General features: G+C 67.3%; 48 protein-coding genes and 5 tRNA genes (1 of these 53 running past the window's edge). 18 read left to right on the forward strand and 35 right to left on the reverse strand.

Going from position 1 to position 57,671, the window contains the following annotated elements:
• Nucleotides 1–105: 105 nt before the first annotated feature.
• The 4 genes from murA to CVA01_RS05395 form a co-directional block, all read right to left on the reverse strand.
• Complete coding sequence (gene murA / locus CVA01_RS05380; RefSeq protein ID WP_141329227.1) at nucleotides 106–1,368, reverse strand: UDP-N-acetylglucosamine 1-carboxyvinyltransferase; 1,263 nt, start codon at nucleotides 1,366–1,368, stop codon at nucleotides 106–108.
• A gap of 27 nt (nucleotides 1,369–1,395) precedes the next feature.
• The gene (ramA, locus tag CVA01_RS05385) at nucleotides 1,396–2,241 is read right to left on the reverse strand and encodes an acetate metabolism transcriptional regulator RamA (protein WP_141329229.1); all 846 of its coding nucleotides are present in this window, start codon (nucleotides 2,239–2,241) and stop codon (nucleotides 1,396–1,398) included.
• 214 nt (nucleotides 2,242–2,455) lie between these two features.
• Nucleotides 2,456–2,932, reverse strand: coding sequence for a DUF2505 family protein (locus tag CVA01_RS05390; protein WP_014009135.1), 477 nt, complete (start codon nucleotides 2,930–2,932; stop codon nucleotides 2,456–2,458).
• A gap of 3 nt (nucleotides 2,933–2,935) precedes the next feature.
• Nucleotides 2,936–3,733 (reverse strand): enoyl-CoA hydratase-related protein, encoded by a 798-nt coding sequence (locus tag CVA01_RS05395; RefSeq protein WP_141329231.1) that lies wholly within the window; start codon nucleotides 3,731–3,733, stop codon nucleotides 2,936–2,938.
• Between the two features lie 111 nt (nucleotides 3,734–3,844).
• Here CVA01_RS05395 and cysK point away from each other — a divergent pair, with 111 nt between their 5' ends.
• Nucleotides 3,845–4,780, forward strand: coding sequence for a cysteine synthase A (gene cysK / locus CVA01_RS05400; protein ID WP_141329233.1), 936 nt, complete (start codon nucleotides 3,845–3,847; stop codon nucleotides 4,778–4,780).
• Nucleotides 4,781–4,951: 171 nt separating this feature from the next.
• The gene (gene epsC, locus CVA01_RS05405) at nucleotides 4,952–5,536 is read left to right on the forward strand and encodes a serine O-acetyltransferase EpsC (protein WP_014009132.1); all 585 of its coding nucleotides are present in this window, start codon (nucleotides 4,952–4,954) and stop codon (nucleotides 5,534–5,536) included.
• A gap of 73 nt (nucleotides 5,537–5,609) precedes the next feature.
• Here epsC and CVA01_RS05410 read toward each other — a convergent pair.
• From CVA01_RS05410 to scpC (CVA01_RS05460), 11 genes are all read right to left on the reverse strand, one after another.
• Nucleotides 5,610–5,682, reverse strand: a tRNA-Phe gene (locus CVA01_RS05410).
• A 25-nt stretch (nucleotides 5,683–5,707) separates the two neighbouring features.
• Nucleotides 5,708–5,781: transfer RNA gene (locus tag CVA01_RS05415), tRNA-Asp, on the reverse strand.
• Between the two features lie 309 nt (nucleotides 5,782–6,090).
• Nucleotides 6,091–6,164 (reverse strand) — tRNA-Asp (locus CVA01_RS05420).
• Nucleotides 6,165–6,194: 30 nt separating this feature from the next.
• Nucleotides 6,195–6,267: transfer RNA gene (locus CVA01_RS05425), tRNA-Glu, on the reverse strand.
• Between the two features lie 117 nt (nucleotides 6,268–6,384).
• Nucleotides 6,385–7,161 carry a YggS family pyridoxal phosphate-dependent enzyme gene (locus CVA01_RS05430; protein ID WP_141329235.1) on the reverse strand — a complete coding sequence of 259 codons (777 nt, stop codon included), beginning with the start codon at nucleotides 7,159–7,161 and terminating at the stop codon, nucleotides 6,385–6,387.
• Between the two features lie 5 nt (nucleotides 7,162–7,166).
• Nucleotides 7,167–9,341, reverse strand: coding sequence for an aminodeoxychorismate synthase component I (gene pabB / locus CVA01_RS05435; protein ID WP_141329237.1), 2,175 nt, complete (start codon nucleotides 9,339–9,341; stop codon nucleotides 7,167–7,169).
• Nucleotides 9,342–9,499: 158 nt separating this feature from the next.
• Nucleotides 9,500–11,914: a phosphoenolpyruvate synthase gene (gene ppsA, locus CVA01_RS05440; protein WP_141329239.1), complete on the reverse strand. Its 2,415-nt coding sequence runs from the start codon at nucleotides 11,912–11,914 to the stop codon at nucleotides 9,500–9,502.
• Nucleotides 11,915–11,936: 22 nt separating this feature from the next.
• Entirely contained in the window at nucleotides 11,937–12,761 is an 825-nt protein-coding gene (locus tag CVA01_RS05445; RefSeq protein ID WP_141329241.1) for a pyruvate, water dikinase regulatory protein, read from the reverse strand.
• Nucleotides 12,762–13,268: 507 nt separating this feature from the next.
• A tRNA-Lys gene (locus CVA01_RS05450) sits at nucleotides 13,269–13,341 on the reverse strand.
• 196 nt (nucleotides 13,342–13,537) lie between these two features.
• Nucleotides 13,538–15,040, reverse strand: coding sequence for a succinyl-CoA:acetate CoA-transferase ScpC (gene scpC, locus CVA01_RS05455; RefSeq protein WP_014009127.1), 1,503 nt, complete (start codon nucleotides 15,038–15,040; stop codon nucleotides 13,538–13,540).
• 289 nt (nucleotides 15,041–15,329) lie between these two features.
• A complete protein-coding gene (gene scpC / locus CVA01_RS05460) occupies nucleotides 15,330–16,832 on the reverse strand; it encodes a succinyl-CoA:acetate CoA-transferase ScpC (protein ID WP_141329247.1) in 1,503 nt (500 codons plus the stop codon).
• A gap of 312 nt (nucleotides 16,833–17,144) precedes the next feature.
• Here scpC (CVA01_RS05460) and dusB point away from each other — a divergent pair, with 312 nt between their 5' ends.
• The gene (dusB, locus tag CVA01_RS05465) at nucleotides 17,145–18,353 is read left to right on the forward strand and encodes a tRNA dihydrouridine synthase DusB (RefSeq protein ID WP_014009125.1); all 1,209 of its coding nucleotides are present in this window, start codon (nucleotides 17,145–17,147) and stop codon (nucleotides 18,351–18,353) included.
• A gap of 117 nt (nucleotides 18,354–18,470) precedes the next feature.
• Complete coding sequence (gene phoU / locus CVA01_RS05470; protein WP_141329249.1) at nucleotides 18,471–19,208, forward strand: phosphate signaling complex protein PhoU; 738 nt, start codon at nucleotides 18,471–18,473, stop codon at nucleotides 19,206–19,208.
• An 11-nt stretch (nucleotides 19,209–19,219) separates the two neighbouring features.
• Here the strand turns inward: phoU and CVA01_RS05475 are convergent, their stop codons facing one another.
• From CVA01_RS05475 to CVA01_RS05505, 7 genes are all read right to left on the reverse strand, one after another.
• Nucleotides 19,220–19,756 carry an AAA family ATPase gene (locus CVA01_RS05475; protein WP_141329251.1) on the reverse strand — a complete coding sequence of 179 codons (537 nt, stop codon included), beginning with the start codon at nucleotides 19,754–19,756 and terminating at the stop codon, nucleotides 19,220–19,222.
• A gap of 73 nt (nucleotides 19,757–19,829) precedes the next feature.
• A complete protein-coding gene (gene pstB, locus CVA01_RS05480; protein WP_014009122.1) occupies nucleotides 19,830–20,606 on the reverse strand; it encodes a phosphate ABC transporter ATP-binding protein PstB in 777 nt (258 codons plus the stop codon).
• 24 nt (nucleotides 20,607–20,630) lie between these two features.
• Nucleotides 20,631–21,557: a phosphate ABC transporter permease PstA gene (pstA, locus tag CVA01_RS05485; protein ID WP_073884621.1), complete on the reverse strand. Its 927-nt coding sequence runs from the start codon at nucleotides 21,555–21,557 to the stop codon at nucleotides 20,631–20,633.
• Nucleotides 21,558–21,563: 6 nt separating this feature from the next.
• On the reverse strand, nucleotides 21,564–22,649 hold the full coding sequence (gene pstC, locus CVA01_RS05490; protein WP_141329253.1) for a phosphate ABC transporter permease subunit PstC: 1,086 nt from the start codon (nucleotides 22,647–22,649) through the stop codon (nucleotides 21,564–21,566).
• Nucleotides 22,650–22,669: 20 nt separating this feature from the next.
• A complete protein-coding gene (gene pstS, locus CVA01_RS05495) occupies nucleotides 22,670–23,812 on the reverse strand; it encodes a phosphate ABC transporter substrate-binding protein PstS (RefSeq protein WP_014009119.1) in 1,143 nt (380 codons plus the stop codon).
• Between the two features lie 157 nt (nucleotides 23,813–23,969).
• Nucleotides 23,970–24,962 (reverse strand): mycothiol synthase, encoded by a 993-nt coding sequence (gene mshD, locus CVA01_RS05500; RefSeq protein WP_141329255.1) that lies wholly within the window; start codon nucleotides 24,960–24,962, stop codon nucleotides 23,970–23,972.
• A gap of 2 nt (nucleotides 24,963–24,964) precedes the next feature.
• The gene (locus CVA01_RS05505; RefSeq protein ID WP_141329257.1) at nucleotides 24,965–25,651 is read right to left on the reverse strand and encodes a response regulator transcription factor; all 687 of its coding nucleotides are present in this window, start codon (nucleotides 25,649–25,651) and stop codon (nucleotides 24,965–24,967) included.
• Between the two features lie 184 nt (nucleotides 25,652–25,835).
• Between CVA01_RS05505 and CVA01_RS05510 the strand changes: the two genes are divergently transcribed.
• Together CVA01_RS05510 and CVA01_RS05515 are read left to right on the forward strand one after the other, a co-directional pair.
• On the forward strand, nucleotides 25,836–26,750 hold the full coding sequence (locus tag CVA01_RS05510) for an LmeA family phospholipid-binding protein (protein WP_244938167.1): 915 nt from the start codon (nucleotides 25,836–25,838) through the stop codon (nucleotides 26,748–26,750).
• Between the two features lie 42 nt (nucleotides 26,751–26,792).
• On the forward strand, nucleotides 26,793–27,446 hold the full coding sequence (locus tag CVA01_RS05515; RefSeq protein ID WP_041630397.1) for a heme-binding beta-barrel domain-containing protein: 654 nt from the start codon (nucleotides 26,793–26,795) through the stop codon (nucleotides 27,444–27,446).
• A 7-nt stretch (nucleotides 27,447–27,453) separates the two neighbouring features.
• Here the strand turns inward: CVA01_RS05515 and CVA01_RS05520 are convergent, their stop codons facing one another.
• Entirely contained in the window at nucleotides 27,454–28,374 is a 921-nt protein-coding gene (locus CVA01_RS05520) for an aminodeoxychorismate lyase (RefSeq protein WP_141329261.1), read from the reverse strand.
• Nucleotides 28,375–28,437: 63 nt separating this feature from the next.
• Here CVA01_RS05520 and ygfZ point away from each other — a divergent pair, with 63 nt between their 5' ends.
• Entirely contained in the window at nucleotides 28,438–29,622 is a 1,185-nt protein-coding gene (gene ygfZ, locus CVA01_RS05525; RefSeq protein ID WP_141329263.1) for a CAF17-like 4Fe-4S cluster assembly/insertion protein YgfZ, read from the forward strand.
• Between the two features lie 159 nt (nucleotides 29,623–29,781).
• The gene (locus tag CVA01_RS05530) at nucleotides 29,782–29,964 is read left to right on the forward strand and encodes a DUF3073 domain-containing protein (RefSeq protein WP_014009112.1); all 183 of its coding nucleotides are present in this window, start codon (nucleotides 29,782–29,784) and stop codon (nucleotides 29,962–29,964) included.
• A gap of 174 nt (nucleotides 29,965–30,138) precedes the next feature.
• On the opposite strand, the gene purM is transcribed toward CVA01_RS05530, so the two are convergent.
• Nucleotides 30,139–31,233 carry a phosphoribosylformylglycinamidine cyclo-ligase gene (purM, locus tag CVA01_RS05535; protein ID WP_014009111.1) on the reverse strand — a complete coding sequence of 365 codons (1,095 nt, stop codon included), beginning with the start codon at nucleotides 31,231–31,233 and terminating at the stop codon, nucleotides 30,139–30,141.
• Between the two features lie 17 nt (nucleotides 31,234–31,250).
• Nucleotides 31,251–31,628 (reverse strand): sterol carrier family protein, encoded by a 378-nt coding sequence (locus CVA01_RS05540; protein ID WP_141329265.1) that lies wholly within the window; start codon nucleotides 31,626–31,628, stop codon nucleotides 31,251–31,253.
• A gap of 217 nt (nucleotides 31,629–31,845) precedes the next feature.
• On the opposite strand from CVA01_RS05540, the gene CVA01_RS05545 reads away from it, so the two are divergent.
• Nucleotides 31,846–32,802, forward strand: a complete 957-nt coding sequence (locus CVA01_RS05545; protein WP_141329454.1) for an acyl-CoA thioesterase — start codon at nucleotides 31,846–31,848, stop codon at nucleotides 32,800–32,802.
• A gap of 22 nt (nucleotides 32,803–32,824) precedes the next feature.
• On the opposite strand, the gene CVA01_RS05550 is transcribed toward CVA01_RS05545, so the two are convergent.
• From CVA01_RS05550 to CVA01_RS05585, 8 genes are all read right to left on the reverse strand, one after another.
• Nucleotides 32,825–33,583 (reverse strand): hypothetical protein, encoded by a 759-nt coding sequence (locus CVA01_RS05550; protein ID WP_141329267.1) that lies wholly within the window; start codon nucleotides 33,581–33,583, stop codon nucleotides 32,825–32,827.
• Nucleotides 33,584–33,672: 89 nt separating this feature from the next.
• Complete coding sequence (locus tag CVA01_RS05555; RefSeq protein ID WP_014009107.1) at nucleotides 33,673–34,554, reverse strand: hypothetical protein; 882 nt, start codon at nucleotides 34,552–34,554, stop codon at nucleotides 33,673–33,675.
• A gap of 122 nt (nucleotides 34,555–34,676) precedes the next feature.
• Nucleotides 34,677–37,028 (reverse strand): phosphoribosylformylglycinamidine synthase subunit PurL, encoded by a 2,352-nt coding sequence (gene purL, locus CVA01_RS05560; RefSeq protein WP_141329269.1) that lies wholly within the window; start codon nucleotides 37,026–37,028, stop codon nucleotides 34,677–34,679.
• Between the two features lie 27 nt (nucleotides 37,029–37,055).
• A complete protein-coding gene (gene purQ, locus CVA01_RS05565) occupies nucleotides 37,056–37,727 on the reverse strand; it encodes a phosphoribosylformylglycinamidine synthase subunit PurQ (RefSeq protein WP_141329271.1) in 672 nt (223 codons plus the stop codon).
• Nucleotides 37,727–37,981 (reverse strand): phosphoribosylformylglycinamidine synthase subunit PurS, encoded by a 255-nt coding sequence (purS, locus tag CVA01_RS05570; protein WP_014009104.1) that lies wholly within the window; start codon nucleotides 37,979–37,981, stop codon nucleotides 37,727–37,729. The genes purQ and purS overlap by 1 nt, the downstream gene beginning before the upstream one ends.
• A 175-nt stretch (nucleotides 37,982–38,156) precedes the next feature.
• Nucleotides 38,157–39,590 (reverse strand): cation:dicarboxylate symporter family transporter, encoded by a 1,434-nt coding sequence (locus CVA01_RS05575; RefSeq protein ID WP_141329273.1) that lies wholly within the window; start codon nucleotides 39,588–39,590, stop codon nucleotides 38,157–38,159.
• 214 nt (nucleotides 39,591–39,804) lie between these two features.
• Nucleotides 39,805–41,991 (reverse strand): S9 family peptidase, encoded by a 2,187-nt coding sequence (locus CVA01_RS05580; protein WP_141329275.1) that lies wholly within the window; start codon nucleotides 41,989–41,991, stop codon nucleotides 39,805–39,807.
• A 45-nt stretch (nucleotides 41,992–42,036) separates the two neighbouring features.
• The gene (locus CVA01_RS05585; RefSeq protein ID WP_041629802.1) at nucleotides 42,037–42,936 is read right to left on the reverse strand and encodes a phosphoribosylaminoimidazolesuccinocarboxamide synthase; all 900 of its coding nucleotides are present in this window, start codon (nucleotides 42,934–42,936) and stop codon (nucleotides 42,037–42,039) included.
• Between the two features lie 242 nt (nucleotides 42,937–43,178).
• Between CVA01_RS05585 and CVA01_RS05590 the strand changes: the two genes are divergently transcribed.
• The 8 genes from CVA01_RS05590 to CVA01_RS05625 all read left to right on the forward strand — a co-directional run bounded on the left by CVA01_RS05590 (nucleotide 43,179) and on the right by CVA01_RS05625 (nucleotide 56,217).
• The gene (locus tag CVA01_RS05590; protein ID WP_141329277.1) at nucleotides 43,179–44,852 is read left to right on the forward strand and encodes a peptide ABC transporter substrate-binding protein; all 1,674 of its coding nucleotides are present in this window, start codon (nucleotides 43,179–43,181) and stop codon (nucleotides 44,850–44,852) included.
• A gap of 1 nt (nucleotide 44,853) precedes the next feature.
• Entirely contained in the window at nucleotides 44,854–45,780 is a 927-nt protein-coding gene (locus CVA01_RS05595; RefSeq protein ID WP_014009099.1) for an ABC transporter permease, read from the forward strand.
• Complete coding sequence (locus CVA01_RS05600) at nucleotides 45,773–46,741, forward strand: ABC transporter permease (RefSeq protein WP_141329279.1); 969 nt, start codon at nucleotides 45,773–45,775, stop codon at nucleotides 46,739–46,741. Before CVA01_RS05595 ends, CVA01_RS05600 begins: the two co-directional genes overlap by 8 nt.
• Nucleotides 46,738–48,420: a dipeptide ABC transporter ATP-binding protein gene (locus CVA01_RS05605; RefSeq protein ID WP_141329281.1), complete on the forward strand. Its 1,683-nt coding sequence runs from the start codon at nucleotides 46,738–46,740 to the stop codon at nucleotides 48,418–48,420. The genes CVA01_RS05600 and CVA01_RS05605 overlap by 4 nt, the downstream gene beginning before the upstream one ends.
• A 523-nt stretch (nucleotides 48,421–48,943) precedes the next feature.
• Nucleotides 48,944–50,458, forward strand: a complete 1,515-nt coding sequence (locus tag CVA01_RS05610) for an MmgE/PrpD family protein (RefSeq protein WP_141329456.1) — start codon at nucleotides 48,944–48,946, stop codon at nucleotides 50,456–50,458.
• Nucleotides 50,458–51,381: a methylisocitrate lyase gene (gene prpB, locus CVA01_RS05615; RefSeq protein ID WP_014009095.1), complete on the forward strand. Its 924-nt coding sequence runs from the start codon at nucleotides 50,458–50,460 to the stop codon at nucleotides 51,379–51,381. Before CVA01_RS05610 ends, prpB begins: the two co-directional genes overlap by 1 nt.
• A gap of 88 nt (nucleotides 51,382–51,469) precedes the next feature.
• Entirely contained in the window at nucleotides 51,470–52,624 is a 1,155-nt protein-coding gene (locus CVA01_RS05620; protein WP_141329283.1) for a bifunctional 2-methylcitrate synthase/citrate synthase, read from the forward strand.
• Between the two features lie 146 nt (nucleotides 52,625–52,770).
• Nucleotides 52,771–56,217 carry a pyruvate carboxylase gene (locus CVA01_RS05625; protein WP_073884610.1) on the forward strand — a complete coding sequence of 1,149 codons (3,447 nt, stop codon included), beginning with the start codon at nucleotides 52,771–52,773 and terminating at the stop codon, nucleotides 56,215–56,217.
• 48 nt (nucleotides 56,218–56,265) lie between these two features.
• On the opposite strand, the gene CVA01_RS05630 is transcribed toward CVA01_RS05625, so the two are convergent.
• Nucleotides 56,266–56,721 carry an Lrp/AsnC family transcriptional regulator gene (locus tag CVA01_RS05630; protein ID WP_041629798.1) on the reverse strand — a complete coding sequence of 152 codons (456 nt, stop codon included), beginning with the start codon at nucleotides 56,719–56,721 and terminating at the stop codon, nucleotides 56,266–56,268.
• Between the two features lie 83 nt (nucleotides 56,722–56,804).
• On the opposite strand from CVA01_RS05630, the gene CVA01_RS05635 reads away from it, so the two are divergent.
• Complete coding sequence (locus CVA01_RS05635) at nucleotides 56,805–57,440, forward strand: LysE family translocator (protein ID WP_014009091.1); 636 nt, start codon at nucleotides 56,805–56,807, stop codon at nucleotides 57,438–57,440.
• Nucleotides 57,441–57,447: 7 nt separating this feature from the next.
• Here CVA01_RS05635 and CVA01_RS05640 read toward each other — a convergent pair whose 3' ends face one another.
• On the reverse strand, nucleotides 57,448–57,671 hold the end of the coding sequence (locus CVA01_RS05640) for a VIT1/CCC1 transporter family protein (protein ID WP_141329285.1). It continues 478 nt past the right edge of the window; the window shows 224 of its 702 coding nt (coding positions 479–702); its start codon lies beyond the right edge, outside the window; its stop codon occupies nucleotides 57,448–57,450.

The raw sequence follows: 57,671 nt of genomic DNA on the forward strand, positions 1-57,671 counted from the left end.
GCTGCTCAACCAGGACCGCGTCCCGGCCGCTCGCGGCGACCCGGACCAATCTACACACCCACCGTAGAACCCACAACTTTGCAGGTCACCATGGGTTCCGGTGCGTCACTCGTCTCCGGAAACCCGTTCGACCTGCGCCCCCAGTCGGCACAGGTTCTCGACAAACCCCGGGTAACCGCGGTCGATGTGATGGACATCGTTGACCTGGGTCACTCCGTCGGCACAGAGCCCGGCGAGCACCAGGCCGGCACCGGCCCGGATATCTGAGCTCCACACCGGTGCATAGCTCAGCTGTTCACGACCGCGGATGACCACATGGTGTCCGTCGATCGTGGCGTCCGCCCCCATACGCGTCAGCTCATCGACAAACCGGAATCTGGACTCGAAGATGTTCTCGGTGATCACGCTCATGCCCTCACTCACTGTGCAGAGGGCAATGGCCAGCGGCTGAAGGTCCGTCGGGAATCCCGGGAAAGGCAGGGTCTGGTAGTCCACCGCCGTCGCCCGCCGCTCCTGAATGACCCGGAAGCCGGTCGGGTAGGTCTCCACAGTGGCGCCGGCCAGCTTGAGCTTCTCCAGGACGAGGTGCAGGTGTACCGGGTCGATTCCGCCCACGGTGATGTCCCCCCGGGTCATCGCCGCGGCATACGCCCAGGTACCGGCGACGATGCGGTCACCGACCACCCGGTGCTCCACCGGGTTCAGCTTCGGTACGCCGTTGACGGTGATGGTGTTCGAGCCCTCACCCTCGATCCGGGCGCCCATCTGCCTCAGCATGTGGCACAGGTCCACGATCTCCGGTTCCCGCGCCGCATTGTCCAGGACGGTCTCGCCCTCTGCGAGCACAGCCGCCATGAGAATGTTCTCGGTCGCTCCCACGGACGGGAAATCGAGCGAGATCTCCGCGCCGTGGAGTGCCTCGACCTCTGCGACGACACAGCCGTGCTCGATGCGGGTGACCGCGCCCATCTTCTCCAGACCTGACTGGTGCATGTCCAGTGGCCGACTGCCGATGGCGTCCCCGCCGGGAAGGGCGACCACAGCATGGTGGCACCGCGCGGTCAACGGCCCCAGGACGCAGACCGAGGCGCGGAACTGGCGCACGGAGTCGATGTCGGCGTTCCAGGAGATCTCCGCCGGCACGGTGATCGTCACGCTGCCCCCGTCGACCTGCGCCTCACAGCCGAGCCCTTCGAGAACCTTCACCATGTATCGGACATCCGAGATGTCGGGGATGTTGTGCAGTACCGTCGTCCCCTCTGCGAGAAGGGCGGCGGACATCAGCTTGAGGACACTGTTCTTCGCCCCGTCCACCATCACAGATCCGACGAGGCGAGCGCCTCCGGTCACCAGGAAATGTTCTTTCACACCCCCTACCCTAGTGGTCCGGCAGGATCAGGGCAGCGCCCCGATGCGACGTGCGGCGTTGACGGCTTCGTACCGGGTGTGGGCACCGAGCTTGCGCATCACCGACCGCAGGTAGCTCTTCACGGTCTCTGCGCCGATGCCCATCTCGTCGGCGGCCTCGACATTGGTGTGCCCCAGGGCGACGCAGGACAGCACGTCGAGCTCGCGGGCGGAGAGCTTGGTGGTCTGCTTGACCCGCACCGGGCTGACCATCTGGTCGCAGAGCACCTCGAGATCACGGCGGATCTCCTCGTCCTCGACCCGGTTGGCGAGCATCCGCAGCCGCGAATGTGTGGCACGCACCTGCTCCCACTCGGCGCCGGACATGGAACGGACCTGCTTGACGGCGGGTTCCCGCGGGCCGGCATCGGCACGACGCAGTGCGCCGTTGACCGCGAGGTCCTGCTCCAGGGTGCGGGCGGTCATGGTGACCTCTTCGAGCACCTTGTCGCCCATACGCACCGGGGAGTGCACGCCGGCGTAGAGGACGCCACGCATGTCGCGGCCCACGATGACCGGCACGGCGACGATGGAGTGCAGTCCCTCGTCGCGGATCGGACGGTCGAACTCGTGGGAGATGGACTTCGCCCGGATGTAGTCGGACACACCGACCGGCCGTCGGGTCGCCATGACCCGGCCACCGACACCCTGTCCGGCCTCGATCGAGAGATTGTTCAGGGCCGGAGCCCGCAGACCCACCCACTGGTTGATCACCATTCGACCGTCCGACTGGCACGCCCCGAACATCGTGACCGGGATACCGGTCGAGTTCTTGAGGGACGACAGTGCCGACCGGATCGCGTCCTCGTCATCGCGGTGACGCTGCTGCTCCACGGCTCGCCTTTCTCCAGCACCTGCACTTCTCCAGGTGGACTTTGCCCCCTACAACGGGGGCACTCATTGTGCGGTTCCGAGTATAGGCAGCCCCCTGGCCACCCCCAAATCGCCCCCGTGTTGTTCCGCAGAGGCCCGTTCCACCCCCGACCGGAGGGCGGGCGCAGACCCGGGAGCCTGCGTCCCCGCCCCCGTCAGCCAGCTACGGTGACTGTCACTGCTCCGCAAGCCTGAGGATGCGTTCCACGCCCTTCTCCGTGGAGGACGGTGCACCCTCGAGAACCTGCGAGGCGATCTTCGCACCGACCAGCGCGATGTGCACCTCGACAGCGACAGTGGACTCCAGCAGCGTGCCGTCCCCCTCAGGCCGGTAGACCTGGTTCGTCGCCATGGTGCCGATGTCCTTGGGCAGCGGCACCGAGGTGAAGATGCTGAAGGAGCCGTCCTCCCTCACTTCGGAGACCTCCATCCTCTGGACCATCTCCAGTTCCTTGTCACCCTCCCCCACGACGGCGGTGACGGTGGCGTCCATCGAACCGTCCTCGTGGACCTCGCGATGACCGTCGCGGAGGCGCATCGACGCATCATCGCCGTCCAGTCTGAGCAGGAATTCCTCCGAGACCGTGATCTCACGGACCCGCTCGATCGGCAGCGGGATCTCGCGGACGACTGTGGTTGCCTTGGTAGCCACGGGCTAGCGGTGCTTCCACTCGGGATCGCGCTTCTCGACGAAGGCCGCCATCCCCTCTTTCTGGTCCTCGGTGGCGAACAGTCCCCAGAACGCCTCGCGCTCCTGGCGCATCCCTTCGGTCAGGGGGGTGTTGAGCGCAGCGTCCACCGTCTCGGTCGCGGCGGCCAGTGCCACGCGGGAGAAGGACGCCACCTTCCGCGCGACGGCGTCCACCGCGTCGGTGAAGCCCTCGACCGGCAGGATGCGCGAGACCAGGCCGGCCCGCTCTGCTTCCTCGGCGCCCATCATGCGTCCGGTGAGGATGAGGTCCATGGCCTTGTACTTGCCGACGGCGCGGGTGAGGCGCTGGGTACCACCCATACCGGGGATGACGCCGAGGGTGATCTCGGGCTGACCGAATTTCGCTTTCTCACTGGCGAGGATGATGTCGCCCATCATGGCGAGTTCACAGCCGCCCCCGAGAGCAAATCCCTGGACCGCGGTAATGACGGGGGTCTGGACGTTCGCGACCCGTTCCCACTGCGCGTAGAAGCGCTTGAGCTTGATGTCCGGCCAGGTCTGGTCCTTCATCTGGGTGATGTCGGCACCGGCAGCGAAGGCCTTCTCGCTGCCGGTGATGACGACGGCTCCGACGGACTGGTCGGCGTCGAAGATCTCCAGGGCGCCGACGACCTCCTCCATGACGGTCTGGTTGAGTGCGTTGAGCGCCTTCGGCCGGTTCAGCGTGATCGTGGCGACGCCGTCGGCGACGGAGGTGAGGATCGTCTCGTACGTGGGTTGTGAGTCTGTCATGGTGGCCATTGTGCCACGGTCGTCGACACCCCGGGTCGGACTGATGTAGACTTGCCACGAAATGGACAGACCGATCGGTCTAGCCACTCCAACTCCCCGGAAGGACGGCCTGCAGCAGCCATGGCAAAGATCTACGAGAACATCACCGACCTCATCGGCAACACCCCTCTGGTGAAGCTGAACAAGCTGACCGAGGGCCTGCCCGGCACCGTGGTCGTCAAGCTCGAGTCCGCCAACCCCGGCAACTCCGTCAAGGACCGCATCGGTGCGGCCATCATCGACGCCGCTGTCGAGGACGGCACCCTCAAGCCCGGCGGCACCATCGTCGAGGCCACCTCCGGTAACACCGGTATCGCCCTGGCCACTGTCGGTGCCGCCCGTGGCTACAAGGTCATCCTGACCATGCCGGAGTCCATGTCCCTCGAGCGTCGTATCATGCTTCGCGCCCTCGGCGCCGAGCTCGTGCTCACCCCGCCGCCCGCTGGCATGCAGGGTGCCGTCGACAAGGCCAACGAGATCGTCGAGAACACCGAGAACGCCGTCCTCGCCCGCCAGTTCGCCAACCCGGCCAACCCGAAGGCCCACTACGCCACCACCGGTCCGGAGGTCTGGGCCGACACCGACGGCAAGGTCGACGTCTTCATCGCCGGCATCGGCACCGGCGGCACCGTCTCCGGTACCGGCAAGTACCTCAAGGAGCAGAACCCGGACGTCAAGATCGTCGGCGTCGAGCCCAAGGACTCCCCGCTGCTGACCGAGGGCAAGTTCGGCCCGCACAAGATCCAGGGCATCGGCACCAACTTCTTCCCGGACAACCTGGACAAGGACATCATCGACGAGGTGTATGACGCCACCATCGAGGATTCCGTGAAGTACGCCCGCGAGCTCGCCGCCAAGGAGGGCATCCTGGTCGGCATCTCCACCGGCGCCAACATCTGGGCCGCCGTCGAGGAGGCCAAGAAGCCGGAGAACGAGGGCAAGCTCATCGTCGCCGTCGTCGCCGATTTCGGTGAGCGCTACGTCTCCACCCTCCTGTTCGACGACCTGCGCGACTAGTCGACAGGCCCGTCCCCCCGGGGACACATGCCGTACAACGGCCCCGCACAACCCCTCCTGCACGGAGTGGCGGTGCGGGGCCGTCGTCGTGACGCGGACGGTACGGTGTGACAGAGACAAATCAGACAACTGCAGAGACAATACAGGACAACACAAGGAGGCGACTCGACGGTGAGTCTGCTCAGCACCCTCAAGGAGGATCTGGCGAACGCCAGGACCCACGATCCCGCAGCGCGCGGTGACCTGGAGAACGCCCTGGTCTACTCGGGCCTCCACGCCATCTGGAGCCACCGTCTGGCGCACAGGCTGTGGGTCCGCGGCGCCAAGGGCCCGGCCCGCATCCTCAGCCAGTTCACCCGGTTCCTCACCGGCGTGGAGATCCACCCCGGCGCCACCATCGGACGCCGCTTCTTCATCGACCACGGAATGGGCGTGGTGATCGGTGAGACGGCCGAGATCGGCGATGACGTCATGTTGTACCACGGCGTCACTCTCGGCGGCTCAGAGCTCGTCCAGCGCAAGCGTCACCCCACCATCGGTGACGGTGTGATGGTCGGTGCGGGCGCGAAGGTCCTGGGACCGATCACCATCGGCGCCGGCTCCGCGATCGGCGGCAACGCCGTGGTGACCAAGGACGCCCCGCCGGACTCGATCCTCGTCGGTATCCCGGCGAAGATCCGCCCCCGTAAGGCCGACGAGCACACTCCCCTTGTGGAGCCGGCGTCCTACGTGGACGACCTCCAGAACAACATCTGAGGACGCAGCATCCGGGTACTGTCCCCGGACACACAAAATCCCCCGCGGAATATTCCGCGGGGGATTTTCAGTGTGCCCAGACCAGGGATCGAACCAGGGACCTTACACTTTTCAGGCGTACGCTCTACCAACTGAGCTATCTGGGCAGAAAAGGGGCGAACCCCTCTTCAGCGACCCTGACGAGACTTGAACTCGCGACCTCCGCCGTGACAGGGCGGCGCGCTAACCAACTGCGCCACAGGGCCGTGCTGTGGATCGCCTCGCGGCGTGTCCCTTGCACGAGCCGATACTCTACACAGGCCCCGATGAACCGGCAAACCAGCATGTAGGACGCCATTTTACGGGCTCCGTCCGGAGCGTATCCCAGACACCCCCCCGGCGCGTCCGGCATGTATCTCCGTCCGTGCACGATCATCACGGATCGGGGCAGTCGGCACAACGCCGGGCCCGGAAGCGTGATGACCGCGTACACGCGCCACCCGTACCCATCCCGGAGTCCACGCACACGACAAACGGCGGGCCCCCACCGTAGTGGGGACCCGCCGTCCATGTTGCGACCCTGACGAGACTTGAACTCGCGACCTCCGCCGTGACAGGGCGGCGCGCTAACCAACTGCGCCACAGGGCCATACAAAAAGTGGAAACCGTGTTTCCACAGTACTCCCAACGGGATTCGAACCCGTGTTGCCGCCGTGAAAGGGCGGAGTCCTAGGCCACTAGACGATGGGAGCTCTACCTCTACCGAAGACAACCCGGTCACCGGGCCACTCAGGTCGGCAGCTCGTTCAGAATAGACCACCACCCGGACATACACAAAAATATGCCCTGACCAGGCTGGTCATCCCCGACTACGTGTAGTCGCGGGCGCCGAACAGTGCCGTGCCGACCCGGACACAGGTCGCACCTTCAGCGATCGCCAGCGGGAAGTCCCCGGACATCCCCATCGACAGCTCGGTGAGCAGCACCGGGTCCACCACGGCCCGCTCACGCGCCCGTTCCAGGATCCCGCGCAGCTGCGCGAAACAGGCCCGCACCTCCGCCTCGTCCTCACTGTGCACGGCCACGGTCATGAACCCCCGGACCCGGAGCCGGTCGCACCGGGCAGCCGCCTCGAGGATCGCGTCGACCTCCTCGGGGGACGCCCCGGTTTTCGTGTCCTCCCCCGAGGTGTTCACCTGCACCAGCACATCCAGCGTCCGTGCCGGGCCGTCCGCAGGGCCGTCCGCCGTCTCATCGAGCGCCTCCAGCCGACGCTGCAGTGCCTCTGCCAGCCGCACCGAGTCCAGCGCCTGGAATTCCGCGGCGTGCTCGGCGACGATCTTCGCCTTGTTGGTCTGCAGGTGCCCGATTGCGACCCACCTCACCGGCACGTCCGCCATCTCGACGGCCTTGCGTCCGATCTCCTGGGGTTTGTTCTCCGCCAGTTCGGTCATTCCGGCATCCACCGCCGGGCGCAGCCGTTCCACCGGCACGGTCTTGCTCACCGGCAGCAGACGGACCTCGGCGGGATCGCGGCCGGCCGCACGGGCAGCCTCGTCGACGCGGGCACGCACGGCGTCCCACCGGGCACGGAAATCCGCGGCGGTTTCGGTGCAGGGCTCAGGGGAAAGATCAGACTCAGTCACGCTGTTCAGCGTAGTCGCCGCACCGGCCGGGCCTTGATCACCGTCTCGTCGTACTCGGCGTCCGGATCTGACTGGGCGACCACCGCCCCGCCGACGCCGTAGCTCAACCGCCGCTGCCCCTCCGTTCCGACGGCGACGAGGGTGCGGATGACCACCGACAGATCGACCGCACCGTCGAGCGAGAAATAGCCGACCGCGCCGCTGTACACACCTCGCGGGGCGTCCTCCAGCTCCTCGAGGATGCGCATCGTGCGTTCCTTCGGGGCGCCGGTCATCGATCCCGGCGGGAAGGACGCCCGGACGGCGTCCACCCCGGTGTGTCCCTCCCCCAGTCGCGCGGTGACGGTACTGACCAGCTGGTGGACCGTGGCGTAGCTCTCGATGCTGAACAGCTCGGGGACCTGGACGGTTCCCGGCGCGGCGACGCGGCCGAGATCGTGGCGCACCAGATCGACGATCATGAGATTCTCCGCCCGGTCCTTCTCACTGCGCTGCAGCTCTGCACGGATACGCAGGTCCTCCTCCTCGGTGTCGCCGACAGGACGGGTCCCCTTGATCGGCGAGGAGGTGACGAGCCCGTCGACGGAGACCCGCAGGAACCGCTCCGGAGAAGTCGACATCACCGTCACGCCGGGCAGCCGCAGGAAGGACGCGAAGGGCGCGGGATTGTCGCGCCGCAGCGCCGTGTAGATGTCGAGATCGTCGGTTGGCGTCGCCACGTCGAGGGTGGTGGTCAGACAGGCCTCGTAGGTCTCCCCGGCGCGGATGAGGTCCTGGATCTTCCGGACGCTGGCGGTGTAGTCCGCGCGCCCGTGCATGGTGACGGACGCCGCGACCGGTGCGGGCCCGCCCTGTGCCTCCCCCTGCGTGTCCCTCGTCGCATCCTCTGCCCTGGTGACCAGCTTCCGAACCACAGCTGCGGTCTGTTCGACCCAGGCGGTCTCGTCGGCGGTGGCCCAGGGGCCGGCGTCCTTCGCCAGCGGCCGGTCGAGAGTCAGCAGATGCGCCTCTGCCTGCTCATGGTCGATGACGACCGCCCGGTCGAGGAAGACGAAGGCAGCGTCCGGTTGGTCGGCCTCCGCCGCCGGGTGGCGGTTGGGCCCACCCTCGCCGGAGCAGCACTGCGCCTTGACCCCGTACCCGAGGTAGCCGACCCAGCCGAGGCGGAAGGCGGAGGGTGGCTCACCGGCGAGGTCGTCGTCGAGTCCGCCGCCACGGATGTTCCAGCGCTCGAGGTCGGACTGCAGCCAGTCGAGGATGTCGGCCCGTTCGGTCAGGTCTGTGCGGGCGGCGTGGACAGCGTCAGCGTCCTGTCCTCCGCCGCCCCGGGTGACGGTGACGGTTCCGGCGTCCACGTCGGCGACGACGGTCCGGGCCGATGGGCCGGCGTGGTTGCCGGTGGCTGCACCCATGACGGAGAACCTCGCCCGCGGATCGGAGTCGGCGTTGCCGTCGAGCCAGACCGCGGAGCCGGTGGCGCCCCCGTAGAGGGTGCGGAAGAGGTCGTGGGACAGTCGGCGGGTACCCGCCGCGTTCATCCCGGTGAGTGGGACGACCTTGTCGCGGACAGTGCGGATGCGGCCGTGAGCGCGGGTGAGGTCGGCGAAGTTGGCGAGCAGTTCCGGGCCGTGCCCGGTCTTCACCGACTCCGGGTGGAACTGCACTCCCCACAGCAGCTTGCCGGGGACGCTGAGCCCCATGACCGTGCCGTCGTCGCTGCGGGCGTCCACTGTGACACCGTCGGGGAGGTCGGTGACGGCCAGGGAGTGGTACCGCACCGCCTCGAGCGGTGAGGGGACGCCACGGAAGATGTCACGGCCGTCATGACTGACCTGGGAGGACCTGCCGTGGACCGGTTCAGCTGCCGGCCCGACGGTCCCGCCGTAGAGGTGGGCGATGAGCTGGTGGCCGAGGCAGATACCGAGGACCGGGATGCGTCGCTCGACGGCAGCGGTGATGACGGCCGGGCAGATACCGACGTCGACCGGGTTCAGCGGGGTGCCGGGCCCCGGGGAGATGACGATGTTGTCGATCCGTTCGAGCAGTGCGGCGCCGTCGGTATCCCACCGGTCCCAGTCGTTCGGCACGACGACGGGTTCTTCACCGTTGACCCGGATGAGGTCGTGGACGAGGTTGAAGGTGAAGGAGTCGTGGTTGTCGACGAGCAGCGTCCTGATCATGCCGCCGAGAATACCGCCGCCATCCGCTGTGCTCCGCCGACAGAGTCGACCTCATGGGCACACGTGATCCAGGTAATAGATTCCGGCGGACGCCCCGGGGTGCGGTGGCCGTGGCCGCGCTGCTGCGGGTCCCGGCCGGCTGCCCTGAGACTCCCCGCCTACTCCCCCGCCAGTGACAACCAGGTCTTCACCACGGTGTCCGGGGTCAGCGACATCGACTCGATGCCCTGCTCCACCAGCCATGCGGCGAGATCCGGGTGGTCCGAGGGTCCCTGACCGCAGATACCGACGTACTTGCCGCGTGCGGTGCACGACGAGATGGCGGACGCCAGTACCTTGAGTACCGCCGGATTGCGCTCGTCGAAGTCGTGGGCGACGAGACCGGAGTCACGGTCAACGCCGAGGACCAGCTGCGTCATGTCGTTGGAGCCGATGGAGAAGCCGTCGACGCGGTCGAGGAACTCATCGGCGAGCAGGTAGTTCGACGGCACCTCGCACATCATCACGACCTGCAGGCCGTCCTCGCCCGCGCCCTCACCGCGCGTGAGTCCGTGGGACGCCATGACTTCGAGCACCTCGTCGAGCTCATCGGTGGTGCGGACGAACGGCACCATGATCTTCACGTTGTCCAGGCCCATGTCCTCGCGGACGCGGCGGAGCGCCTCGCACTCCATGGCGAAGCAGTCGCGGAACTCCTCGGAGACGTACCGGGCGGCACCACGGTAGCCGAGCATCGGGTTCTCCTCGTCCGGCTCATAACGCTCACCGGCGACGAGGTTGGCGTACTCGTTGGTCTTGAAGTCCGAGAGGCGCACGATCACCGGCTTCGGGGCGAAGGCCGCGGCGATGGTGGACACCCCCTCGACGACGCGCCGGATGAAGAACTCCTCCGGCCCGGGGTAGGCCGCGGTGATCTCGTCGACCTGTGCCTGCAGGTCGACAGGCAGGTCGTCGCGCTCCAGCAGTGCCTTCGGGTGCACCCCGATCTGCCGGTTGATGATGAACTCCATACGCGCCAGACCCACGCCGCTGTTCGGCAACGAGGAGAAGGCGAAGGCCTGGTCCGGGGTGGCGACGTTCATCATGAGCTTCACCGGGATCTCCGGCATCTCGCCGAGGTCCGTGGTCTTCTCCTCGAAGTCCAGGACACCCCGGTAGGCGCGTCCGGTATCACCCTCGGCACAGGAGACGGTGACCTCGGCACCGTCGGCGAGCACCGAGGTGGCGTCCCCGGTACCGACGATCGCGGGCACACCGAGCTCGCGGGCGATGATCGCCGCGTGACAGGTACGTCCACCGCGTTCGGTGATGATCGCCGAGGCACGCTTCATCACCGGTTCCCAGTCGGGGTCGGTGATCTCGGCGACGAGAACGTCACCGGCCTGCATCTTGTCCATGTCCTTGAGGGAACGCAGCACCCGCACGGGGCCGGCACCGATCCGCTGGCCGATGGAGCGTCCCTCGACGAGGACCTCCGCGCCGGAGGTGGCGTCCGCCGCGAACTCGAAGCGGGACAGCGACTGCCCCTCCCGGCGCGAGACAACGGTCTCCGGACGGGCCTGGAGGATGTAGAGCTGCCCGTCCTGGCCGTCGAGGCCCCACTCGATGTCCATCGGGCGACCGTAGTGGTCCTCGATGGCGACAGCGTGGCGGGCCAGTTCGCTCACCTGCTCATCGGTGATGCAGAAGCGGTTCCGGTCGTCCTCGGCGACGTCCTCCCACCGGGTGGCGGACTCGATGTCGGTGCCCTCCGCGTAGCGCATCGCGACGGCCTTGCCGCCGACGGTGCGGGAGAGGACGGCGTCCTTCCCGGTCTTCCCGTCCCGCACCGCGGGCTTGGAGACGTAGAACTCGTCCGGGTTCACCGCACCCTGGACCACAGCCTCGCCGAGTCCGTAGGACGCGGTGACGAAGACCGCGCGGTCGAAACCGGACTCAGTGTCGACGGTGAACATGACACCGGAGGCACCGATATCGGTGCGGACCATGCGCTGCACACCGGCGGAGAGCGCGACATCGTCGTGGTGGAAACCGTGGTGGACGCGGTAGGCGATCGCACGGTCGTTGTACAGCGACGCGAAGACCCACTTCACTGCCTCGAGGATGTAGTCGATACCGCCGATGTTCAGGTAGGTCTCCTGCTGGCCGGCGAAGGACGCGTCGGGCAGGTCCTCGGCGGTGGCGGAGGACCGCACCGCCCAGGTGACCTCCTCGGGGTGGGTGTCGTTGTCGACGAGGTCGGCGTAACTGTCCCGGATGTCCTGTTCGAGTGCCTCGGGGAAGGGCTGGTCGATGATCCACTGACGGATCTTCCCGCCACGCTCAGTCAGCTCGGAGACATCCTCGATGTCGAGGTCGGCGAGGGTCTCGCTGATCCTCTTGTCGAGGCCGTCGAGGCCGAGGAAGTCGCGGTAGGCGTCGGCGGTGGTGGCGAAACCACCGGGGACGCGGACGCCGGCGTCGGCGAGATTGACGACCATCTCACCGAGCGAGGCGTTCTTTCCGCCGACCTCGGGGACGTCGTCCATCCCGAGTTCGTCGAAGGGGATGACGTTCTTGGTGTTGCCGGACATGGTGTGGTCCTTTCATTCCTGCTCAGGTGTGGCGCAGGTCCATGGTGGTCAGAATGATGCTGGCCATCTCCTCCACGCTCATGGCATGGGAGTCAATGTAGGGGATGCGGTGGGTCCGGTAGAGCTGTTCTGCCTGGCGGAGTTCGGCGCGGCAGCGGGCAGGACTGGCGTAACTGCTGCCGGGTCTTCGTTCACCCCGGACCTCGCTGAGTCGTTGAGCGGTGGTGGTCAGCCCGAAAAGCCGGTCCTTGTGGTCCACCAACGCCGGCGGCAGTTCGCCGGGCCGGTCGTCCTCGGTGAGCGGATAGTTGGCCACACGCAGTCCGTGCTGCAGCGCGAGGTACATGGCGGTGGGGGTCTTACCGCAGCGGGACGGGGCCAGGAGGATGAGATCCGCCACCTCGAGGTGGCGGAGGTCGGCGGCGTCATCGTGGGCGATGGAGAACTCCACGGCGTCTATGCGGTCGTGGTAGCGCTCCATGTTGCCGACGCGGTGGTAGGCGGTGGCCCTGCCGGAGCGTTCGGTGCCGAGGATGTCCTCCAGGCGGGCGAGGTGCGTGCCGAGCAGGTCGATGACCTCGCCGGGAGCCTTGCTCAGTTCCGCGGCGACGGCGGTGTCGCGGACGGTGACGAAGATCAGCGGGGTGTGGCCGGGGACGTCCGCGCTCTCCGTGGTGATCTGGTCGACGGCGCGACGGGCGGTCTCCACGGACTCGATGAAGGGCAGGTGATGACGCTGCCAGTCGAGGTCCGGAAACTGTGCGAGCAGAGCATTTCCCAGGGTGTCCGCGGTGATACCGGTGCTGTCGGAGACGAAGTAGACAGGGCGACCTGTCGTATCCACCATGTGCGTCCTCACTGCGGTTGTGCTGTGATCGTGGGTCCGGCCCCAGGTCTGGCCCCAGGTCTGGCCGTGGCTAATTCCATCGACCGTGAAACTGCCCCCGAGGGTAGCAGCGGTCTCCGCCCGATCTCCGTGGCCGCTGTGGGATCTCAACCCCGGACGGGGTTACCTGTCCTACGGGATGGGGCGCGGGACGCGGAGTGGCGCAGGCCCCGCCCACCCACATCGCCCTCCAGTCGTCATGCAGCCTCCAGTCGTCATGCAGCACATCCCGGTCATGAGTTCCGCCCAGGCGTCATGAGAAAACCGCGATTCAACGGCTCAAGGCGTGATTTTCTCATGACACCCGGGCGTTTCCCATGACACCTGGCCCGCGGTGATGCCACACCGTCGACCCCACCACGCGTGAGGCACCGGCGTGTTGCCGACCTGTACCCGGTGCCGTCCGGGAACAGGAAGAGGGCCTGCCGGAAAGTCCCGACAGGCCCTCTGACCTGGCATTACATACAGTGGGCCCTGTGGGGCTCGAACCCACGACCTGCGGATTAAAAGTCCGTAGCTCTACCAACTGAGCTAAAGGCCCGTACCACTGTCGAGGGAGAGTGTAGCGCACAGCCCACCACGGGTGTGCGTCCGCCCCCGACGCAGTGCAGGACGCAGTACAGGACGCCGCGCAGTACACGACAACGGGACAGGCCACCAGCCGCAGTGCACCTGTCCCGTCCTGATCCCGGACGCCACGGCAGCCGCACCGTGGGCACCCGGGAAGCTGAGGCAGCCTACTTCAGCATGGAGCCGGTCTCCACGAACCGCTTCTGGAAGTCGAAGACGTGGGCCAGCTCGTGCGGGGTCTGCAGGAACTCACCCTGACCCGCACGGTCGACGTACTCCTCCAGCAGCGGCCGGTACTCCGGCGCGGCGATGGCGATCATCTTCTCCGCACGGTCACGGGGTGCCAGACCACGCAGGTCGGCGTAGCCGTGTTCGGTGATGACGACCATGACGTCGTGCTCGGTGTGGTCCGTGTGGGTCACGTAGGGCACGATCGCCGACAGTGCGCCGCCCTTGGCGACCGCCGGGCTGATGAAGGAGGAGATGTAGGCGTTACGGGTGAAGTCACCCGAACCACCGATGCCATTCATCACGCGGGAGCCGATGACGTTGGTGGAGTTGATGTTGCCGTAGATGTCCGCCTCGATCATGCCGTTGGTGGCGATGAGGCCGAGTCGACGGATGACCTCCGGGTGGTTGGAGACCTGCTGCGGACGCAGGATGATGTTCTCCCGGTAGCGCTTCGCCTCCCGGTTCATCTTCTCCGCATACTCGGGCGACAGTGAGAAGGACGTCGCGGACGCCACGGACATCTTGCCGGCGTCGATGAGGTCGAGCATGCCGTCCTGGATGACCTCGGTGTAGGCCGTGATGTTCTCGAACTTCGAGTCCAGCAGGCCCGCCATCACGGCGTTCGGGACGTTACCCACACCGGACTGCATGATGTAGCGGTCGTAGGAGAGACGACCTGCCCGGACCTCGCCCTCGAGGAAATCGAGGAAGTAACCGGCGATCTTCTTGGAGGTCTCGTCGGCGGGCTTGAAGGGGGCGTTGCGGTCCGGGGAGTCCGTCTCGACGACAGCGACGACCTTGCTGACGTCGATGTCGATATACGGGCTGCCGATCCGGTCGCCGACCTCGGTGATCGGGATGGGCTGGCGGTGGCCCGGGAGCGGGATGCGGTAGATGTCATGCATCCCCTCGAGTTCCTCCGACTGCCAGGAGTTCACTCCGAGGATGATCTTGTCTGCCGCGTCAAGGTACTCGACGTTGTTGCCCACCGAGGAGGAGGGGACGATCCGTCCGTCCTCGAGGATCTTGGTGACCTCGACGATGGCGACATCCATCTTCCCGAAGAAGCCCTCCTGGACCATCATGCCCAGGTGGGAGAGGTGGATGTCCGCGTACTTCATCTGACCGGAGTTGATCTTGTCGCGCATGATCGGGTCGGACTGGTACGGGGCACGGAACTTCACCGCGTCCGCCTCGGCGAGCTCACCGTCGAGCTCGGCGGAGGTGGAGGCTCCGGTGAGCAGGGAGATGGAGAAGCTGTCGCCGCGGTCGTGGAACTCCTTGGCCCGCTTGGCGATCGCGGTCGGCAGCACCTTGGGGTAGCCGGCGCCGGTGAACCCGGACATTCCGACGAGGTCTCCGTCATTGACGAAGGTGGCGGCCTCGTCAGCGGTCATGACCTTTGCGCGCAGTCCTGGGTGGGCGATCCTGTCTGACATTGTGTGATCTCTCCTAGGTGTTTTCGGTGGTCACCGTACATAGTGATGAGACTCACGATATGCTCATCAACGTGATGCCCATTATATGGATCCGGAAACATAGTTTCCGAATCTGCTCCATTCGGGGGTAGCGGAGGTCCTGCACCCCCCTCAACAAATTCCCGACCCACCATCTCAACGTCCCCTCGACATCCCCGAACATACAGAAGACCCGCCGGACGCGGTGCGCGTCGGCGGGTCTGCGGCCCGGTACCGACCGGCGGCGGAGCGCCGGAGGTCGTAGGAGGGGCTACTTCTTCATGGAACCGGTCTCCAGGAAACGGGTGTGGAACTCGAAGGCACGGGTCAGGTCGTGCGGGGTGTGCTGCGCCTTGGACTTGGAGGCGAACTCCACGTACTCCTCCAGCAGCGGGCGGTACTCCGGGGCGGCGATGTCGATCATCTTCCTGACCCGGTCACGCGGGCACAGACCACGCAGGTCAGCGTAACCCCGCTCGGTGACGATGAGCTTGACGTCGTGCTCGGCGTGGTCGATGTGGGACGCGAAGGGCACGATGGCGGAGATGTCGCCGTCCTTGGCCACGGACGGGGTAACGAAGGAGGAGATGTAGGCGTTGCGGGTGAAGTCACCCGAGCCGCCGATACCGTTCATCATCTTCGAGCCGGCGACGTTGGTGGAGTTCACGTTGCCGTAGATGTCGGCCTCGATCATGCCGTTGATGCCGATCGGAGCGAGTCGACGGATGACCTCCGGATGGTTGGAGACCTGCTGGGGACGCAGCACGATGTGGTTGCGGTAGCGGTCGGCCTCCTGGTTCATCCGGTGGGCGGCGTCCGGGGAGAGACAGAAGGAGGTCGCGGAGGCGAAGGACATCTTGCCGGAGTCGATGAGGTCCAGCATGCCGTCCTGGATGACCTCGGTGTAGGCGGTGATGTTCTCGAACCTGGAGTCCTCCAGGCCGGCGAGGACGGCGTTCGGCACGTTGCCGACACCGTTCTGCAGGATCAGGCGGTCGTAGGCCAGGCGACCGGCGTGGACCTCACCGTCGAGGAAGTCGAGGAGGTGGCCGGCGATGGCCTTGGAGGTCTCGTCGACCGGACGGAAGGGGGCGTTGCGGTCCGGGCCGTCGGTGTGGACGATCGCGACGATCTTCTCCGGGTCGACGTCGATCGAGGTGCCGCCGATACGGTCACCGGGGTTGCAGATCGGCAGCGGGACGCGGGAGCCCGGCATCGGCATGCGGTAGATGTCGTGCATACCCTCGAGCTCGAGGTCCTGCCACTCGTTGATCTCGATGATGATGCGGTCGGCGGCGTCCATGTACTCGACGTTGTTGCCGACGGCGGAGGACGGGACGATGGAGCCGTCCTCGCGGATGGCGACAGCCTCGATGATGGCGACGTCCATGTGGCCGAAGAAGCCCTCCTGGACGTACATGCCGAGCTCAGAGAGGTGGATGTCGGTGTACTTGACCTTGCCCTCGTTGATCTTGGCCCGCATCTTCGGGTCGGTGTTGAACGGGGAGCGGAAGCTCACGGCGTCGGCCTCGGCGAGAACGCCGTCGTTCTCCGGGGCGGTGGAGGCGCCGGTGAGGATCTTCACGGCCCACTCGTCGCCACGTGCGTGCGCCTCGTTCGCCTTGGCGGCGATGGCGGCAGGCATGCCCTTGGGGTAGCCGGCACCGGTGAAACCGGAGGTCCCGATCATGTCACCGTTGTTGATGAACTGCACCGCCTCTTCGGCGGACATGACCTTGGACTTCAGGGACTGGTTCCTGATGCGCTCTGACACTGGCTCTCCTTGTATATATCTCTGCCTGATCGTTGTTTTCTGATCAAACGCGTACTCAGCCGCCCAAGTATGGCAGACAGGTCGCGATACCGCATCGTCGTCGATCCGGCAGGAGTTTCCGCCGATGGACCGCCGACTGTGACACGCTCCACCCCCACCCTAGTGAGACGTGCCAGGTCACTGATAAACAAGGCTACCCTCACCACCCCCGCCACGTACACCCGCGTTGTCCACGACCTTGAACAGGCATTCATGTCAACAGGTCTGTCCGGGGAATTGCACCGGCCACACCCACGGTGTGAGAATCGGACGGTGACTGCAGCAACTTCGGCGACCACGTCCACTCCCGCCCTGACCATCGGATCCCTCGAACTGGCGTCCCCGGTGGTCCTGGCACCCATGGCCGGAGTCACCAATGTCGCCTTCCGCACGCTGTGCCGCGAGCAGGAGGAACAGCGCACCGGGTCCGCGTCCGGCCTCTACGTCTGCGAGATGATCACGGCCCGCGCCCTCGTCGAGCGCAACCCGAAGACGCTGCACATGACGACCTTCGGCCCCGACGAATCCCCGCGCAGCCTGCAGCTGTACACGACTGACCCGGAGTACACCTACAAGGCCGCGCGGATGCTCGCCGAAGAGGACCGCGCCGACCACATCGACATGAACTTCGGCTGCCCGGTGCCCAAGGTCACCCGCCGCGGCGGCGGTTCGGCCCTGCCCTACAAGCGGAAGCTCTTCGCCGCGGTCGTCGGTGCGGCGGTCAGGGGCGTGGCGGACGCCGGGCGTGCCTCCGGTCCGGACGCGATCCCCGTCACCGTGAAGTTCCGCGTCGGTATCGACGACGAGCACCACACCCACCTGGACGCCGGCCGCATCGCCGCCGACCAGGGTGCGGCAGCCGTGACCCTGCACGGACGCACCGCCGCGCAGCGCTACTCCGGCACCGCGGACTGGGGTGAGATCGCCCGCCTCGTCGAGCACATGGACGGCACCGGCATCCCGGTCCTGGGCAACGGCGACATCTTCAAGGCCACGGACGCCGCGGCGATGATGGAGCAGACCGGCTGTGACGGCGTCGTCGTGGGACGCGGCTGCCTGGGCCGGCCCTGGCTGTTCGCCGAGCTCTCCGCCCACCTGCGCGGCGAGGAGATTCCGGCGGAGCCGACCCTCGGCGAGGTGGCGCACATCATCCTCCGCCACGCCGAGCTGCTCGCCGACCATGACGGTGAGAAGTACGCCAGCCGCGACATCCGCAAGCACATCGCCTGGTACCTGCGCGGCTTTCCGGCCGGTGGCGAGATGCGCCGTCAGCTCGGCGGCATCAACAGTCTCGCGGATCTCCGCGAGGTCCTCGATCCGATCTGGGAGTCCGACGCACTCGCCGCCGAGGCCGACAGTGCCCGCGGCCGTCAGGGCTCCCCCGGCAAGGTCTCCCTGCCGCACGACTGGCTCGAGGATCCGTGGGAGGACTGCGTCGGCGTCACCGAGGACGTGGAGGACGCCGCGAACAACGGCGGGTAGTGGGCCGACACCGGAACCGGTGGGAAATACCCGTCATCGGGTCCGCCTCCATGAACGGAGAGTGAAGTTTCCGCACAGAACGGGCCGCGGAGGTCCGATCCACGTAGACTGTCCGCCATGCGCACTGTGTACCAGGAACAGATGCGGACCTTCGCCCACGACCTCTCCCTGATGTCGGACCGGGTCCGCACGATGATGTCGGAGGCCTGCCTGGCCCTCTTCGACGCCGACATCGAGAAGGCCGAGACGGTCCTCAGCTCCATCGACGGCGTCGAGGAGCTGCGCAAGAAGGCGGAGCAGACCTCCTTCGAACTGCTGGCCCTCGAGGGCCCGGTCGCACGCGACCTGCGTCAGGTCGTCTCCGGCACCTACATCGTCGAGGACCTCGCCCGGATGGCGGCACTGGCGGTGCATGTCGCCCGGACCGCACGGCGTCACCACCCCGACCACACCCTGCCGGAGCAGATCGAACCCTACTTCCGGGAGATGGCCCGGTTGACCGACGAGATCGGCGCGAAACTCCACGATGTCCTGGTCACCTACGACCCGGAGAAGGCGATGGAGCTCGCCCTCGACGATGACGCGGTCGACGACCTCCACGAGCACATGTTCCAGCTCACCACCAAGCGTGAATGGCCGTTCCCGGTGTCCGTCGCGGTGGACGTCACCCTGCTCTCCCGGTTCTTCGAGCGGTACTCGGACCACGCCGTGAACATCGGCACGCGGGTGGTCTACCTGGCGACCGGCAAGCAGCCGGAGGAGTACGAGACCGCCCGCCGGACCGAGGAGCAGCAGGAGACCATGCGGGAGCAGTTCGACGAGATCCGCCGCCGCTACGGTTCCGACGCCTTCTAGTCCCCCACCTGCTAGTTGTCGACGCCGGCCTTCCGGGCCACCGACAGTGCGACCAGTGCCGCGTCCGCCAGGACCTCGGGTTCCCGGGTGGCGTCCACCCGGACGCCTGGTTCGTCGGCACGCAGCCGCTCGAGCTCCGCGTACTGACGGCGGAGTACCTCGTCTTCGCCGGCATCCGGGAGCTTCCCGGTCTTGCGGCGGATGCGTTCGCGGATGACGTCCTGGGTCCCCTCGACGTGGACGAAGAAGACGAACCCCTCCGCCTCGCGGAAGATGTCACGGGCCCGACGGCCCAGCCCCAGGCTCACCACGACCGTCGAGTTCCCCTGCCGTGCCTGGTCGGTGAGCCAGTCACGGATGGCGTACGCCCAGGGCAGGCGGTCATCCGGGGAGACGAAGCCGCCCTCGGCCATCTTCTGACAGACCTCCTCGGGCTGCAGTTCCTCCGCGGTCGCGCCGGTGAACCCGGTCCGCCGCAGCAGCTCGTCCGCCAGCGCCGCCTTGCCGCTGCCACTGACCCCCATGAGAACGATGTGTACCGGTTCCATCACAAACTCCTTTCGACGCCTCAAGTGTGGCACGAAAAGCGGACGGGGGTAGTCCCCTGCCGGCACCGCCGGATCAGCCGAAGCGGCCGGAGATGTAGTCCTCGGTCTCCTGACGCTCCGGGGACTCGAAGATCTTCTTGGTCGGGCCGACCTCGACGAGCTGCCCGGGGCGTCCTGCCGCCTCCAGCGAGAAGAACGCGGTCTGGTCGGAGACCCGCGCGGCCTGCTGCATGTTGTGGGTGACGATGACGATGGTGAAGTCCTCCTTCAGCTCGTGGATGAGATCCTCCACCGCCAGGGTCGAGATCGGGTCCAGGGCGGAGCACGGCTCGTCCATGAGCAGCACCTCAGGCTCGACGGCGATGGCCCGGGCGATGCACAGTCGCTGCTGCTGACCACCGGAGAGTCCGCCACCGGGCTTGTCGAGGCGGTCCTTGACCTCCTCCCACAGGTTGGCTCCGCGCAGGGACTTCTCGGCGACCTCGGCGAGCTTCTTCCTGTTCTTCATCCCCGAGAGCTTCAGACCGGCGACGACGTTCTCCTCGATGGACATCGTGGGGAACGGGTTCGCCTTCTGGAAGACCATGCCGATGGTGTTGCGCACGGCGACGGGATCGATCCGCCGGTCGTAGATGTTCTCCCCGTCGAGCAGGATCTCCCCTTCGACGTACGCGCCCGGGATGACCTCGTGCATCCGGTTGAGCGAGCGGAGCACGGTCGACTTGCCGCAACCGGACGGGCCGATGAAGGCGGTCACGGACCGGGGCGGAACCTGCAGGTCCACGTTCTGCACCGCGTGGAAGTCGCCGTAGTGGATGTTGACGTCTCTGAGATCGAGTCGCTTGGCCATGGTGTGTTCCTTAGTCGGTGGAGGTCAGTCGGTCTTGACGGAGAAGCGGTGGGAGATGAACCGGGCGGCGAGGTTCAGTCCGGCGATGATGAGCACCAGGGTCAGGGCGGCGCCCCAGAGTCGGGCGAGCACCTGGTCATCGGCCTGCAGCTTGTACATCTCCAGCATGAACAGCGGCAGGGAGTTCTGGTTGCCCTCCATGACGTTCCAGTTGATCACCGGGGTCGCGCCCACGAGGATCAGCACCGGGGCGGATTCGCCCATGATGCGGGCCACCGCGAGCATGATGCCGGTGATGATGCCGGACAGGGCCGTGGGCAGCACGATCTTCACGATCGTCTTCCACTTCGGCACGCCCAGGGCGTATGCGGCCTCGCGCAGGTCCATCGGCACGATGCGCAGCATCTCCTCGGTGTTGCGGACGATCACCGGGACCATCAGCAGCACCAGCGCCAGGGACACCGCGAACCCGGAGCGGGAGAACCCGAACAGGGCGATCCACAGCGCGTAGACGAACAGTGCGGCGACGATGGAGGGCACACCGGTGAGGATGTCGACCATGAAGGTCGTGACCCTGCCCAGCCATCCGCCGCGGGAGTACTCCACGAGGTAGACGGCGGTGAGGACACCCACCGGCACGGAGATGACGGTGGTGACCAGGGCCTGGGTCAGGGTGCCGATGATGGCGTGGCTGATACCGCCACCGGCCTGGTTGGACAGCTGGCCGGCCATGTCGAAGGACCACCAGCCGACGTCGAGGACGGCCGGCAGGCCCTTGGCGACGAGGACGACGAGAACCCAGATCAGCGGGATGAGAGCCACGCCCATCATCGCGTAGACGATGACGGTGGCGGTGCGGTCCTTGCGCTTGCGGGACGCCGCGATGTCGGTGAAACCGCTGGGCGCCAGGTCGGCGTGCGGCGAATTGCGGGAAGCCGTTCCGAGGGACATGGCGTCCTACTTCCTGTTGTTGACGACCGTGCGGGCCGCCGCGTTGACGATGAAGGTCAGGGCGAAGAGCACCAGGCCTGCGGCGATGTAGGCGCCGGCCTTCGTGTCGTCGTTGAACTCCGGGGCGGCGTTGGCGATGGCGGTGGCGAAGGTCGTGCCTCCGTCGAACAACGACCAGCGGAATCCCGGGGCGGACGCGATGACCATGTAGAGCGCCATCGTCTCGCCCAGGGCCCGGCCGAGGCCGAGCATCGTACCGGAGACGTAACCGGAGCGTCCGAAGGGCAGGACCGTCAGTCGGACGACCTCCCACCGGGTCGCGCCGAGTGCCAGCGCGGCCTCGATGTGTCCGCGCGGTGTCTGGATGAAGACCTCACGGGTGGTCGCGGCGATGATCGGCAGGATCATGATCGCCAGGACCACACCACCGGTGAAGACGTTCCGGCTGGTGGAGAAGGCCGGAGAGGTCTGCTGGTCCCACTGGAAGAGGAAGAAGCTCCCGGCCCAGCCGTGGACCCACTCGAAGATGCCGCCGAGTGACGGGCCCAGCACCTGCATTCCCCAGATACCGAAGACGATCGACGGCACCGCGGCGAGCAGGTCGACCATGAACCCGAGGGGACGCACCAGGCGCTTCGGGCAGTAGTTCGACAGGAAGATCGCGATGCCCAGGGCGACCGGCATGGCGATCGCCAGGGCGACGGCGGACGCCAGGACGGTGGTGAAGAAAAGGTTCGGGATGCCGAACTCCATCCACCCGCCGTCGTTGGACGTGTAGTTGAGGTTCCAGGCGCCGGAGTGGGTGAAGAAGGCGCCGATGCCGTCGCGCTCCTTCGCCAGGGCGGGGACCGCCTGGACGATGAGGAAGACGGCGATGGCGGCGATGAAGACGGTGATCAGGACCGCGGAGCCGGTCGTGAGGCTCTCGAAGATCCGGTCGCCGGCGCGTCGTGAGCGCCCTGCGGCGAGTCCGGAGGTCCCGGACCGGTCAGTGGGCTCCGGTGCAGAACCGCCCGCGTCACCGTTCAGGGATCCGCCGTCGGTACCGACGGCGTCGGTGGCGACGGCCCCGTCACGTTCAGTGCTGGACATGGAGAACAGGATCCCGTCGGTTACTCGGTGGCGTCGGCGGCGTCGGAGGCATCACCGGAGTCGGAGCCGCCGATGGCGTCGACGGCGGTGACCAGCTTGTCGCGGAAGGTACCGGACAGCGGTACGTAGCCGGACTCCTCGAGAGCGTCGTTCTGGTTGTCGAGGATGGTGTGGAGGAAGTCCTTCACACGGGAGGTGGTCTCCTCGTCGTAGCCGTCGGAGCAGACGATCTCGTAGGTCGTCAGGGCCAGCGGGTAGGCGCCGGCGTCCTTGGAGGCGAACAGCGCGTCGGAGTCGACGATCAGGTCATTGCCCTTGCCGGTGAAGGAGACGTCAGCCAGTGCCTTGTTCACACTCTCCGTGTTCAGCTCGACCGGGCCGGCGCCGAAGTCGAGGGCGGCGATGCCCAGGCCGGCGGCGTCGGCGTAGCCGGACTCGACGTAGGTGACGGCGCCGTTGGTGGCCTTCACCTGGTCAGCGACACCGGAGGAGCCCTGGGCACCGGAGCCGACCTTGGTCGGGAAGGTCTTGCCCTCGGTGTCCCAGTAGCCGTCGGTGGCGGTCTTCAGGAAGTCCTGGAAGTTGTCGGAGGTACCGGACTCCTCCGCCCGGTACAGGACGCTGACCGGAAGGTCGGGCAGGTCGACGCCCTCGTTCTCCGCGGCGATGGCCGGGTCATTCCAGTTGGTGATCTCGCCCTTGAAGATCTTCGCGACGGTGTCGACGGAGAGGTTGAGCTCGTCGATGCCGTCGATGTGGAAGGCCACGGCGACCGGCCCGACGACGAGTGGCAGGTGCCAGGCGTCGTTGCCGCCGCAGCGCTTCGCGGCATCTGCGATCTGGTCGTCCTTCAGCGGCGAGTCGGAGCCGCCGAAGTCGACCTGGCCGGCGATGAACTGCTTCTGGCCCGCACCCGAGCCGGTGGCGTTGTAGGACAGCGACGCCCCCGGGACGGCGGACTGGTACGCCACGCCGAACTGCTCCATGGCCTTCTGCTGGGAGCTGGCACCCTCACCCTGGAGCTCGCCGGTGGTTCCCGAGAGATCGAAGCTGGAGGTGGCGTCCGCCCCGGAATCCCCGTTATCGGAGTTGGAGCAGGAGGTGAGCAGGAGCGAGCCGGCGGCCACTGCGGCCAGCGCAGCGGAGTACTTCACGGTCTTCACGGAATGTATCCTCTTTCAACGGTTCTCGGCTGGTCGTCGTGCCAGTCGTTCTGGTCACCGTTGACCCTAACCGCCCGAGGTGGACACCAATCACCACCCGGATGAACTCTCCGTGAACTGCAGTGGGGGTTCCTCGCTGTTCCCCGCCGTACCCCCGCTACACCATGCCGCGGTAGACGACGTCCCGGTGGACGATCTCGAAACCGAGCCGCCGGTAGGTCGCCACAGCCGGGGTGTTGTCGCCCTCGACGTAGAGGTCGACGGCCTGCGCACCGGCGTCGATGAGGTACCCGATGCCCGCCAGGGTGAACGGGCCGCCGAGACCCCTGCCGCGGACGGCATCCGCGAGACAGATCACGTAGACCTCGCCGTGGGTGTCCCCCGCCGGGAACTTCGTCCAGTGCACGCCGGCGCACTGCGGCCCCTGGTTGTCGTCACGGCTCCACAGCATCAGGACGCCGTGCGGGTCGAACCAGTCGGTCTCCCTCGCCCGCCGCAGCCGGTCGATGTCCCAACCGCCCTGTTCCGGATGCCAGGCGAAGGCCTCGTTGTTGACGCGGAGCCACTCGGCGTCGACCAGGTCCGCCCCGAACTCCTCACACGCCGCCGGGTAGTCGAGGAGTTCGAGCCCTGCATCCGACACACTGGTCGGCGCGGCAGCCGCCCCCTCCACCAGTGATGCGCGTGCCGGATCGTCGGGACCGCAGTACACGGTCATCTTCAGCAGCTCGCGCACGGTGCGGGCGCCGCGGCCGGCGGCGAGCCCCCGGGCGGCGTCGAGGTTGCCGTGGGCCCAGATGCTGAACTGGGCCTCCGGATCCAGGCCCCGGCCTGCCTCGCGCAGCAGACCGGCGGCGGTACCGCGACGACGGAAGTCGGGGTGCACGGCGATCTCGGCGGTACCTCCGGCGTCGGATACGTCAGGGACATCCACGGCGAGGACGCCGATGGGGCGTTCCGTACCACCGGTGCCGTCGAAGGCGAGTAGGTGCCGGTGACCGGTCCCCTCCTCGAGCGCCCGGACGAACTCCTCCGAGAGTGCGGGAACCCCGTCTGCCGCGGAGACGGCGTCGAGCAGCTCAGCGAGCCCGTCCCGCCAGATCTTCTGCTGTCCTGCGGGCCCGTCCTCGATCCACCGGTAACTGTCCACCGCTATCTCCCGTCTGCGCTGATGTCCACTGCCTTGTAGCCCACATTACGCACGGTGGCGATGACCTTCTCGTAGTCGTGGCCGAGCTTGGCGCGCAGTCGGCGGACATGCACGTCGACGGTACGGGTGCCGCCGAAGTAGTCGTAGCCCCACACGTCCTGGAGCAGCTGTTCGCGGCTGAAGACGCGTCCGGCGTGCTTGACGAGGAAGTAGAGGAGCTCGAACTCCTTGTAGGTGAGGTCGAGGGGGCGCCCCTCCACGCGGGCGACGTAGGTGACCTCGTCGACGATGAGTCCGCCGATGGAGGCAACCTGACTGTCCTCGGCCTCCTCGACGGGCACCGGACGTCGCGTCATGAGCATCCGCAGCCGGGCGTCCACCTCGGTGGGGGTGGCGGTGGGGAGGATGAAGTCATCCACCGCCCAGGAGCCGTCGAGGGCGATGACGCTGGTCTCCTCGATCGCGACGGCCACCGGGAGGGCGGGGTACGCGGCGGCGACGGAGCGGCAGAGGTCGCGGATACCCAGCAGGTTCCGGCCGGTGACGTCGATGAGGACGATCTCCGCGTCCCCGACCTCACGGACGGAGGCTGCGGACGAGTCCAACAGCACGGTCTCATGGGACAGCAGAGCCAGAGAAGGCAGGACCTGCGCGATGTCGTCCTTCTCCGAGAGCACGGTCAGTTTCACGGCCGGCGTCCTTCCCACTTCACGTCGATTTCTCTGTGACCACCACGAGATTACACGGGTGGAAAGTGGCTCTCTCATCGAGAGGCGAGGCGAAAAACTCCGGAAACGTGCCCGTAACACGGCGGGCGCGCCGTCTGCGTGCCATCACACCCGTCGACGTCCGACGCTCCTCTATGCTGGACCGGTGACCGAGACCGTTGAGCCAGAGCAGGCCGAAGCCCGCCGTAGCCAGGACAGCACACGCAGCACCCGCCGCCCGGTGCGTGTCCTGGTGACCGTCGTCGTGACTGTTCTCGCGCTGGCCGGGGTGGCCGTGGTCGGCGACAGTCTCCTGGCCGCGAAGGTCGAGCACGAGGTCTCGCAGCGCATCCTCCACGACTCGAAGCTCGCGGCTCCCCCGGCCGTACAGGTCGGCGGCATGCCGGTCACCGCGTCCCTGTGGTCCCACGAGCTCACCTCGGTGTCGGTGGAGGCCCGCGATATCGAGGTCCCCGGATTCGCCCGGGTGTCGGTGACCTCCTCGGCGCAGAAGCTGACGCTGACCCGCGACGAGATCCTCTCCGGTGACTTCGAGGATGCCCCGGCCCGCAAGTTCTTCACCCGGCTGCAGCTGGACCCGGTGGCCCTCGGTGGCCTGATGACCGGCGGTGCCAACGGTGCGGACGGCTTCTCCGACCTCAACATCCAGGGTGTGGAGGACATCTCCCCCTCCGGCGGCTGGGAGACCGAGGCCTACTTCACCGCCACGCCGGACAACGTGCCCGGCATCGACGGCCCGGTGGACGTCGGGATGCGGCTGCGCGTCTGGGAGGGTGATGTCCGTCTGCTGCCGACCGGGATCCGTTCGGTCGACGGGGACTCCTCCCGTGGCGACGGGAAGAAGAACGCCCTCGACGACGCGACCCGGGACCGTGTGATGGACGCCTTCACCCTGGAGATTCCGGGCGTGAGTCTGCCGCTGCGGACGAAACCGGGCCGGGTGTACGTCAACGGCGGAGCCCTGTACATCGAGGCGGAGCAGAACTTCACCCGGGTCAGCATCTCTGATCTGGCGCCGCGCTCGGCACCGCTGGGCGAGGACGAGCAGGCCGGCTTCTAGGGGCTTCCGGAGGTACCACCGGCGTTCCGTATGCTGGACGCCATGAGTGACTCCCCCGAGACCCCCTCCATCGACGGCAACGAGGCCGTCGCCCGCGCCGCCGAACAGGCGAGGAACACCGCGGACCGCAACATCCCCTCCCTCGGCGACCTCCCCGTCGCAGAGGACACGGCCAACCTGCGCCAGGGCCCGAGCCTGCACGACGGTCTGCTGGCCCTGCTCCCCCTCATCGGTGTCTGGCGTGGAGAGGGCAATGCCGCCCCCACCGACGGTTCCGACCCCTACGCCTTCGGCCAGCAGCTCGTCTTCGCCCACGACGGCGAGAACTACATCAGCTACTCCTCCCGCATCTGGCGGCTCGACGAGGAGGGCAGGGCCGTCGGTCCGGACCGCCGCGAAACCGGCTTCCTGCGCATCGACCTCAAGGACAACATCGAGCTCGTCACCGCGCACAGCGACGGTGCGGCGGAGATCATGTACGGTAAACCGCTCACCGAGCGCGCCTGGCAGCTCGAGAGCGCGTCCACCATGGTCACCGAGACCGGCCCGTCCACCCTCGGCCCTGGCAAGCGGCTCTACGGTCTGATGCCGAACAACAACCTCGGCTGGGTCGACGAGCGCATCGCGCGCGGCGAGGACGCCGACGGCGGTCTGACCCCGTGGATGTCCGCCGAGCTCAGCCGCGTGATGGGCTAGCGTCCCGCTAGCGTCCTTCCGCAGCGCGCGTGGCGAGGTCCTCGATCTCGTCGGCGCACACCGGACGGTCCAGGGGGGTGCCGTCCAGGGCCGTGACGCGGGCGTAGCGGCGCACCGAGGACAGCAGCCAGACACCGTCGGCGTTCCGCAGATCGCCGACGGTCAGAGGAGCCTCGGAACAGGTCCAGCCGGTCTCACCGGCGAGGCGGTACATCGCCGCCTGCGTGGTACCGGGGAGGACGCCGACCTCGTGCAGCGGGGTGAGGATCTCCCGCACACCGTCGCGGTCCCGCGCCATGATGACGGTGGAGGTCGGGCCTTCCAGCACCCGCTCCCCGTCACCGATGAAGATGACGTCGTCGAGGTCGTGGCTCTTCGCGTAGCGCAGCGCTGCCATGTTCGCCGCATAGGAGAGGGTCTTCGCGCCGACGAGGGCCCAGGGTGCGGCGTCCTTCGTGATGTCGAGGCTGTAGCCGCGCTGAGCGGTCATCACCCGCACGCCCTGCTCCCGGCCCCGGGCGACGGCCGGGGGCTCGGGGGCGACGGTCACCCAGCCGGTGGGCTCCCCGGTGGTCTCCCTGCCGCGGGAGTACATCCAGCGCAGTGACCCGTCGCCACCACCGGAGGCCACCCAGTGCTCCAGGGCGAGGTCGGTGGCCGCGTGCCAGCGTCCGGTGTCTGGGGCAGGCAGGTCGAGCATCGCGGCGCTGTTGATGAAACGTGCGGTGTGACGGTCGAGGTTACGCACCGCACCGTCCCTGACCATGAGCGTCTCGAAGACGCCGTCGCCGCGCACCGCGGCGAGGTCGTCGATGTAGAGCGCGGGCAGGGTCGGGTCGAGCAGTTCCGGGGCGGCGTCGCCGGACGGGTGGACGGCGACGACGGCGCGGGAACCGAGGGGTGAGGAGGTGGTTGTGGGGACATCCATGGGGACATCCTAGGACGATGCCGTCGGCCGGACTTGCGGCGGGGACACCTGCAAGGGGCTACAGTGGGTGACGTGAGTGCCACGCAAGTTTCGCCGATCGTCGCGCATGTCGCGGCGGCAAGCACACAGGACGGCTCGGGGGCGGAGTCCGTCACCGCCCGCCATTACGGCTATCCGCTGGTCGAGCAGACCCGGGTCGATGAAGGATCGGCCGGTCTCGCCGACGGCTGGGACCGGGTCGCGCTGCTGGTCACCGGGGAGGAGGCACGCAGCTGGCTCAACGGTTTCATCTCCCAGAAGGTGGACGCCGCACAGCCCGGCACCGCCACCGACGGACTGCTGCTCGACGCCCAGGGCCGGGTGGAGCAGGAGTTCGGGATCAGTGTCGTGGACCTCGACGGCTCCCCCGCCGTCCTCATGGATGTCGCCGCAGACCATGCCGACGCGCTGGAGGACTTCCTGCGCAGAATGGTCTTCTGGGCCCGGGTGGAGATCAGCCGTCCCGAACTGACACGGTTGTCCCTGCTGGGCCGCGAGGCCGACCCCGACTTCCCCGGACCCGGTCACGCCGGGACCACGACCCCACTGGCCCCGTCGGCCGACTTCTGGCGCACCCGGGTGACCTCCGGAGTGCCCGTCACGGACCTCTGGGTGCCGCGATCGGAGCTGAAGCCTGTCTGGGACGCCCTGGTCGAGACGGGCGCCCGTCCGACCGGCGGTGCCGCCGTCGACGCCTGGCGGCTACGCGACCGTCGTCCGGTGCTCGGCGTGGACACCGATGACCGGCTCATCCCCCACGAGGTCCCCGCCTGGATCGGCACGGGGATCGACGGGGCGACCCGTCTGGCCGACGCGACCGAGGGCCCCACCGGGTCCGCGGTCCACCTCAACAAGGGCTGCTACCGCGGTCAGGAGACGGTCTCGCGGGTCCACAATCTGGGCCGGCCGCCCCGCCTGCTCGTCCTGCTCCAGCTCGACGGTTCGGCCGGGCGACTGCCGGACATCGGCGCAGACGTGACCGCAGGTGGACGCACCGTGGGTCGGATGGGTACCCCCGTCCAGGATGCCGACTACGGTCCGGTGGCGCTGGCCCTGGTGAAACGGGCCGTGGTCGAGGCGGTCGCCGAGGGCACCGCCCCGCCACTGCAGGTCGACGGGGTGGACGCGGCGATCGACCGCGATGACCTCCATGTCGACAAGACGGTCCGGCCGGGGCGGGCGGCGGTCAACAAGTTGAAGGGGCGGTGATCGCGCTCGGTGTTCCACTGCAGGTGACGGTGTGTCCAGGGGGTCGGTTCTGAAATTTCCGCCGACACCCGCTATTGTGGTGCCAGGAACAGATACTAGACACATGCGTAGGCGGTTGAATCCCTGGCCGCTGCGCGAGCACACCCGAGGGGGTAGGCCATGGGTCGCGGCCGCGCCAAGGCGAAGCAGACGAAAGTCGCCCGTCAGCTCAAGTACAACTCTCCCGAGATGGACCTGGACAGTCTCCAGCGTGAACTCTCGAATGAACACCCGCATGAGGCGGCGTCCGAAGAGGACTACGCCGAGTGGGAGGAGTGGGGCCCGGACGATTCCGGCCGGTGACTTCCTGACGTCATCCCCGGGGCCATTCAGCCTCTGATATCACCGTACGACCCCGCACGCCGCCTCGACCGGCCTGCGGGGTCGCGGTGTACCCGGACCCCGGTACAGAGGCAGCGCCGGGAGGTCGCCCCGCTACTGCGGAGCGACCTCCCGGCGCTGCTGTCGGACGTGGACCTAGCGGCGGTGCTCGCCGGTGAGCACGGCACGCTCCTGCTCATCGTCCTTGGCGACGCGGACGCGACCGATGTTCCAGCACTCGATGTGGCGCGCGGTCAGCATCGCGAGAGCACGCTCGGCGTCCTCCTCGGAGACGACGGCGACCATGCCGACACCCATGTTGAAGGTCTTGTCCATCTCCTCCTGGGAGACCTTGCCGAGACGGGCGATGGTGCGGAACACCGGGCCCGGGGTCCAGGTGCCGCGGTCCAGCTCGGCGGTGAGATCCTCAGGGATCACGCGCGCCAGGTTGGCGGCCAGGCCGCCACCGGTGACGTGGGAGTAGGTGTGCACATCGCACTCGGCGGCCAGTGCCAGGCAGTCCTTGGCGTAGATGCGGGTCGGCTCCAACAGCTCCTCACCGAGGGTGCGGCCGAAGTCGGCGACGTAGCCGTCGAGCGGCAGGCCGGCCTGCTCCAGCAGGACGTGGCGGGCGAGGCTGTAGCCGTTGGAGTGCAGACCGGAGCTGGCCATCGCGATGACGACGTCGCCGCTGCGGACGCGGTCCGGGCCGAGCAGCTCGTCCTCCTCGACCACACCGACGGCGGTGGCGGAGATGTCGTACTCGCCGACCTCCATGAGGCCGGGGTGTTCGGCGGTCTCGCCACCGAGGAGAGCACAGCCGGCGTCGATGCAGCCTGCGGCGATACCGGAGACGATCGAGGCGACGTGTTCGGGGACGACCTTGCCGATGGCGATGTAGTCCTGGAGGAAGAGCGGCTCGGCACCGCAGACGACGAGGTCGTCGACGACCATGGCGACGAGGTCGCGGCCGATGGTGTCGTGCTTGTCCATGGCCTGCGCGACGGCGACCTTGGTGCCCACGCCGTCAGAACCGGCGGCGAGCAGGGGCTTGTCGTACTCCCCGAGGGCGAAGAGCCCGGCGAAGCCGCCGAGACCGCCCCGGACCTCCGGGCGGGTGGCCTTCTTCGCGAGCGGAGCGAAGAGCTCGACCGCGCGGTCACCGGCCTCGATGTCCACACCGGCGTCGGCGTAGCTCGCGCCGGTGGCGTCGGTGTTGTCGGGGAGGGAGGAATCGTTCGTCTCAGTCACGGGCCTATCCTATCTGTTCACCGGCGCAGATCCACCACCGGGAGCCAGTGTGCGACATCTGCGGCGTGCGCCCCGGACACCTCTGCCCCGGCGGACACCGCGTCCTCGAGGGTGTCGATCCCGGTGGCCAGGCGCAGCCAGGCCCGTGGAGTGCACTGGACGACGTTGGGTGGCGTCCCCCGTCGGTGCACCGAACCGGCGACGCACTGTACCGCCGCAAACGGGGGGACGCGCACCTCCACGCTGTGGCCCGGGGCGTCCTCCCCGAGCAGAGCGATGCTGAGCCGGCAGGCCTCGGCGACAGCGGCCCGGGAGGGACGCTCCCCGTCCCCGTCCACCCAGTCCCGCACGGCGAGCAGTGCCTCCCTGACCTCGGCCGGATCCGTCTTCTCCACCGGTGACCCCTGTCCTGTGTTTGTCGGTGCATGTGGTTCGCCTGTTGAACGCCACGACGAGTGTGCCCTATCACTGCACGGGGCACCCGGAGACACATAGTATGGCAGGAATGAAGACGCACGACGGAGGTATGGAACGTATGGAAGGCATGAACCGGTGACGGAAACTGTGAACGGTGTGGAACGGTCCCCTTCCCCCGACGTGACGCTGCGGTTCATGGCGGCGCCGACCGACGTACTCATGCAGGGCGCGAACGGTGTCCACGGTGGACGCGTCCTCGAATGGATCGACAAGGGCGCCTACGCCTGCGCCGTGGGCTGGTCGGGTGCCTACTGTGTGACCGCCTATGTCGGCCACATCCACTTCACCCGGCCGATCCCCTCGGGCCACGTGGTGGAGGTCCGGTCACGGATCGCCTACACCGGCCGGTCATCGATGCACGTCGTCAATGAGGTGCTGTCGGCGGACCCGCGTGAGCTGGTCTTCACCCGCGCCTGCGACTGCCTCGTCATCTTCGTGGCGATGGACGAGAACCGGAAGTCGACCCCGGTGCCCAACTTCGAGCCGCGGACCGACGAGGAACGTCGGGTGGCGGACGCCGCGCTGTCCCGCGTCCGACTGCGCAAGGCCATCGAAGAGGAGATGCTCAAGCAGAGCTACACCGAGTCAGGCACCGGGCCGAGCATGGTGCACCGGTTCATGGCCAAGCCGACGGACGTGAACTGGGGCGGCAACGTCCACGGTGGTACGGCCATGGAGTGGATCGACGAGGCGGCGACAGCCTGCACGATGGCCTGGTCCGGGGAGCAGACCGTGGCGGTCTACGCCGGCGGCATCCGCTTCTACCGTCCGGTCCACATCGGCGACCTGGTGGAGGTCGAGGCACGGCTGATCCGTACCGACACCCGGTCCATGGCCGTCACGGTCCACCTGCGCGCCGGTGATCCCCGGGAGGGCACCGGAAACCTGCCGGTGGCGATCCACGCCTCGATGACCTATGTCGGCGTGGACATGGACGGAAACCCGCTGAACGCCCGGAAGTTCACCCCGGAGTCCCCGGAGGACCGCCGTCTGGAACAGCACGCGGTCACGCTGCGTGAGCTGCGCACGAAGTACTCGCCGGAGCCGCTGTTCCGCCCGCTGCGCGAGGAGCCGCAGTACCCGGTGAACTAGGCTGGTGAACTGGGCCGGTGAACTAGGCCTGGCTGTCGTACCACCACTGGCCGAAGCTGTGGGTCTTCTTCAGACTGCCGTTCTCGTAGACCTTCATCTCGTCGCCGTCGATGATGAGCTTCGCCGGGTTCGCGGGGATCTCGAAGTAGCCGTCGGCGATGTCGGCGGAACTCATGTCGACGTCCCGCTCCAGCCCCTGACCGCCGGCATGACCGCGGTAGTAGAGACCCAGTGTGGAACCGTCCCGGGCCGTCGCCCGGCAGATAACCACCTTGGTGGAGTCGTTGCCTCCGGCGTAGACCCAGGTGTCGCTGCCGTTGCAGGTGGCGTTGGAGTAGCCGGTCCACCCGTTGTAGTTCAGGCCGGCGTCCCGCCATGAGCTACCGCTCCCGGAACTACCGCCGCCGTTACCACTGCTGCTGCCACCACCGTTGCCGCTGCTTCCGCTGTCCGGGGCGGCGACTGTCGGCTCCGGCTGCTCAGGTTCGGGGGCGGGGGCGGGGGCAGGGGCCTCGGTCACCGTCTCGGTGACGGTCGGAACACCGCTGAACCGCGGGGCCGTCGGGGAGGCGTGGTCGTCACTGTCATCGCCGCCCCGGGAGAAAACCCAGATGAGCACGCCGGCAAGAAGGGCGACAGCGAGAACGGCAGCGATGATCGCAATGATGAGGCCGCCGTTCCCTCCCCCGGAACGCTGCGGGCCGCTCGCGCCCTGCGGGGCGGCGGGCACCCATTGCCGGGTCTCACCGCTGCCGGTACTGCCCCACGGATTCTCTGGCACGGTTTCTCCTCAATCCAGACTGACGTCAATTCCCACCAAAACTAACAAAACACTCACCCGGGTCCATTCATCGGAGGTGGCGCGGGGGGTCAGGCGTCCCACCCGTATCCGGAGTCACCGACCACTCCCGCAGCCACGAACCCTGCGACCCGGTAGTCGTCACCGTCGTCGATGAAGACCACGAACCCGAGCGCCCGGTCACTGCGGTCGAGGACGGGGACCATCAACGAGGAGTCCATCTCCTCGGTCCTGAAGTTCTGCTCGCTGGACAGGGCGTCAAGGGCGTCCTGCACGGTGGTCCCCGAGGCGGAGGCCTCGTAGGCGACGACCGAACTGAACTCCGTGGCGGAGCCGGAGGACAGCCCTGCACCCCCGAAAAGGTCCTCCATTCCCGTGAAATCCCGCAGGCTGCCGCTGGCGCCGAGCTCCTCGGTGAGCTCGTCACGGACCCGTGGGTCGAAGTGGTCCTCCGCCCAGTCAGCCGCCTCATCACTGCTGCCCAGGGCGATGAACTCCCGGGTCATCGACTCGACCGCCTCGCGGTCGCCGGTGGAGATGACGTGTCCGGAGTCCCCGTCACCGCCGTTGAACAGGGCCACAGCGCCGGCGCCGAGCCCGAGACCGACCAGCAGGGCGACGACCGGCACGAGGATCCGCAGGGCGCCGCGTCCTCCCGACGGAGCACCGGTGGGTCCGGCGGGTCCGGAGAGGCTGCCACCGGGGGCGGACGCCGCGAGCTGGCGCAGGGTGTCGGCGGTGACCGGCGGGCCGGCGGGATTGTCGAGCATCCGGTCGTAGGTGGTGCGCCGGGCGCCGTCCCCGAGGATCGTCCGGGCGCAGGTCAGTTCCTCGAGTGCCGCAGGGTTCTGTGACTGTGCCCAGGCAATGCGTTGGTCCAGTTCAGCGGCGAGGGCGTCCGGTGGCGCCGACCGGTCCAAGCCGAGTGAGGAGTAGAGGTCGTAGTGGCCCATGGCGCGCGCTCCTTTGAATCCGGGGTGTTTTTGTCAGAAAAACACTGTGTCCCCCGCGACGATAGTCGACACGGGGGGACACCGGGGCACGGGAGCGCGGGGAAGAATCCCCGTCAGGTGGTCTAGTCGACCACGGAGTTCGCTCCGACGGCGTGGCTGAACAGCCCCGGAAGGGTGCCCTCCCACGCGGACTTCGCCTCGGCGACCGGCAGGGTGAAGGACGCACCCTCGGTGGTCACCTCGATGACCTGACCCTCGACGTCGGTGGCGTCGCCGGAGACGACGGCCTTACCGAGGGTGACCACGGGCACACCGTTGGCGGCGAAGACGGACTCCGCCTCCGCGGCCTTGTCGGCGGCGACAGCCACGAGGACGCGGGACGCGGTCTCGGAGAACAGCGCGGTGAAGGTGTCTGCCACGGCATCGCCGGCAGCTGCGTCGGAGGCCAGCGACACAACCGGGTCGACGGACACGGCGGCACCGGCCTGGACGGCGAACTCGACGAGCGCCTGGGACAGGCCACCCTCGGAGAGGTCGTGGGCGGAAGCGACGGTGCCGCGCAGCGCGGACAGCGCCGCACCCAGCTTCTGCTCGTCGGCGAGGTCGACCTGCGGCGGCAGACCGGCGAGGGTGGAGTGGGCGACCTGCTGCCAGATGGAACCACCGAGCTCGTCGGCGGTGGCCTTACCGGCCAGCAGCAGGGTGTACTCCCCTGCCGGTGCCTGGGCCGGGATGCGGGTGGCGACGTCGTCGATGGTGCCGAGCACGGCGATGACCGGGGTCGGCAGGATCGGGTCGGAGCCGGTCTGGTTGTAGAAGGAGACGTTGCCGCCGGTGACCGGGATACCGAGCTCGGCGGCACCGTCGGCCAGACCGTGGACGGCCTCGCGGAACTGCCACATCACGCCGGCGTCCTCCGGGGAACCGAAGTTCAGGCAGTTGGACAGGGCGACCGGGGTCGCGCCGGTGACGGAGACGTTGCGGAACGCCTCGGCCAGGGCCAGGCGGGCGCCGGTGTTCGGGTCCAGCTTGGTGTACCGGCCGGAGGCGTCGGTGGCCACGGCGATGCCGCGTCCGGTCTCCTCGTCGATACGCAGGACGCCACCGTCGGCGTCCTTCGCCAGGACCGTGTTACCGCGGACGTAGCGGTCGTACTGCTCGGTGATGTACGCACGGGAGCACAGCGCGGGGCTTGCGGCGAGGTCGAGCACGGTCTGGCGCAGCTCATCGGCGGACGTCGGGCGGGCCAGATCAGGGGTCTCGTTGAGGGAGTCCTGGGTATCCGGCTTCGCGTAGGGGCGCTCGTAAACCGGGCCCTCGTCCGCCATGGAGGCGGCGTCGGCGTCGACGACGACCTCACCCTGGTGCTCGATGACGAGGTGCTCGCCGTCGGTGACCTCACCGAGGTCGGAGGCGATGACCTCCCACTTGGCGCAGATCTCCATGAAGGCGTCGACGTTGTCCGGCGTGACGACGGCCATCATGCGCTCCTGGGACTCCGAGGAGAGGATGTCCGCGGCGGACATGTTCTCGGCGCGCAGGTGCACATTGTCGAGGTTGATGTGCATGCCACCGTCACCGGCGGCGGCGAGCTCGGCGGTGGCGCAGGACAGGCCCGCACCGCCGAGGTCCTGGATACCGACGACCACACCGGCGTGGTAGAGGTCGAGGCAGCACTCGATGAGCACCTTCTCGGCGAAGGGGTCGCCGACCTGGACGGCGGGGAGCTTGCGCTCGGCGCCCTCCTCGAAAGTGTCGGAGGCGAGCACGGACACGCCGCCGATGCCGTCGAGACCGGTGCGGGAACCGAAGAGGATGACGCGGTTGCCGGTACCGGAGGCGAAGGCCAGCTTGAGGTCCTCGACCTTCAGCGTGCCGACACACAGGGCGTTGACCAGCGGGTTACCGGCGTAGGAGGCGTCGAAGACGGTCTCGCCGCCGAGGTTCGGCAGGCCGAGGCAGTTGCCGTAGCCGCCGACGCCGGCGACGACACCCGGCAGGACGCGCTGGGTGTCCGGGGCGTCTGCCGCACCGAAGCGCAGCTGGTCCATGACGGCGACGGGCCTCGCACCCATGGCCATGATGTCGCGGACGATGCCGCCGACGCCGGTGGCCGCACCCTGGTAGGGCTCGACGTAGGACGGGTGGTTGTGGGACTCGACCTTGAAGGTGACGGCGTTGCCGTCTCCGATGTCGATGACGCCGGCGTTCTCGCCGATGCCGGCGAGCATCTTGGACTGCATCTCCTCGGTGGTGGTCTCACCGAAGTAGCGCAGGTGGGTCTTGGAGGACTTGTAGGAGCAGTGCTCGGACCACATCACGGAGTACATGGCGAGCTCCGCGGCGGTGGGGCGGCGTCCGAGGATATCCCGGATGCGGCCGTACTCGTCCTCCTTGAGGCCGAGCTCGGCCCAGGGCTGCTCAAGATCCGGGGTGGCTACGGCGTTGGCGACGGTGTCGTTGTGGACAGTCATTGTTCTCCCTTGCGAAGACGCGGCGGATCAGGCGGCGACGGAGCCGACGGCGGACAGGAACAGCTGCAGACCGTCGAGCGACGGGCCGGTGAGATTCTCCACGGCGTGCTCAGGGTGCGGCATGAGGCCGACGACGCGGCCGTTCGCGGAGCTGACACCGGCGATGCCGTTGACCGAACCGTTGACGTTGTCGGTGTAGCGGAAGACCACGCGGCCCTCGGCCTCCAGCTCGGCGACGGTCTCGGCGGAGGCCTGGAAGCGTCCCTCACCGTGCTTGGACGGGATGAGGATCTTCTGACCCTCAGTGAAGGTGGAGGTCCAGGCGGTGGAAGTGTCGGCGACCTCGAGCCAGGCATCCGTGCAGTGGAAGTGCAGACCCTGGTTGCGGGTCAGGGCGCCGGGGAGCAGGCCCGCCTCGGTGAGGATCTGAAAGCCGTTGCAGATGCCCAGGACAGGCATGCCGGCGTTCGCACGCTCGACGACGGAGCGCATGACGGGAGCCTGGGCGGCGATGGCGCCGGAACGCAGGTAGTCACCGTAGGAGAAGCCACCGGGGACGACGACGGCGTCGACGTCCCTGAGGTCGGCGTCCGCGTGCCACAGGCTGACGGCCTCGGCACCGGCGATGGTCACGGCGCGGGCCGCGTCGACATCGTCGAGGGTGCCGGGGAAGGTGATGACACCGATACGGGCTGCCATTACTTGTTCTCCCCGGCGAGCTCGGCGGTGACGACCTCGTAGTCCTCGATGACGGTGTTCGCCAGCAGGGTGGAGGCGATCCGGTCGAGGTCCTCGGCGGTCACGGTGCCGTCGACCTCGAGCTCGAAGCGCTTGCCCTGGCGCACGTCAGCGACTCCACTGACGCCGATGCGTCCCAGGGCTCGGACGACGGCCTGGCCCTGGGGGTCCAGGATCTCCGCCTTCGGCATGACATTGACTACGACTCGGGCCACGGTGATTCTCTCCATAAGTCTGGGTTGGTGATCTGGGGTGGGCGATCTGGGTTGCTGAACAGGCACAACCTTACCGGTTGGCCCGGACAGAGCGAACCGGGGCCGTCCCCTGCTCCCGTGGGCTCACAGGAGGGTGGGGACGACCCCGGTTCAGCGGGTCGCACTGCAGGTCAGGTCAGGGCTTCCAGATCTCGGTCTGGGGTTCCTGGACCGCCGGCTGCGGGTTGGCACCGACGAAAGCCTCGACCGGCGTCTGCTCCGCGACTTCACTCGAGGTGTATTCCACCTTGCGGTCGAGGACATCGTGGGCACGCTGCAGGTCGATGGACTTCGTCCACTTGCCGACAAGGAAGGTGGCGACCGCGTTACCGGTGAAGTTCGTCAGCGACCGGGCCTCCGACATGAACTTGTCGATACCGAGGATCGTGTCCACACCGGAGAGCATCTGCGGCTCGTGCGCCTGCAGACCTGCGGCCAGGGTCGCGATACCTGCACCGGAGACGCCTGCAGCACCCTTGGACGCGATGATCATGATGATCATGAGGCTGACCTGCTCACCGATGCTCATCGGCATGTCCATCGCCTCGGCGATGAAGATCGAAGACATGGTGAGGTAGATCGCGGTGCCGTCCAGGTTGAAGGAGTAGCCGGTCGGCACGACGATGCCGACAGTGGACTTGTCCACACCGGCGAAGCCCATCTTGTCGATGAGCTGCGGCAGCGCGGACTCGGAGGACGAGGTGCCGAAGATGAGCAGGTACTCGCTGCCGAGGTAGCGCAGCAGCTTGAAGATGCTGAGCCCGGTCACGGTCTTGAGCATCGTGCCCAGCACCATCGTGATGAAGAGGATGCAGGTGATCCAGAACGCGAGCATGAGCTTCATCAGGCTCCAGACGGCGTCCATACCGGTCTCGCCGACGACACCGGCCATCGCGCCGAAGGCACCGATCGGGGCGACCCACAGAACCATCGCCATGACCTTGAAGACGACCTGCTGACCGAGCTCCACGGCGTAGAGCACCGGGCCGGCGACCTTGTTCGGCATGGCCTGGACGGCGAAACCGACGAGCAGAGCGATGAACAGGGCCTGCAGGATCTCGCCGGAAGTCAGGGAGGACACCATGGTGTCCGGGATGATCTCCTCGATAATCCCCTGGACACCGTCACTCTTCTGCTCGCCGCCCGGGTACTTGTCGGAGTCACCCGGGGCGATGCTCAGCCCATTGCCCGGGTCAAGGAGGTTGCCCACGAGCAGGCCGATGGCCAGGGCGAAGGTCGACATAATGATGAAGTAGACCAGGGCCATGCCGCCGGCCTTACCCACTGTCGCTGCTTCACGGACATGACCGACGCCGACGACGATAGTGCAGAAGATGATCGGCGCGATCATCATCTTGATCAGGTTGACGAACATCGTTCCGAGGAACTTGACGTTCGATGCCACGCCCGGGGCAACGAGCCCCAGGATGACGCCCGCGACAATCGCGATGATGACGGTGATGTAGAGCCACTGGCTCTTGTTGATCTTCTTCTTCGGCTTCACTGCCGGTGATGCGGCGGCGGAGGACGCGGTGGTGGCGTCCTGTTCCGGAGACTCTTGACTGCTCATAGTCGCAAGAATCTACCCCCGTCCGACCCCCTCTCCAAAAGATTCTTCCTCGGTTCCGTACCGGTCCCCCCGCCGATCAGGTATGGGCACGATCACACCACCTCACATGAACGATATTCACTCACATCGTTATCCCAGTATATGGTCATAAACTGGTCAGAACGTGAAACCCGGTGTCCGCCAGGCGGACACCGGGGGTGATTCAGGCAGATCCTCAGAGACGTTCGGTGGCACCCATCAGGTCCAGTTCCCAGGCGATCTCGAAGGAAGTCTGGTGCCACTTGGCGTAGCGTCCGGACACTCCCCCGTGCCCGGAAGACATGTCGGTCTTCAGCAGGATCTCCCCGGACTCCGGCAACGCCGTCTCCCGCAGTTTCGCCACCCACTTGCTCGGCTCCACGTAGAGCACGCGCGTGTCGTTGAAGCCGCTGACCGCGAGGATCGACGGGTACTTCTGCGCCGTCACATTCTCGTAGGGCGCGTAGGTCGCCATGTAGTCGTACACCCCGGCATCGTGGTACGGGTCTCCCCATTCCTCCCACTCGGTGACGGTCAGCGGCAGCTCGGGCATGAGGATCGAGGTCAGCGGATCCACGAACGGCACCACGGCCTCGATTCCGACGAACCGGTCCGGGGCCATGTTCGCCACCGCGCCCATGAGCAGGCCACCGGCGGACCCGCCCTCGGCGACCATCCGCTCGCGGGTCGTCATCCCGGCGGCGATCAGGTTGTCGGCCACGTCGATGAAGTCGGTGAAGGTCGTCTTCTTGTGCAGTTCCTTGCCCTGCTCATACCAGGCACGGCCCATCTCGCCACCGCCACGGACGTGCGCGACGGCGTAGACCACGCCGCGGTCCAGCATCGACAGGCGGAACACCGAGAAATACGGGTCCATGCAGGCCTCGTAGGAGCCGTAGCCGTAGAGCAGCACGGGATTGACCCGGTCCAGCGGCACATCGGTGCGGTGGATCAGCGAGACCGGGATGTCCGCACCGTCGGTGGCGGTCACCCAGCGGCGGGACGCCGTGTACAGCGACAGATCCACATCACCGAGGACCTCCTGCTGCTTGCGCAGCGTCCGCTCGCCGGACGCCAGGTCGATCTCCCACACCTGCCCCGGGGTGACGTAACTGGTGTAGCTGACCCGGAGCACCGGGGACTCCCACTCCGCGTTCCCGGTACTGCCGGCGGAGTACAGCTCCTCGTCGAAGGTGATGGGTTCGAAAGTGCCCCAGCCCGTGGCGTCCTCACCGTCACTACCGCCGAGCATCATCAGCGAGAGCTTCTCGATGGCGTCGTCGCGGGTGGCGAGCACGATGTGGTCGGCGAAGACATCCACACCTTCGACACGACGGTCGTCACGGTGCTCCACCATGACCGTCAGCGCGTCCAGATCGATGATCGGACCGACCGGGCAGCGTCCCAGCTCGCCGTTGGGCCGCTTGTCGAGCGAGTCGTGGAGCACCAGCCAGTGGTCCTCCCCACCGACGACCGCATGGTCGACGTCGTACTGCACACCCTGTTCCCGCGGGCGGATGCAGGTCAGCTCACCGTCGGCGTTCTCCCCGTCGGCGCCGAGATCGAGGTACCAGGACTCACTGGTCGTCTTCGAGGCCGCGGAGACCAGCAGGAACCGCTCGGAGCGGGTCACCCCGACCCCGACCCAGTAGTGCTCGTCCTCCTCCCGGAAGATGCAGACGTCCTCACTGACCGGGCTGCCGATATGGTGACGCCACACCTCGTGGGGACGCCAGGCCTCGTCCACCCGCTGGTAGAAGAGATAGTCGTCGCCGACCCACGTCGCGCCGGAGGAGATACCGGGGATCTCGTCGTCCAGCAGTTCCCCCGCGGCGAGATCCTTGATCCGCAGATCATAACGCTCGTCGCCGGCCAGGTCGACGGAGTACGCGAGGTAACGGCCGTCGAGAGTCACGCTCGTCGCACCGAGACTGAAGAATTCGTGGCCCTCGGCGAGCTCATTGCTGTCGAGGATGACCTCCTCATCCGGCGCCGGTTCCCCCGGCACAATCTCGGGCGGGGTCCACGGGGTGGCGTCATCGACAGGGATACGGCTGGAGATGCCGTAGCTCTTGCCCTCCTCGGTGCGGGAGAAGTACCAGTAGCGCCCGGCGCGGACCGGCAGGGACATGTCGGTCTCGCGGATACGCTCCTTCACCTCGCCGAAGATGGCGTCCTCCAGCGGCTTGAGGTGGGCAGTGCGTGCGTCGGTGAAGGCGTTCTCCGCCTCGAGGTACTCGCGGACCGCCGGGTTCTCCTTCTCCCGGAGCCACTCGTAGTCGTCGTGGAACTCACGGCCGTGGAAGGAGCGGGTGTGCGGGATCTTCGCGGCGACCGGGGGAAGAGCCGCCACGGTCGCGGGCATCGGAGTGTCTGAATCCATGACGCCCGATCGTAGCCGCGACGAGTGGTGTGGGCAGCAGCAGGCTCAGTAGCCCGCGCAGGTGCCGATCCAGTCGGCGAAGCGGTTGCCGGAGATCCGCTCGTAGGCCTCGATGTAACGCTCGCGGGTGGCCTCGACGACCGAACCGGGCAGCTCCGGCGGCGGGGTCTGGGACTTGATGTCCCAGCCGGACTTCGGGCCGGTCAGCCAGTTGCGCACGTACTGCTTGTCGAAGCTGGGCTGGACCTTGCCCTCCTCGTAGGTGTCCGCCGGCCAGTAGCGGGAGGAGTCCGGGGTGAGGACCTCGTCGCCGAGGACCAGGTTGCCCTCGGCGTCCAGACCGAACTCGAACTTCGTGTCGGCGAGGATGATGCCGTGCTCGGCGGCGATGGCCGCAGCCTGGCTGTAGATGCTGATGGACGCCTCGCGCAACTGCTCGGCGCGCTCCTGCCCCAGGTCAGCGACGACCCGGTCGAAGGAGACGTTCTCGTCGTGGTCACCGATCTCAGCCTTGGTGGCCGGGGTGAAGAGCGGCTCCGGCAGCTTGGACGCCTCGGTGAGACCCTCGGGCAGCTCGACACCGCAGACGGTGCCGTTCTCCCGGTACTCCTTGAGCCCGGACCCGGTGAGGTAGCCGCGGACGACGCACTCGAAGGGGAGCATCTCCAGCTTGCGGCAGACCATTGCCCGCCCGAGGACCTTCTCCGGGATCCGCTCATCGTCGGCGGAACCGGCGAGGTGGTTCGGGAAGTCCAGGGCGTCGAAGAAGAAGTCGCTCATCGCGGTGAGGACGCGTCCCTTGTCAGGGATGTCGGTGTCCAGGACGTAGTCGTAGGCGGAGATCCGGTCGGTGGCCACCATGAGGAGGGTGGCGTCGTCGATCTCGTAGATCTCGCGCACTTTACCTGCGGAAAAGTGCGTGTACTCGGACAAGTCAGGTCGCATGGGGGCACAGTTTAGCCCCCATGCCAGCCGATCTCCACGTGGCCACCCCACAGCCGGGTGGCAGACATCACACGGCCTACGCCGGGCGTCTTCCCGGATGAATATCCGGTGCACCCCTGGTAACTCTAAAGTAACTGTGGTCCGGATCTCACGACCCCGGTCGTCGTGATCCAGCAACCAGATGTCCCCGACCGTCTCCATCGGCCCCGGGCCCCCTACCCCTTCTGACGAAAGGCACCGACATGAGCCGCACCAGGCTCCCCGGTCACATACCCCGCGTCATCTCGGCACTGCTCACCAGCGTGGCCGTGGTCTTCGGCCTCACCGCCTGTATGAACGACAACTCCAAGGTGCCGGACGACTACATCACCTTCTTCGGTGGTGAGCCGCAGAACCCCTTGATCCCGACCAACACCCAGGAGATCAACGGCGGCCAGGTGATCGAGAACCTCTTCACCGGCCTCGCCCGGTACACCCCGGAGGGCGAAGCACGCAACGCGGTCGCTGAATCGATCACCCCGAACGAAAACTCGACCTCCTTCCGCATCAAGCTGCGGGACTGGAGCTTCACCAACGGTGAGAAGATCACCTCGGACTCCTTCATCGACGCCTGGAACTGGGCCGTCGACCCGGCCAATGCCCAGCTGCAGTCCGCCTTCTTCGCCCCGATCAAGGGTTACACCGAGGTCGCCGGGGAGACGGACGCCGACGGCAACGTCATCACCGAACCCACCGCAGACACCATGTCCGGCCTGACGAAGATCAGCGACACCGAATTCACCGTCACGCTCTCCGCGCCGGACTCGACCTTCCCGCTGCTGCTCGGCTACTCCTCCTTCGTCCCGCTGCCCTCGGTCTTCTTCGACGACCCGAAGAGCTTCGGCGAGCACCCGGTCGGCAACGGCCCGTACATGATGGACGGCCAGGACGCCTGGCAGCACAACATCGCGATCTCCCTGAAGAAGAACCCGGACTACCCCGGTGAGGACGTCCCGAAGAACCCGGGCATCGCCTTCATCATGTACTCCTCCCCCACCACGGCCTACGCCGACCTGCAGTCCGGCGACCTCGACCACATGCGGGAGACTGTCGCCCCTGAGGCCTACCCGACCTACACCGAAGACTTCCCGGACTCCCACGACGACAAGCCGTACGCGGCAATCCAGAACTTCACCATCCCGGAGAACCTGCCCGGCTTCGCCACGGATGAGGAGGGACGCCTGCGCCGTGCGGCGATCTCCATGTCCATCGACCGGCAGCTGATCATCGACAAGGTGTACTTCGGCGCCCGCCAGATCGCCGAGGACTTCGGCGCCCCGACCCTGGCCGGCGGTCTGCCGGAAATCAAGGGCAAGGAGGTCCTGACGTACCAGCCGGAGAAGGCGAAGGAGCTGTGGGAGGAGGCGAACAAGATCAACCCGTGGGGCGGTCAGAAGTTCCAGATCGCCTACAACTCCGACGGCGGCCACCAGCAGTGGGTGGAGGCGGTGACCAACAGCGTCCGCCAGAACCTGGGCATCAATGCCACCGGCAAGGCCTACCCGACGTTCAAGGCCATGCGTGACGACGTCGTCAACGGCACCGTCGGCGCGGCTTTCCGCTCCGGCTGGAACGCCGACTACCCGTCCATCGCGTCCTTCCTCGTCTCGAACTACCGCACCGGCGATTCCGCCAATGACGGCGACTACTCCAACAAGGACTTCGACAAGCTCCTGGCCGAGGCTGCGGCACAGTCCAGCCCCGAAGAGGCACAGCCGATCTACAACGACGCGCAGGAGATCCTCATGCAGGACCTGCCGCAGATCCCACTGTGGTACTACTCCGCCTCCACCGCCTGGAACCCGGACCTGAAGAACGTCGAGTCCGGTTGGCTCGGCATGCCCGTGTACACCGAGATCACCAAGGATGTGAACTGACATGTGGTGGTATCTCGGTAAACGACTCCTCCAGCTCATCCCCGTCTTCCTCGGGGCCACTTTCCTCATCTACGCGATGGTCTTCCTCACCCCGGGTGATCCTGTCCTGGCCCTGGCCGGCGACAAGGCCGCCGACCCGGCGGTGCTGGAGTCCATCCGCGAGCAGTACCACCTCGACAAGCCCTTCATCGTCCAGTACCTCATGTACCTCGGCGGTATCTTCCAGGGCGATCTGGGCCTCACCTTCTCCGGACGCGAGGTCACCACGGTGCTCGCCGAGGCCTTCCCGATCACCATCCGGCTGGCCCTGATGGCTCTGGTCATCGAGACCGTCTTCGGTGTCGGCTTCGGTGTCGTCGCCGGTCTGAAGAAGGGCGGCTGGTTCGACTCGACCCTCCTGGTCGTCTCCCTGATCATCATCGCGATCCCGATCTTCGTGCTCGGCTTCGTCGGCCAGTTCCTCTTCGGTATCCAGTGGGGCATTGTCCCACCGACCGTCGGCTCCCACGGGTCCTTCACGAGACTCCTGTTGCCCGCGTTCGTGCTGGGACTGGTCTCCTTCGCCTACGTCCTGAGACTCACCCGGTCCGAGGTCGCGCAGAACCTGCGCGCCGACTACGTCCGCACCGCCTCGGCCCGCGGTCTGTCCCGGCCGAAGGTCATCGCCGCGCATGTGCTGCGTAACTCGCTCATCCCGGTCGTCACCTTCATCGGCGCCGACTTCGCCGCCCTGCTCGGTGGCGCGATCGTCACCGAGGGCATCTTCAACATCCACGGTGTCGGCGGACTGCTCTTCGAGGCGGTGAAGCTCGGGGAATCCCCGACGGTGGTCTCCGTGGTCACCGTCCTGGTGATCATCTTCGTGCTCTCCAACCTCATCATCGACCTGCTCTACGCCCTGCTCGACCCGAGGATCCGCTATGCCTGATTCCACGAACAAGAACACACGCCCCACGCCCCTCGACCGTGACGGCCGCTGGGTCGCCGAGGTCGAGACCACCGACGTCCTGACCCGCGACCAGCTCCTGCCCGACGAGGCTCCCCGCGGTATCTGGGGATCGGCCTGGATCAACCTGCGTCGCCGACCCATGTTCTGGGTCTCCGTCGTCATCATCGCCCTGGTCCTGCTGGTCGCCCTGTTCCCGGGACTGTTCTCCGGGACCGACCCGCGGGCCGCGAACCTCGAGGACTCCCTCGAGGGCGCCCGCTCCGGCCATCCCTTCGGCTTCACGCAGCAGGGGTATGACGTCTACGCCCGCACCATCTACGGTGCCCGCGCGTCCATCGCGACCGGTGTCCTCACGACGCTGGCCGTGACCGTTCTGGGCATCATCGTCGGAGCGGTCGCCGGCTACTTCGGTGGTTGGGTGGACGCGGTCCTCTCCCGCCTCACCGACATCTTCTTCGCCATCCCGCTGCTGCTCGCCGGCATCGTGCTGATGCAGGCCTTCGACGTGCGCACCACCTGGACCGTGGTCCTGGTGCTCTCGCTGTTCGGCTGGCCGCAGATGGCCCGCATGGTCCGTGGCGCGGTGATGCAGACGAAGAACAACGACTACGTCCAGGCGTCTCGCGCCCTGGGACTGTCGAGAACCGGCATTCTCGTGAAGCACATCCTGCCGAACTGTCTGGCGCCGATCATCGTCATGACGACGACCAACCTGGGCATCTACATCGTCGCCGAGGCGACACTGTCCTACCTGGGCATCGGCCTTCCCCCGGAGACCGTCTCCTGGGGCAACGACATCTCCACCGCGCAGTCCACGCTGCGCGTCGCCCCGGAGATCCTGTTCTACCCGGCGGGCGCGCTGGCGATCACCGTGCTGGGATTCATGCTGCTCGGCGACACCCTCAAGGACGCCCTCGACCCGAAGGAGCGCACCCGATGAGTGACGCAACCTCTCCCCTGCTCTCCCTCCGCAACGTCGACATCGCCTTCGGTACGCGGAAGAACCCGCTGCCGACGGTCTTCGACGTCAACTTCGACATCTGGCCCGGCGAGACGGTCGCCGTGGTGGGCGAGTCCGGCTCGGGCAAGTCCACCACCGCGATGGGCATCATGGGGCTGCTGCCCGGTGGCGGCCAGGTCACCGACGGCACCATCACCTTCGACGGCCGCGACATCACCCACCTCTCCGAGCGTGAGTTCACCGGGATCCGCGGTTCCGAGGTCGGCCTGGTCCCCCAGGACCCGATGAGCAACCTCAACCCGGTGTGGAGCATCGGCCACCACATCAAGGAGGCGCTGAAGGCCAACAACGTCGCCTCCGGTTCCGCGGCGCACGACCGGGCCGTCGAGCTCATGGAGGAGGCCGGGCTCACCGAGGCAGACCGACGCATCGACCAGTTCCCGCACCAGTTCTCCGGTGGTCAGCGCCAGCGTGCACTCATCGCTTGTGGTCTGGCGGCGCGTCCGAAGCTCCTCATCGCCGATGAACCGACCTCCGCGCTCGACGTGACGGTCCAGCAGCAGATCCTCGACCACCTCCAGGAGCTGACCGAGGAGCTCGGCACCGCCGTGCTGCTGATCACCCACGACCTCGGCCTGGCGGCGGAGCGCGCCCAGCGCATCATCGTCATGAGCCAGGGCCGGATCGTGGAGGCTGGCCCGTCGCTGGAGATCCTGCAGAACCCGCAGCACCCGTACACGCAGAAGCTCGTCGCGTCCGCCCCGTCGGTCACTGCGCGTCGCATCGACCTGGACATCGAGGAACCCCTCCGGGATGCCGGGGAGGACGCTGCGGTGGACGCTGCGGATGAGGCGTCCCCCAACCTCATCGAGGTCTCCGGTCTGACGAAGATCTACCAGGTTCCCGGTGACAGGCCCTGGCGGAAGAAGGACTTCACCGCCGCCGAGGACGTGAACTTCTTCCTGCGCAGAGGCCATACACTCGCGCTCGTCGGCGAATCCGGCTCGGGCAAGTCCACAGTCGCGCAGATGGTGCTCGGTCTGCTGGAGCCGACCAGTGGCACGGTGACCTTCGACGGCACCGACATCACCCACCTGGACCGGGCCGGTGAACTGGCGTTCCGGCGCCGCGTCCAGCCGGTGTTCCAGAACCCCTACGGATCGGTGGACCCGATGTACTCGGTGTTCAACACCATCGCCGAGCCGCTGAAGATCCACAAGGTCGGTTCGAAGAAGGAGCAGGAGGCCCGCGTCCGCGAACTGCTGGACCTGGTGGCCATGCCGTCGTCGATGCTGGCCCGCTACCCCGGGGAGCTCTCCGGCGGTCAGCGTCAGCGTGTGTCGATCGCCCGTGCGCTGGCGCTGGGCCCGGAGGCACTGATCCTCGACGAGGCGGTCAGTGCGCTCGACGTGCTGGTGCAGTCCCAGGTGCTGTCCCTGCTCAATGATCTGCAGGAGGAGATGGGCCTGACTTATCTCTTCATCACCCACGATCTCGCGGTGGTCAAGCAGATCGCCGACGAGACGCTGGTCATGAAGTCCGGCCGGATCGTCGAGCGTGGGGAGACGGACGACCTGTTCGACAACCCTGAGCAGGAGTACACCCGTCGGCTCATCCAGTCGATCCCGGGTGGCACGCTGCCGCTGTACCAGGGTTAGTGCCGCGCCAGGTGCGACCCGGGGAGGGTGGAATCAGCCACCCTGACCACCCGGTCGGGTCGCACCGGCAGCGCAGGCTTTCCGACCTGGCTGCCGGCGGGCACCCCCGGTTGGTGATCACTCCCCTGCCAGGCATGTACCCGGTAGTTCGCCGTCGATACACTCATACCCGGCAGCCTGAGGGGGCGGGGATCGGGAAGACAGGACCGAGGGGCGGGTTGGTTCTTATACAGAACTACTGCTGAATCCACCACCCCCACGGGAAGAAAATCCGCAGATCGCCCGAAATCTTCGCGACGGCCACGCCCGGACGCACCACAGAAGCCTCCTCACCTGCACAGTTGCGGATTCCACTCCACATCACCATTCACCCACGAAAGTGTGTGATCAACCGCGTCACACCACAACGTGTGACAAACGCGTCACCCCCGCAATTACTTTCGTGAACATTTTCTCCGGGTCAGATGGAATAGTGGGACCCACATCACATCCTGTGTCCACTGTCACAAAGGAGATTCCCTCCGTGGAGAACCACATCGTCCGCGTCCACCCGTCCGCCGAAGACTTCCCCAAGAGCGAACACCTCGCGTGGAAGATCGCACAGGTCGCCGCTGACCCGGTGGCCGTGCCGACCGAGTCGGCGGATATGGCCGTGAACCGCATCATCGACAACGCCTCCGTCGCTGTCGCCTCCGTGCTGCGTCGCCCGCCGAGCACCGCCCGCTCCCAGGCCCTGTCCCGCCCGCAGACCCCCGGTTCCACCGTCTTCGGTGTCCCCGGCACCTTCGCCCCCGAGTGGGCCGCGCTGGCCAACGGCGTTGCTGTCCGTGAGCTGGACTACCACGACACCTTCCTCGCCGCCGAGTACTCCCACCCCGGCGACAACATCCCGCCGATCCTGGCCGTCGCCCAGCGTCAGGCCGCCGCCAAGGGCCTCACCGGTGAGGACCTCATCCGCGGTATCGTCACCGGCTACGAGATCCAGGTCGACCTGGTCAAGGGCATCTGCCTCCACGAGCACAAGATCGACCACGTCGCCCACCTCGGCCCGTCGGTCGCCGCCGGTCTCGGCGCGATGCTCAAGCTGGACCCGGAGACCATCTACCAGGCCATCGGCCAGGCTCTCCACACCACCACCGCCACCCGTCAGTCCCGCAAGGGCCTGATCAGCTCCTGGAAGGCCTTCGCCCCGGCCTTCGCCGGCAAGATGGCCATCGAGTCCGTCGACCGCGCACTGCGCGGCGAGGGTGCCCCGGCCCCGATCTGGGAGGGTGAGGACGGCTTCATCGCCTGGATGCTCGACGGCAAGGACGCCGAATACACCGTGCCGCTGCCCGCCGCCGGTGAGGGCAAGCGCGGCATCCTGGACACCTACACCAAGGAGCACTCCGCGGAGTACCAGTCCCAGGCCCCGATCGACCTGGCCTTCCGCCTGCGCAGCCAGATCAGCAGTCTCGACGACATCGAGTCGATCGTGCTGCACACCAGCCACCACACCCACTACGTCATCGGTACCGGTGCGAACGACCCGCAGAAGTTCGATCCGGACGCCTCCCGCGAGACCCTCGACCACTCGGTGATGTACATCTTCGCCGTGGCCCTCGAGGACGGCGTGTGGGACTACAACACCTCCTACTCCCCGGACCGCGCCCACACCGCGTCCACCATCGAGCTGTGGAACAAGATCTCCACCGTCGAGGACCCGGAGTGGACCCGTCGCTACCACTCCAACGACCCGCAGGTGAAGGCCTTCGGCGCCAAGGCTGTCGTCACCCTCAAGGACGGCACCGTCATCGAGGACGAGCTGGCCGTCGCCAACGCCCACCCGCTGGGCGAGCACCCCTTCGACCGCTCCCAGTACGAGGGCAAGTTCCGCAAGCTGGCCGATGGTCTTGTCGCCGAGAAGGAGCAGGAGCGCTTCCTGGAGGCCGCCCGCAACGCCGCGTCCCTCGGCGCCGATGAGCTCGACCAGCTCACCGTCACCTTCGATCCCGAGGTCCTGGCGAAGGCCCCGACCATCCCCGAGGGCATCCTCTGATGACGGGCCTGTACTCCAGCAACGTCACCCCGACCGACCGTCGCAGGGCTTTCCGCGCGTCGCTGAACGGCTCGGAGATCACCCGCCTGCCGGGTGCGTTCTCCCCGCTGGTCGCCCGCGCGATCCAGGAGAAGGGCTTCGAGGGTGTCTACGTCTCCGGTGCCGTCGTCGCCGCTGATCTGGCCCTGCCGGACATCGGGCTGACCACCCTGACCGAGGTCGCCGGCCGGGCACGCCAGATCGCCCGCGCCACTGACCTGCCGGTCCTGGTGGACGCCGACACGGGCTTCGGTGAGCCGATGTCCGCCGCCCGCACGATCTCGGAGTTCGAGGACGCCGGTGTCGCCGGCTGCCACCTCGAAGACCAGGTCAACCCGAAGCGCTGCGGTCACCTCGACGGCAAGGAGGTTGTCCCGACCGACGTCATGCTCCGCCGCATCGGTGCCGCCGTGAAGGAGCGCCGCGACGACCAGTTCGTCATCTGCGCCCGGACCGACGCCGCCGGAGTCGAGGGCATCGACTCCGCCATCGAGCGTGCCAAGGCCTACGCCGACGCCGGTGCGGACCTCATCTTCACCGAGGCCCTGCACACCCCGGAGGAGTTCGCGAAGTTCCGCGCCGCAGTGGACATCCCGCTGCTGGCGAACATGACCGAGTTCGGCAAGTCCGAGCTGTTGTCCGCCCGGGAGCTGGAGGATCTCGGCATGAACGCCGTGATCTACCCGGTGACCACCCTGCGTATCGCCATGGGCCAGGTCGAGGAAGCGCTCGGCGACATCGCCGAGACCGGCACGCAGAAGGAATGGCTGGAGCGCATGCAGCACCGTTCCCGTCTCTACGAACTGCTCCGTTACGACGAGTACAACGAGTTCGACCAGGGCGTCTTCACCTACTCCCGCGAGAGCTACGACCCCAGCAAGTAACAGCTGCCGGCAGGAGCCGGCAGTTACCAGCGCTGCCTGACCGGCACACGGCACCACAACCACACCCAACGGGGGACCACCCCACTCCATGAGAGGAGCCACTACCGTGAGCGAAGAGAACATCGACATCAAGAAGGGCCTCGCCGGCGTCGTCGTCGACTACACCGCCGTGTCCAAGGTCGTCCCGGAGACCAACTCCCTGACGTACCGCGGCTACCCGGTCCAGGAACTGGTCGCGAACTGCACCTTCGAGGATGTCGCCTACCTGCTGTGGAACGGCGAACTGCCGACCGTGGAGCAGAAGGCCGCCTTCGCGAAGACCGAGCGCTCCGAGCGTGAGGTCCCGCAGGCCCTGCTCGACATCATCGCCGGCCTCCCGGACGACTGCCACCCGATGGACGTCTGCCGCACCGCGGCGTCCTGGCTCGGAACCCAGGACCCCGAGGCCGACGACCACTCCGGCGACGGTGTCCGCCGCATCGGCCTGAGCCTGCTGGCGAAGATGCCGACCGTCATCGCCTGGGACATGCGCCGCCGTCGCGGCCAGAAATTCATCGCGCCGGACCCGGAGCGGTCCATCGCGGAGAACTACCTCTACATGGCCTTCGGTGACGAAGAGGGCTCCCCCGCCACCCACCCGGCGGACGTCGAGGCCTTCGACCAGTCCCTCACCCTCTACGCGGAGCACTCCTTCAACGCGTCCACCTTCACCGGCCGCGTCATCGCGTCCACCACCGCGGACACCTACTCCGCGGTCACCGGTGCGATCGGCGCGCTGAAGGGCCCGCTGCACGGTGGCGCCAACGAGGCCGTCATGCACAACTTCCTCGAGGTCGATGACCCGGCCAAGGCCGAGGAGTGGGTGCTGAACAAGGCCGACAACAAGGAGAAGATCATGGGCTTCGGTCACCGCGTGTACAAGCGCGGCGACTCCCGTGTCCCGTCGATGGAAGCCGCGATGCGCCGCACCGCCGCCAACCACGACGGCCAGAAGTGGGTCGACATGTACGAGAACATGCAGGCCGCGATGGACAAGCGCACCGGCATCCAGCCGAACCTGGACTTCCCGGCCGGTCCTACCTACTACATGCTCGGCATCGACATCCCGTTCTTCACCCCGATCTTCGTGATCGCCCGCGTGGTCGGCTGGACCGCCCACATCGCGGAGCAGAACGAGAGCAACGCCCTCATCCGCCCGCTGTCCGCCTACAACGGCGAGGCACAGCGGTCGGTTGAAGCCTGACCACTCCCCCTGCTCCACTGTCCGGTCCCCATGCCTGAGTAACCTGGGGAACGGATCGCACACCGCCCGCCCCGGCACCGGCACCACCCGGTCCAGTGCGGGCGGTTCGCGTACCACTCCACGCAACCAGAAAGGACGCGCCTCACATGGCCTCCCCTTCACTGCCCTCCTTCGAGAAGATCGTCGTCGCCAACCGCGGTGAGATCGCCGTCCGCGCCTTCCGCGCCGCCTACGAGACCGGTGCACAGACCGTCGCGGTGTACCCCCGCGAGGACCGCAACTCCTTCCACCGTTCCTTCGCCGACGAAGCCGTGCGCATCGGCACCGAGGGGTCGCCCGTCAAGGCCTACCTCGACATCGACGAGATCATCCGGGCCGCGAAGCAGACCGGGGCGGACGCCGTCTACCCGGGTTACGGCTTCCTCTCGGAGAACGCCGAACTCGCCCGGAAGTGTGCCGCCAACGGCATCACCTTCATCGGCCCGTCCCCGGAGACCCTGGACCTCACCGGTGACAAGTCCGCCGCGGTCGAGGCCGCGCGCAAAGCCGGCCTGCCGATCCTCGACGACTCAGCCCCCAGCGAGGACATCGACGAGCTCGTCTCCTTCGCGGAAGGACGCACCTACCCGCTGTTCGTCAAGGCCGTCGCCGGTGGTGGAGGACGCGGTATGCGCTTCGTCGCTTCCCCCGACGAGCTGGCCGAGAAGGCTGCCGAGGCGTCCCGTGAGGCAGCCGCCGCCTTCGGTGACGGCCGTGTCTACATCGAGCGTGCGGTGATCAACCCCCAGCACATCGAGGTCCAGATCCTCGGTGACACCCAGGGCAACATCATCCACCTCTTCGAGCGCGACTGCTCCCTGCAGCGCCGCCACCAGAAGGTCGTGGAGATCGCCCCGGCACAGCACATCTCCGCCGAACTGCGCGACCGGATCTGCGCGGACGCGGTGAAGTTCTGTGAGTCGATCAACTACTACGGTGCCGGCACCGTGGAGTTCCTCGTCGACGAGAACGAGAACCACGTCTTCATCGAGATGAACCCACGCATCCAGGTCGAGCACACGGTGACCGAGGAGGTCACCTCCGTCGACCTGGTGAAGTCGCAGATGAACATCCTCGCCGGTGCGTCCCTCGCGGATCTGGGCCTCAGCCAGGACAGCATCGAGCTGCGCGGTGCGGCCCTGCAGACCCGCATCACCACCGAGGACCCGAACAACGGTTTCCGCCCGGACACCGGCGTCATCACCGCGTACCGCTCCCCGGGCGGAGCGGGCGTGCGTCTCGACGGTGCGGCGTCCCTCGGTGGCGAGATCACCGCGCACTTCGACTCGATGCTGGTGAAGATGACCTGCCGTGGCGCGGACTTCGCCCAGGCGGTCACCCGTGCCCAGCGCGCGCTCAACGAGTTCACCGTCTCCGGTGTCGCAACCAACATCGGCTTCCTGCGGGCCCTGCTGCGGGAGGACGACTTCCAGCACCACCGCATCTCCACGTCCTTCATCGCCGACCACCCGTGGCTGCTGCAGGCCCCGCCGGCCGACGACGAGGCCGGACGGCTGCTCGACTACCTCGCCGACGTGACCGTCAACCGGCCAAACGGTGAGCGGCCGACCGATCTGGTCCCCCACCGCAAGCTGCCGTCGGTCGTGCCGGTGAAGGACGCGACCACCGCCGGTGAAGGTCTCATGGCGCCGCCGCTGCCGCTGGGCTGCCGCGACCGCCTGCTCGAGGTCGGCCCCGCCGAGTTCGCCCGTCAGCTGCGTGCCCAGGAGGCCCTGGCCGTCACCGACACGACCTTCCGTGACGCACACCAGTCCCTGCTGGCCACCCGCGTGCGCACCACCGCCCTGGTGGACGCCGCGGAGGCCGTCGCCCGGCTGACCCCGGAGCTGCTGTCCGTCGAGGCCTGGGGTGGTGCGACCTACGACGTCGCCCTGCAGTTCCTCCACGAGGACCCGTGGGAGCGCCTGGGCCAGCTGCGCGAGGCCATGCCGAACACGAACATCCAGATGCTGCTGCGCGGCCGCAACACCGTCGGCTACACCCCGTACCCCGACGTGGTCTGCCGTTCGTTCGTCGCCGAGGCCGCGAAAAGCGGTGTAGACATCTTCCGCATCTTCGATGCCCTCAACGACATCGACCAGATGCGCACCGCCATCGACGCGGTACTGGAGACCGGCACCGGCGTCGCCGAGGTCGCCATGGCCTACGCCGGTGACCTCTCCAACCCGGCCGAGGACCTCTACACCCTCGACTACTACCTGAAGCTCGCCGAACAGATCGTGGAGTCCGGCGCGCACGTCCTGGCGATCAAGGACATGGCCGGACTGCTCCGCCCGCAGGCAGCGTCCACCCTGGTGACCGCCCTGCGGAAGAACTTCGACCTGCCGGTCCACGTCCACACCCACGACACCGCCGGCGGACAGCTCGCGACCTACCTCGCCGCTGCCCAGGCAGGTGCGGACGCGGTGGACGGCGCGTCCGCCGCGATGGCCGGGACCACCTCCCAGCCGTCACTGTCCGCCATCGTCGCGGCCTTCGCACACACCGACCGGGACACCGGCATCTCGCTGGACGCGGTGAACTCCCTGGAGCCCTACTGGGAGGCCGTGCGCACCCTGTACAGCCCCTTCGAGTCCGGACTGGCCGGCCCGACGGGTCGCGTGTACACCCACGAGATCCCGGGTGGCCAGCTGTCCAACCTGCGGACCCAGGCCACCGCCCTCGGCCTCGGCGACCGGTTCGAGCTCATCGAGGACGCCTACGCGGGCGTCAACAAGCTGCTCGGCCGGCCGACCAAGGTTACCCCGTCCTCCAAGGTCGTCGGTGACCTCGCGCTGCACCTCGTCGGTGCCGGTGTGACCGTCGAGGAGTTCGCCGCGGACCCGCAGAAGTACGACATCCCGGCGTCCGTCATCGCCTTCCTGCGCGGTGAGCTGGGCACCCCGCCCGGTGGCTGGCCCGAGCCGCTGCGCACGAAGGCTCTGGAAGGTCGTGCCTCGACCGCGTCCCGCGTCACCGAGGTTCCGGCCGAGGAGGAGGCGCACCTCAATGGTGAATCCTCCGACGAGCGTCGTGATGCGCTGAGCCGCCTGCTCTTCCCGAAGGAGTCGAAGGGCTTCGCCGAGCACGAGCGTCAGTTCGGCGATGTCTCCGTGCTCACCGACCGCCAGTTCTTCTACGGCCTCCAGGAAGGCGAGGAGACCGCCGTGCGGATCAAGGGCAACCCGCCGATGGTGGTGCGCCTGGATGCCGTGGGTGAGCCCGACGAGAAGGGCATGCGTCAGGTCGTGATGAACGTCAACGGCCAGATCCGCCCGATGCGGGTGCGTGACCGGTCCGTCGAGTCCGTCACCGCCGCCGCCGAGAAGGCCGATCCTGCCGTGGCCGGCCATGTCGCCGCACCGTTCGCCGGTGCGGTGACCGTCACCGCGAAGGTCGGCGACGAGGTCGAGGCCGGCGACGCCGTGGCCGTCATCGAGGCCATGAAGATGGAGGCGTCGATCACCGCTCCGGTCGCCGGCAAGGTCGCCCGCGTCGTCATGACCCAGCCGACCAAGGTGGAGGGCGGCGACCTGCTCGTCGTCGTGGAGTAGTACTCCGCCGCTGCAGCGACTCCACCATGCCCCCCCCCCGGCCCGCGTCTACAACCGCGGACCGGGGGCACCGGTGTCTATGCGCTTCATGACCATGGTGGAGGTCAGCCGTTCCACCCCGGGCAGGGTGCCGAGCACCGTGTCGTAGAGCTCCTGGTAGCCGGCGAGGTCCCGGCTGAGCGTCCGCAGGATGAAGTCTGTCTCGCCGAAGAGCCGCTCTGCGGAGATGACGGCCGGCTCAGCGGCGACCGCCTTCTCGAAGGCCGCGACAGTGGCCTGGTCGGTCCGCCCCATCGTCACCATGACGAGAGCCTCGAAGCCCAGTCCGAGCGCTTCGGGGGCGATCTCGGCATGGTAGCCGCGGATCGCCCCGGAGCTCTCGAGATCCTTCACCCTGCGGTGGCAGGCGGAGACGCTGAGCCGGACCTTCCGGGCGAGATCGGTGACACTCATCCGACCGTCCCGCTGAAGGTACGACATTATTTCCCTGTCAACGGCATCCATACGCAATATTATTGCACGTTACCGTCCCAACCGACGAAAACTCAGGAACACCTCCCCGGGAACCCGCAATAAACTTGTGACGCGTGGAAACAGCACTCGTCCTCCAGTTCGCACTCACCGCCGGCCTCTTCTCACTCATGCCCGGCGCCGACTGGGCCTACGCCATCACCGCGGGCCTCCGGTCCCGGTCCATCGTTGCGCCGATCCTCGGACTGGCCAGTGGATACGTCGTCGTCGTGTCGGTGATTGCCATGGGCGTAGGCGCCGTGGTGGCGTCCTCCCCCGGGATTCTCACGGCACTGACCGTGGTCGGGGCGTCCTACATCCTCTGGCTCGGCGTGAGCACGCTACTCGGGGTGACATCCGGCGACGGGACGCTCGTCGCGGTGACGGGCACAGAGTCCGCCGACCGCAGCGGCAGTCTGCGGCAGTACCTGCACGGCATGGGCGTCAGCGGCATCAACCCCAAGGGCCTCATGCTGCTGCTCGCCCTGCTCCCCCAGTTCCTCACCGAGGGAGGCTGGGCCTCCGGTGTCCAGATCCTCCTGCTCGGCGGTATCTTCATCCTCGAGATCCTCGTCGTCTACTCCGGCGTGGCGGTGGCCGCCCGCTCCCTGCTGCGCTCGCGTCCCCGGCTGAGCATGGCGGTCAGTGTGGCCTCCGGGCTCTTCCTCACGGTCTTCGGTACCTGGCTTCTGCTCGACGCGCTGGTCGTCTAGACGTCCGTCAGACGTCGAACAACGAGCCGACCGCGTAGGTCGCCGCGAGTCCCAGTGCACCGCCGATGACGAGGCGGGCGACGGACTTCCCCACCGGGTTCCCGCCGAGCCGCGCGGAGACTGCACCGGTCACCGCGAGAGCGAGCAGCGTCACCACGGTCACGACGACCGCAGCCACACTGTGCGGGGCTATCAGGACCGCCAGCATCGGCAGCAGCGCCCCGAGGATGA

The sequence above is a fragment of the Corynebacterium variabile genome, from assembly GCF_006539825.1.
In the GTDB taxonomy this organism is placed as follows: Bacteria; Actinomycetota; Actinomycetes; order Mycobacteriales; family Mycobacteriaceae; genus Corynebacterium; species Corynebacterium variabile.

Coding starts and splice junctions, on each gene's coding strand:
- CVA01_RS05395 (WP_141329231.1), bottom strand. CDS start 3,733: ATGGCCACCATGACAGACTCACAACCCACGTACGAGACGATCCTCACC.
- cysK (WP_141329233.1), top strand. CDS start 3,845: ATGGCAAAGATCTACGAGAACATCACCGACCTCATCGGCAACACCCCT.
- pabB (WP_141329237.1), bottom strand. CDS start 9,341: ATGATCAGGACGCTGCTCGTCGACAACCACGACTCCTTCACCTTCAAC.
- ppsA (WP_141329239.1), bottom strand. CDS start 11,914: ATGTCCGGCAACACCAAGAACGTCATCCCCTTCGACGAACTCGGGATG.
- CVA01_RS05445 (WP_141329241.1), bottom strand. CDS start 12,761: ATGGTGGATACGACAGGTCGCCCTGTCTACTTCGTCTCCGACAGCACC.
- scpC (WP_014009127.1), bottom strand. CDS start 15,040: ATGTCAGACAGGATCGCCCACCCAGGACTGCGCGCAAAGGTCATGACC.
- phoU (WP_141329249.1), top strand. CDS start 18,471: ATGCGCACTGTGTACCAGGAACAGATGCGGACCTTCGCCCACGACCTC.
- CVA01_RS05475 (WP_141329251.1), bottom strand. CDS start 19,756: ATGGAACCGGTACACATCGTTCTCATGGGGGTCAGTGGCAGCGGCAAG.
- pstB (WP_014009122.1), bottom strand. CDS start 20,606: ATGGCCAAGCGACTCGATCTCAGAGACGTCAACATCCACTACGGCGAC.
- pstA (WP_073884621.1), bottom strand. CDS start 21,557: ATGTCCCTCGGAACGGCTTCCCGCAATTCGCCGCACGCCGACCTGGCG.
- pstC (WP_141329253.1), bottom strand. CDS start 22,649: ATGTCCAGCACTGAACGTGACGGGGCCGTCGCCACCGACGCCGTCGGT.
- CVA01_RS05515 (WP_041630397.1), top strand. CDS start 26,793: ATGAGTGACTCCCCCGAGACCCCCTCCATCGACGGCAACGAGGCCGTC.
- CVA01_RS05520 (WP_141329261.1), bottom strand. CDS start 28,374: ATGGATGTCCCCACAACCACCTCCTCACCCCTCGGTTCCCGCGCCGTC.
- CVA01_RS05530 (WP_014009112.1), top strand. CDS start 29,782: ATGGGTCGCGGCCGCGCCAAGGCGAAGCAGACGAAAGTCGCCCGTCAG.
- CVA01_RS05545 (WP_141329454.1), top strand. CDS start 31,846: ATGGCGGCGCCGACCGACGTACTCATGCAGGGCGCGAACGGTGTCCAC.
- CVA01_RS05555 (WP_014009107.1), bottom strand. CDS start 34,554: ATGGGCCACTACGACCTCTACTCCTCACTCGGCTTGGACCGGTCGGCG.
- purL (WP_141329269.1), bottom strand. CDS start 37,028: ATGACTGTCCACAACGACACCGTCGCCAACGCCGTAGCCACCCCGGAT.
- purQ (WP_141329271.1), bottom strand. CDS start 37,727: ATGGCAGCCCGTATCGGTGTCATCACCTTCCCCGGCACCCTCGACGAT.
- CVA01_RS05575 (WP_141329273.1), bottom strand. CDS start 39,590: ATGAGCAGTCAAGAGTCTCCGGAACAGGACGCCACCACCGCGTCCTCC.
- CVA01_RS05580 (WP_141329275.1), bottom strand. CDS start 41,991: ATGGATTCAGACACTCCGATGCCCGCGACCGTGGCGGCTCTTCCCCCG.
- CVA01_RS05585 (WP_041629802.1), bottom strand. CDS start 42,936: ATGCGACCTGACTTGTCCGAGTACACGCACTTTTCCGCAGGTAAAGTG.
- CVA01_RS05590 (WP_141329277.1), top strand. CDS start 43,179: ATGAGCCGCACCAGGCTCCCCGGTCACATACCCCGCGTCATCTCGGCA.
- CVA01_RS05595 (WP_014009099.1), top strand. CDS start 44,854: ATGTGGTGGTATCTCGGTAAACGACTCCTCCAGCTCATCCCCGTCTTC.
- CVA01_RS05600 (WP_141329279.1), top strand. CDS start 45,773: ATGCCTGATTCCACGAACAAGAACACACGCCCCACGCCCCTCGACCGT.
- CVA01_RS05605 (WP_141329281.1), top strand. CDS start 46,738: ATGAGTGACGCAACCTCTCCCCTGCTCTCCCTCCGCAACGTCGACATC.
- prpB (WP_014009095.1), top strand. CDS start 50,458: ATGACGGGCCTGTACTCCAGCAACGTCACCCCGACCGACCGTCGCAGG.
- CVA01_RS05620 (WP_141329283.1), top strand. CDS start 51,470: ATGAGAGGAGCCACTACCGTGAGCGAAGAGAACATCGACATCAAGAAG.
- CVA01_RS05625 (WP_073884610.1), top strand. CDS start 52,771: ATGGCCTCCCCTTCACTGCCCTCCTTCGAGAAGATCGTCGTCGCCAAC.
- CVA01_RS05630 (WP_041629798.1), bottom strand. CDS start 56,721: ATGGATGCCGTTGACAGGGAAATAATGTCGTACCTTCAGCGGGACGGT.